The sequence below is a fragment of the Desulfovibrio psychrotolerans genome (assembly GCF_013340305.1).
Classification (GTDB): domain Bacteria; phylum Desulfobacterota; class Desulfovibrionia; order Desulfovibrionales; family Desulfovibrionaceae; genus Halodesulfovibrio; species Halodesulfovibrio psychrotolerans.
In genome coordinates, this window is the sequence record NZ_BLVP01000009.1 from 1 (window position 1) to 51,203 (window position 51,203).

Here is a 51,203-nt window from a genome sequence, read left to right on the forward strand (position 1 = left end):
CAGGCCACGGCAGCGGTTCGCAGTGGTCAGTGTAACCCCGGCCTCCACAGTCAAATTGCGGGCGTTGACCACCACCATGTCGCCATCCTGCACGGACGGCACAAAGATCAGCCCGGCAGTATTGGTCCAGCCTGGCATAGGCACCCACGACACGCCGTCAAACGACTGCTCGGCACCGGCGGCAGCAGTGAGGCGCAGATGCCCGTCACTCCCATCGCCGAACCAGTTACGCAGGCCGGAATTGTCCAAGGCTGCAGCGGGATGTCTGAAAACACTCATTACGCCACCACCTGCATGTTGAGTGCGGCAAAGCCGCGAATGACAGGCGAGCCCACGGTACCGCGCACCGAGAACATGACTAAATCCTCCGCGTTGGCGTCCTGCGTCACCTCCAGCGCTGTGCCGCCGGGCCAGAGGACCGATGCCGGAAGCGCGATGGACCGCCCCCCGGTCGCGTCCTGCCGCACGGTCAGCTCATAGGTCGCACCGGGTTGTGCGTTTGTCAGGGTAATCGTTGTCACCGCATCAACCAGCGTGATCACAGCGACAGGATTGGCACCCATGTCCCACGTTACAGCGGCGTCAACGGCAACCAGCGTGGATACGGGATAGCGCTGGCCACGCAGCCATTCGTGGGGATCAGGGAGAAGATCCACAATCTCTTCTGTGAGGTGGACGTGATCGTCGGGGGCCATGCTGGCGATGACCTGCGCCAGCTGGGTCAGGTCTTCCTCATTCGGCGTGAGACCGGCAGCCACGATGGCGGCCATTATTTCGCGCATGGGGTGCTCAATGGCCTCGGCTGCCACCGGAGAACCTTCAATTCCGGCGGCCAGATTCTCCGTGACGTATCCTTCGTTAGGATCGGCCGCGCCGATGGGCGGTACATATTTCATATGATGTCTCCTTAATCCTGATAGGCGATGACAAGTTCAAGATGCGCCGGATTCATGCGACGGAGCAGGCATTCCAGATCCGTGGCACGCACTATGCGGGTCAGTCTGTCACCGGCGCGGGATGATCCGCACCGGAAACGCTGGATACGCGGGCCGTTGATAGTGACGCGCCATACCAGCCGTTCGATGTGCCCGCCGCCCAACACGTGGCCGCAGCGGGATCGTCCGCAGATGAAGGGACGCCCGCGCCCGATGATGGTCACTGAATAGCCAAGCCGTTCCGCCAGCCTCTGAAAATAGTTGAGACTGAGGCCGTCCTTTTGCGTCAGCGCCGCCCACAGGGAGCGCCGACGTTCGCCCAGCGACGTGGCCACGGATGCCGTGCAGGCATCCGGTAACCCGGCGAATGCTTCCCACTCGCTCAGCAGTTCCAGTGTGGTACGGGGGTCGGTCTCCTCAATCAGGTCCGTGCAGCGGCCATCCACACGCGCCATGTCACCAGCGATGCCCGCCAGCAGCAACGTCAGCACGGCATCGGGATCACGCGGCCAGGCATCGCCAAGCGGCAGCAAGGCCTGCATCTGGATCAGGTATTGGTCTGCATTAGGCATTATTCGTCATTCCCCCAATCCACGCCGCCATAGACGGCCATGATGCCCGCGGAGTGCTCCACATTGGTCGTGGGACTGAGCAGGACGTGGTCATGTTCCCCTGCGGCCGTAGAGATAACTTCGCGCACATGGCTGATGAGGATGGTGCCGCCGGGTTCGGACTCGGCTATGACCATGGCCTGCAGCGCTGCTTCGATTGCCAGTCGGACACTGGGGCTGGAGGGTGTCAGATCCCGGATTTGGAAGACCAGCGGAGCGGCCATCGGGGCAAAGACAAGGGGTTCGCAACCGGGAGGACAACGGTCCGGGTGACTGAGATACTCCTGCACCTCGGTCACTTTAGCAGCGTCCGGGATAATGGAGTCAGCAGCATCGCAGACAAAAGCCAACCCCACCGTGCCACGCCCAACATAGCGGGGATACGTCCATGCTCTGGTCACACCGGGAACCTGCTTGGCCCACGTTGCATAGTCATTGGTAGCTCCACCTTTGGGCGGGGCCTGTACATAGGCCCGCAGACGGCTGCGCAGGGCTTCCACGGTTTCGATCTCGGTTCCCCCGGTCAGGCCGGATGCGCCCACGATGGCAGCTGACTGGACACCGGAAATGGTGACGGACAGCCGCAGGGTTGTGCCTGCGGCGCAGTTGCCCGCTGCGCCCGCGTTGACAGCTTCAATGGATACCATGGCGGTGCCGCCGGTAACGGCCATTTCGTCCGAGGTCTGATATTCCGTGCCGTCCGTGCGCTGCAGCAGTGTACCGGCAGGCACAACCGTACCGGACAGGCCCGTCAGGGTGATGATACCCGTTGCTGCCGTTGCGGCCTTGCGAGGCACACCCCACCAGTTGGCATGACGCACCAGGTGAGCCTCATCCGCCGTATCGGGAATGATCTGTTTAGACAGATAATCCAGATAGCCATATAACCCGTGCTGGGTTCCGCCCACGGCACGTGCCGTCACAGCCACATCGGCTGCGGGCAGGCGGGCCGAGGAGGATTCCATGCGGGTGTCAATATCGCTTTCGATGCGCTCGGCCAGTGCGGCAAGCGTGGGGCGTTTGAAACTCACAACGGCCTCCTGAATGTTTCCGTAACGGTTGTGCCATCCGCCAGTGTAATGGAGATGGTCAGAACCAGTATGCCTGTGGCATCAGCTGCCCATGCGGCTGTCACATCAACGCTGGTTGCCCAGCCTCCCGTGATCAGCCATTCCAGCGCCTCGGCGGCATACGCCTGCGCACGACGCGCTGTTTCCGCTGTCTGCTTTTCACGGGAGAGCAACCACAGCCTGCTGCCGGTGACCCACGGCGCGCCCTCCGGGGCTTGTGCGGGAGGCAGGATATCGCCCCACCAGCCCCGGCGGTTGCCGAAGCCGGTCGCCCCGTCCGGAAGCGCATCATCGTCATGGGCACGGGCGTCCGTGAACAGGCTAATCACGATGGCCCTGCGCAGTCCGCCATCGGCAGCCAGCAGGCCCCGCTCCAGAGGCGCTTCAAGGGTGTACTCGCTTGCTCCCATTTACGCCCCCTGCGGCGGGTCGGTCGGCCCGCCGTTGTCGTTTTCATCGTGTACGTGGCCACGCAGGCTAACCGTCCCGGCAACCGCATCCGCATCAGTAGTAATATTGCCCGTGGTGTGCTGCGTGCCCTGAAACAGAGCGGCGGAAGTCCCTTCCCCCACGCCGCACGATGTGAACGCAGGCGTGCTGACCGTGGCCCCTGCGGACGCAGTGAGCGTCAGCTGGGCCGTGGCCATGTCGATACTTTCGGTAGCGGACACAATCATCCGCTTCGTCTCCATGGTGATGTCTTCGACCGCGCTGATCCGCGCGTGCACTGTGGTCAGTTCCACGGTCCGGCCCCGTTTGAAGATCAGGCTGTCTCCTTCGTCGGTATACAGGGCCACCTCTCCCGATTCGAGACCGCGCAGCCGGAACTGCCGGTCCGCGATGGCCACCACTATGCCGGAAGAGCGGTCGCCTCCGACGAACATGACGGCGGCCTCCATGCCGGGCAGCGGGTTGGAGGTGAAGCCGTAATGCTCGAAGCATTCCAGCCCATCCCGCGTTTCCCCGGCCAGCAGACCGGCCTGCAGCGCCTGAACACGCCGGGAGGAATCCACAAGGCGGACGACGGCACGCGCGACCATGAGCCGCACGCGCTGCACCAGCGGCGCACACAGACGGTTAAAATCGTCACGGTTCATCACGCATCCTCCTCATCCCAGCCGCGAGCCCCGGTGGCTTTTTCGGGCTCGGCCAGTACAGCAAAGGCGGCGGCGCGGGCCACGGTGAGTTCCGTCACAGTTCCTTCGCGATCCGTCTGTCTGAACTGGACCTGCGTGATGATCCAGCGCCCCGAAAGAGACAGCAGATCATCCTGCAGGGTAACGGTCTGGCGGGGACGCCACAGTGCTCCAGACGGATTTTTCCAGCCCGGCACGCTGTATACGGCCTGCGCCGCGCGGGCTGCCCGAGTCTTGGCTTCATGGTCTGCACGGCTTGCCAGAGTGGGACCGCCAGCCTGCGTCTCCGCCACCAGCACCAGCGGCCGGTGACGGGGAACTCCCGGATCGGTAGCGCTGCCGCTGGGAGCGGTGATGGTATCCGCATCTTCCAGATCGTCTGCATCGGCACCGCCATCAGCGTGCGCCATGGCCGTATAGGCCGAGTAACGGTCCGCCATGGAACGGGTGCATTGACCGGAGAGTATGTTCACCCCCGGCTGCAAGGTGGCCACGGGTGCGTCTTCGGTCACGGTATCGATGATCAGGCCGCCCAGCCCATCGGACCACGCCATGAGGCCCCGCTGGCGCAACATGCGTTCCAGCGTGGCCGCCACGGTATCTCCGGGATTGGTCGCAAAGCGGGCAAAGGGAGTGACGGAGGCGGCTGCGCTGCGGGCCGAGACGCTAATGCCGAATGGCCGACACAGGTCCGATGCTATGGCCGCCAGCGTCCGGTCCCGCCAGTCCTGCACCGGGGCACTGCAGTCCACGAGGTCACCGGCCTTGTCTCTGCCGCGCAGGGAGGTTCGGCGGCTGGCATCATCATAATCGCGGGCCACCTCGTCTATGTAGCCGGTGACAACGGTTTCCCCGTCGATACGCACAGTACAGGCATCGCCTTCGGTAACTTTCAGACGCTCACGCTGGCCATGCGCAATCCACGAGTCTGTCAGGCTGACGTCAAACTGGCCGGACAGGCGGTCAATGGCCAGCGTGATGGATACATCCTTCCAGCCCTCGTGTATTTCCGTGCCGACATGCAGGTGCACCACGTTTTCATTTGCCATTACGTTTCACCTTCAACGTTCTGCCTCCGGGCACAAACCCAGGATGGCGGATAATGGTCGGGTTGCGGGCCAGCATATCCGCTTCCCGAGATGCATCGCCGTAGTATCCGTAGGCTATTACGAGGGACGGCAGTGTTGCCCCCGGCGTAAGGTCTGCCAGCCGGGCAAGGTCCGCTCCCCGCGCCGTTATGTCCCGCACTACGGCGGTACGCAGGGTGTGCAGTGCCTCGTACAGCGGGTCCGATGCCGTGGTCATGGCCATATCCAGAGCCTTGGCCACCTGCTGACGCACCTCCACGGCATCCTCGTACACATCGAAATCCATGTGCGCCGTGGCCCGCGCCGCCTGCACCACAGCCAATCCGGATGTCAGGTCCGCCAGTGCCGCTTGGTTGACGGCATCCTGCGCGGAAGTATCGGTTAGAGTAGGACGAACCGGAGCCATGGCAGCCAGTTCGGTTGCCGCTGCATAACGGCTGACGCCGCCGTTGGCCTTTGCGGAGGTCCCCGCCATGAGTGCGGAAACCACCCCGAGCAACCCATCAGCCAGCGAGTGGGGAGCATCCAGCAAGGATACCGCCTGTCGGCGGATATTGAGCAAGGATCGCTGGGCCGCCGGAGTCGTCCACGAGGTTGTCCGGGCACCATCCAGCCATGCCTCAACGGCTGCCAGCGCCGTGGTGCGCAGGATGTCCGGCCCGGCCACTGAGAACCGTTCCGGAAAGTCGTCCACATAGGCGACTTCGGCACTGTCCGCAGCCCTTGCTGTCAGGGCCGTGGTATCAGTACGGCTGGAATGTCCGCCTTCGGCATCCTCCACAAAATCGATGCGCCAAGCCACATAGCCGCCCATGTCCAGACGCTCCGAGGCGCTGAATGTGCGCACTACCACGGTATGCGAGAGGCCCCACGGGTCCACGTATTCACCGGGCCCCGGCTTTTCCAGCGCGCCCAGCAGGGTGTTGCGCGAACCGAGGTATTCCGCTCCGAACTGGAACGCCTCCACAGACAACTGGCGGGCCTTGCGCCCCATATCCTCGTTGCTCGGCTCATCCCGTTTGGGATACTCGTGCGTGGCCACGCGCCGACCGCCCGCATACTGGCGGCTGGACACCTCAAACGGGATGCCCCGGAACGATGCCGGACGCAGGTTGTCACGCCATGCCATGCCGCACTCCTAATTTGCTCCGGCCATGAGCGGGCCGGTGCGCGCGTTGATAGTCACGTTGGCACTGTCCGACCGCGTTACGACGCTGGAACCGGCAGGCAGGCCGCGAACCACCAGTTCGATGGTATGGCGCAGGGTTCTGGACGATCCGGCACTTTCGGCCTGCGTGGCTCTGGCCGTGGTCTGTGCGCCGTGTGCCTCGGCAGCCTCCGCACCGGCCCCCATGCGGGGCAGCGGCTGCTTGCTGCCGGAAGCGGCGTCCATGCTTGCACCCATGCGAGGCATTGCCTTGCCCGTATTGGCCGGTGCTGAGTCCCCCTCGGGAACGGACGGTGCATCGCCTCCGATGCCCAGCCATTTGCCTACGGTGTCGAACATGGGGCTCATCTTGTCCCACAGCGCACCGATCCAGCCGAAGAAACTATCCCAATAGGGGCGCACCGGCTCCCATATGCTGCTGAAGAAGGCGGCCACAGGTTCCCAATGATCTATAAGGTACGCCGCCCCGAGGCCGATGAGCGCGATGGCGGCACCTATGGGTGTTGCCATGAAGGACGCGGACATAATGCGCCAGGCCGTACCGACCAGCATGATGGCGGGTGGTAGTATGGTGAGTGCCGCGCCGAGGCCGATCAGCGTGAACGTAAATACCGGCGAGGCTTCGGCTGCATCGGCAATAAAACCGATGAACGGGGTAATCACATCCATAACGGCACCGAGCGGGGCAAGGAAGGATCGGCCTATGGAATCACCCAGCCGGGACAAAGCGTTGTCGAAGGCCTTGGTCTTCTCATTAAACTGATCCATCATAATGCCGTACTGGCTGTCCACAGTACCCGCACTTTCAGTCATGATCTGGTGCTTCAGCGTCTTCAAATCCTCAAGGTCAGCCAACACCGGCTTGAGAAAATTCTGCACCTGCGCATCTCGGAATATCTGACCAATTTTGAAAGGATCGCCGCCTGTTTTGGCCTTGACCGCGTCCAACACATCTTCCAGCGGGTTGCGGCCTTCGGCCCATGCCTTGCGGATGATGGCCTTGATGTTGATCCCGGCCTGCTTGGCGTTCTTCAGCGTTTCCGGTGAGGACAACGCCCGCATGAAGTTGGCCATGTTGTTGGCGGCTTCACCGGGATCTGCCGCGCCGCGTTTGGCGATCTGGAGTGATGCAGCCAGCGTGCTGACTGCTTCGCTCCCCTGCAGCTTCAGCGCTTTAGCTCCGGCACCAAGCATGGGGAAATACTTGGCCATGTCCTTCAGTTCAAAGGCTCCGGCATTTCCCGCATATGCCAGGCGGTCCAGTTCGTCGGTGAGTGCCGTGGGGGCGACCCCCAGTGTCTCAACCAGCACGTAGGCCGTGTCAGCCAAGTCACCTATATCCGCCTGCGTACCCGAAGCCGTACGCCCGATACCATACAAGGAATCCTGCGCCTTGCCCGCATCCATTCCCGCGCTGACCAGCTTGTTGAAACCGCGCTCCAGGTCGATCACAGATTGGTTCGTTGCAGACGGCACGGCCAGTTCCCGCAGACGGTCACGTAGCTCCGCTACCTGCCCTGCGGACATGTCTGCCGTTATGCCGGTTACCGCTAAGCTATGTTGCAGATCGCCAGCCATAGTCACGGTCTTGCGGATTAGCATGAGTGAGCCTATAGCCTGACCAACTTGAGCCATGTGCCCCTGTAGGTCGTCCGATGCGCCGCTCAGGCTCCGCATTTGGCGATCTGTAGCTCCCAGCGATGCCCCCAACTGCAGGGATCGGTCGGAGAGCCGGGTCATCTCCGACCCGGCTGTGCCGAGGGAAGACCGGAAGCCGCCTGCAAGAGCGGCCCCGATCATGATATTAAGCGCCATCTGGCCGGAACCGAGCACACCTGCCTCCTGTCCTTATCTGTCGAGCGACATGTCCCGTGCGAGGCGCAGGGCCTCCGCGTGGTACATGAGGAATTCCATCATCCGCATAGTCTCTATTTCCCGCCTGCCCCATCCGGCGACATGGCCGAGTTCGAGCGCGGCTCGGCGGACACTGCCGCGTGGGGCGAGAGAAAACGGTGCAGAGCCCGCTGCAGTTGCGCGTAGTCGCACGAAGGCAGCTTACGCAGGGCTTCAGCAGGTACACCGCACAGATGAGCGATAAGGCGCAACTCGTACTGTCCCTGCGTAGAGCCGGGCATGTCCACGACAATCTGATCCTCCACGAACGGTTCGCGCAGGGTCAGTTGTGTGTAGGTCGCATCCCCCACCTTGAAGGGGCGGGAAAGCGGTACGGGCACGGGAGGCAGGGCGCTCGACTCGCTGACCTGTGCCGGCGTGCCGGATGCCGCCTGCTCTATCCTTTCTGCATTCTGGTCCTTCATTGTTTTCTCCTAAACGGGTTCCGCGGGAGCCCCGGTAAACTTTACTTTCATTTTGCCGCCTTCGCCTTCGCTGAGCTCCAGCACGTCTTCCAGGAAGGCCTCGCGGATCATCCACGTGGTGCCTATATCCGCCCGGAAGGTGATGGTGGCATTGGTGATATTGCGGATGGCTTCCACCGGCGTGTCCTTGGACACATTCACCTCGCATTCGAGAGTGGCGGGCACCATTTCTTCGGCATAGCCGACGCTGTTGCTGCCCTGCACGGGTTTGCGGGCATAGCCGCCCAGAGTGATCTTGGCGGATCTCTGTGTGTCCAGCGTGTTGCCGTCGTAGGCGATTGTCGCACGACCGAGGTATTGCATGATGTGCTCCTGTTGTAGGTTGGTCCGTATGGTGCGTTACACGCGGAACTGAACCAGCGCCGCGAAGACGCGCAGCTGGTTGACCAGATCGGGCGGCAGCACGACGTCCACGCGGGTGGGGTCATCCGCGTTGCGTTCCACCACCAGCAGATGCTTGAATGCATCCACCTGCTCCACCCAGCCGCGCTCTTCCCACGCCCGCGCCAGAGCAATGAGTTCGGCCCTGATGATGCTGGGGGTTACAATGGCCTGCCCGGCACCGAACCGGGTGCCGTCGTCGGCCAGTTTATGCCGGGGAAATTTCTGGCTGATGCGGGCCCGCAGCGTACTGCGCAGCACCGAGAGAGTCGCCAGCGTTTCCGCATCCAGATAGCTGGGGTCGGGCAGGCCGTAGCTGTTCAGCTGGTACGTGGTGATGGCCCGCTCGATGGACACGGTACCGTCCACGGCTACAAGGAAGGTGCTGATACCGTCGTACAGCAGCAGGTTTCGTTCGGCACGGGTGAACCGATCCGGTTCCTGCGGGGCCAGAACGCCGGGCAGCTCCAGCGTCTGCAGCGGCCGGGCCGGGTCAATACCCAACTGGTACGCTGCAACGGCACCGTACACAGACGCCCAAACCCACGGCGGCGTGGGGCTCTTCTGCGCCCCCATAATCGACAGGACTTCGGAATTGCGCCCGCTGCCTATAGTAGACAGCGCGGCGTGCGTACCGGACAGAGCCGCCCATGCCTGCCCTTCGATCTGACGGGTTGCGGACCAGCGGTCCTCCAGCTCCGCTTCCAGCGCGGCGAGGTTGGCGGTGTCCGTCCACGGAGTGATCATGTGGTGGTACTGCACGTCGCCGAGTGCCGTGAGCGCGTCACCCACATCAGGGTTGCCGGAACCGCCGCTCATGCCCGCTATGGTCACGGTGAGACCTGCGGGAACGGCATCGCCCTGCCAGTAGGTGGTACGCATATCCAGCGCATTCATGGCCTCGCCCTTATGGCGGGCGGTGATGGTGACCACGGCGGCAGATGCGGTCGCCGTTACCGGCAGATCGGGCAACGCATTGACCGCATCGGCCAGATCAGCCGCCACGGTGGATGCGCTGGCACCCACGGCTACAGATGTCTGCACCTTGGTGCCGCCCACATAGAGCAGCAGTGTTCCGGCCTTCACGGCGGCACCGCTGATGGTGACCGTACCTGTTGCCGCCTGACCGGCGATGTTATCCACCACGGGAACGGCCCACAGGTCGGAATCCTCGTTGGCATTTTTGAATGCGGAGGCCATGGCGGCCAACATGCTGCCGCGCCCGAACAGCGCTACGGCATGATCGGCGGACAAAACACGGACAGGAACGAGCGGTGCTGCCGTGCCGGTGGACAGAGGCTGTCCGAGCAACAGCACGCGGACCATGTCACGCACCAGCCCCTTGTTGGCCAGCGAGTTATCAAATTCCACATACTGGCCGGGGGTGCGGATGGTGACCGGTATCTGAGCAAAACTGATGGGCATGACTTACTCCTTGCCAGCCTGCACGGGCTGTGCAGTCTTGGCGGTCTTGGTGGCCGGGGCCTCTCCGGCGGCGGGCACGGGGACAACGTCACCGGCAGCCAGACGGCGCTGCCAGTAGATGTTACAGGGTTTGCTTTCTCCCTCCGTCTTGAGCGGCTTGAAAGACTCGGGGTCGCGTACCACATCGCCGGGTCGGGCTGGCCTGATGGTAATTTCGGTGGGCATGGGGTCACTCCTTGTGCAATGCCACCTCGTCACGGATGGCGGGGACAGGAACGTCCCAACTGCCGTCGAGGAGGGTAAAGTCGGTTATGCCTGCACCGGCATCGCCGGGCATGGATGACGCATCCGAACCATCCGCAGCCGGTTCCACCAGCCAGGACGTTTTGAACTCCACGGCTACAATGGACACGGCCATCGAACGCAACATGCCGTTGAACAGAATGCGTGAGCCGTGCGGGATGAGGGGTTGTATGTCATCGCGCAGGCCAAGGGTCTGGCCGCACAGCAGGGTCATGATGTCATGTCGCATCTGGTAGGTTCCCACTTCACCGGCAAGGCCCCCGTGGCGGGTTGAGCGCTCGTTACGCAGGGACCGCGCCACGCACAGCACCGCGAAGGTTGCTTCCTCCAGATATCTGGAACCCCTATCCGTGGCTTTGCCAACCCCCGTGCAGGTGACGAGGGCACGGGGCAGGCTGTTTGCGATCTTGGCCAGCTCGTTTTCGCTGTCGAGCTGGCCGCCGTAGCTTTCGGCACGCAACGGATAGCCCAGCACGTTCTGGCTTGCAGCTGCATGCAGACGAGTGATGATGGCGCGTTCAACGGAGGCGATCATTTACAACGCTCCTGCAAGGTAATGGAAAATGATGTCCTGTACGTCTGCGGCGTCATCATCCGACAAACCGAGATACGGACGCGCCGGAATGTCGCCCCATGGAATGGGACCGTTGCGCCGGGTGCGGCCGGAACTGCCCTGCGCCGCTCCCAACTGATGGATGCGGGCGTACGGCCAGTTACTGCCGATCTCCACCGCGTCCGGTTGGGCCTTGTATTCCAGGCTGCCATACAGATGTCCGGTAATGCGCAGGATGGGGCCGGTGTCGCCGCGTTTGCGGACGGTGACCGGAGACAGTTCGGGCCAGTCTGTTCCGTCCGGTCCCTGCTGTTCTTCAAACCGGCGCTGGGTGCGCTGCAACACCTGCGAGCCGATTTCGTCCATGGCGGACCGCAGATCGTTTCCTGCCGCCAGCAGCCTGCCAAGCCGGGCTTCAATGGCATCCAGCCCTTGGGGCCGTATGGTAAAGGTGATGCCGCCAGCCATCAGAACCCCTTCATGCTGTCATTGGTAAAGGTTCTGCCACCGACGGAAAGGACCGTTTCGCCGCCCGTGGCTCCGGTTGTTTCCAGTCCGGCAGACTGCAACTGCACCACACCGCGAGCCACTTCACGCAGCCCCTGCAGGGCGGTGTCGTGCCCGGCCTTGACGGCATCGGGCACGGCAACCTTATGCAGATAGAAGCGGGCGATGTCGCAGCACCAACGGCGGGCCATGTCGGGCACCGGGTGCAGAGGCACCCGGTAGCGGGCCGCCACATAACCGTTGACCAGTTCCGTGGCATCGCCGAGCGCTGTCAGCACTGCGGTGACATCCGCGGAGCCGGTCATGGCCGTGTCGGTCAGTTCCAGCAGTTCCTGATGACCGAAACGGGCAGTCATATCATCTACTGTTGCGTACATCGCCCGCTCCGCTACTTTCCGCCCTCGGCGGAGGTTTCAGTCCCGGCTTGGGCCTTTCCCACAGGGGCAGGCTTCGCAGCATTCTTCCCCTTGCCGGTTTTGGCCTCGGCGTCGGTTTCTTCCGGTTCGCCCAAAGAACCAAGGTCGGGCACGTCCACCTCATCCACCACCAGCATGGGGTCGGCGTACAGGGCGTCCAGCTGTTCGTTGGAAAAGGTGCCTTCCGGGTAATCGCGGGTGCCGGAGTGGGCCATGCCTGCGCGACGGTGACCGTCACGCTTCGCGGTGATCCTGATCATAACGGGCATGATGGGCACTCCTTATGCGAGCCACGGCGAGACGAGCACTTCCGCCGAGTTCTGGTAGACGTTGGTGGCACCGGAGGCATCGCGTTCGGCCTTGATGACTTCCAGCGCCTTCTTTTCCAGAGAGGGCGGCACCACCAGCAGGCTGGGGCGCACACCAAGGGGTTTGCCCCGGTCACCCTTCATGCCCATCATGGCGGCACGCGCGGCGCCGTAGGTTTCGGCAGTCAGGTCCTGCTTGCTGGCGTGGGCCAGCTGCCACAGGCCGTATCCGGCGTTGGCGCGGCAATCCACGCCGTAGCGATACTGCTTTGCGCTGAACACGGCTTCGTCCGTAGGCGCATCCATGCTCACAAAGGTATATTTACGCCGTTCCTGGAATATGATGGGCTTCACGGCACGGGTGGTATCCAGCAGGAACCACGGTGTGCCGGTGCCGCCGCCGAAGTTGGAAACGCTGATCTCGCTGCCGTCCTCGTCCAGCACGGGGTGGTCGGTGTCGAAGAACGGCTGGCCGTCATAGCAACGACCGGTGAAGCCATTCAGGAGCAGTCCATAGGTCAGAAGGGAAGGATGCACCTTGGCATCCTGGCCTAACTGCGCGAAGAGCGGCGTGTACGCCCCCACGGCATCGTCTTCGATATCGTCGCGATCCACGCCCACGGTGTTTTCAAACGAAAGGTTCTTGATGGTGAAGCTATGCAGCTTCAGATTCTGGATGACACGGTCGCCCAGCCATTCGCGGAATCCGGTGGTGTTGCCCAGCCACGGATAGGTTTCCAGCTTGGCCGTGCTCTTGACCACCATGGCGATTTTTTCATGGTCCGCCGGGGCACCTTCGAACGCCTGCTGGAAAACGAGACGGAATCCGGTGAACAGCGCCTGAAGGCTCTGCTGATTGATAATCATGGGTACTCCTAGAACGCGACCCAAACGCCGGTGGCGTCCACGTCTCTGATGGTTCCGGCAGCGGGACGCGTCCCGGTGCCATCGGTTGCCGCAACGGTCTGATCGTCCACGGCGTAGGCCGCCTTGCCGATGTGCGTGCGGTCGATGCTGCCGTCATTGGCAAGATGGAACGCACCCCGCACCTTGACGGAAACCTGTAGGTCACCGTCAGCCCCGGCGCTGTTGTCCGCATGGCCATCCGCCACACCCAGCACGGTCAGTGCGGTCGAAGCGGATGCGGGCACGGCATAGCCGGTGGCGTTCAGCGCCACCATGCCGCCCGCGTACAGGCAGGCGGACGCCGCCACGGGGTGAGCGTAGTGCATGTCATCGCGGCGCTTGGTATCTCTGTCCTTGGTAAGAGCAGTCATTTACGCCTCCTTGCCGCCGGGGGCGGCGCTCTGCACGCTTTTGAGATATTCGGCCTCGTCCAGTCCCAGCTGGGAGCACACGGCGCGCTCTTCATCGGACAGCTTGCCGGTGCCAGCGGGAGGTTTGCCGTCAGGCCCCTTGGGACCGGTGGGAACAACCGGAGCGGATGCGCTCATCCATGCCTTGAATCCATCCGGGTCTTTTTCCGCATAGCTCTGCGCCCACGGCTCCATGGCGGGGCTGACCTTGTGGGCAGTCTTGGCCTCTTCCACCAGCGACTTGGCGGTGGATGCGGACACGTCCTTGCGCAGTGCGGCAAGCGCGGAGGATGTCTCCTGATACATTTCAATGGGCACAAACTTCGCCGGGTCGGGCGCGCCCACGCGACTGGCCAGTGCGCGGGCTTCAGTAGCGATGGCATCGGCCGTGGCACCGTCCGGTGCCCCGATGGCCTTGGCGATGGATGCCAGCCCTGCGCCTGCGCTGTGCGCGGCGGTGACGAGGCCCTGCACCTTGGCCGTCACAACATCCTCGGCACTGTCCGCAGGCAGGCCGAGAATGCCGGTAAGCATTTTCTTGAGGTCCATATCTTCCTCTCTGGTATGGGGTTGGGCCTCGCCGCCTGCACGGCGGGAGGCAATGGCGACAAGTTCGAGATTGGGCACATTGGTCAGGGCGGCAGATTCGATACGGATGATGCGACCATCCGCTGTGTGGCGGAACACCGGGGACAGGTAACGGTATTCACGCGCCCTGATATGGGCGGCGGCCTTTTCCGTCCACCGGACACGGCCCCACACCTCGCCACCAAACTTGACCGCCAATTCGACAATCCAGCCGGATGCCGGAGCAGGTTGCCCGTTGATGGCGGCGTATTCCAGCTGGTGGTCGTAATCCATGGGCAATTCCGCACCGGCCTGATAGGCGATGGTGGTCGCAATGATGCCCGCCGGATCGGCGTTGCGGTACGGGCCACGGCCGTCTCTGCCGCGAAATTCCCCGGAGGGCAGCAACTGTATCCATTCCGGAGGCGTTGCGGTCACATCCATAGGGTCGGTCAGCTCCACCGCGTGGCGGGCCTGCAAAAGGGGCGATGTGGTGTGTTTGGTGTCCATGCGCCCCTTTTAGGGCGCATGGTGGGCCGAGTCTTTTAATGCCCGTTAGAACATGGCCGGGCTGGAGGAAGAAAGGACTGGCGTTGCCGGATTGGCGTGGGCGCGAGACTGGCGTTCATAAACGTTCATGAACGGGGTTTGCCGCGCGAAAGACGGCAGGGGCGGGCAACGTGTCGTGGGCACCCGCTTGGGGCCGCAAACGGTTATATTGTGCATGCGCCCCTTGCATCAATGCGCGGGGCATCGTATTGTCTCTGTACAGGTACCGCACCCGGCGCTGGCCGCGAAATCGCTTCGGCCCGCCATACTCCGTCCCCGAACAGGGTGTAGCGGAGACGCGAAAGGGGATTGGCGTTCCCCCGCCGGATGCGGCCCTCCCATCAGATATCTCCCTCCACCACATCATACCGCCCTCTGTTGCGCAGCTCATCCGCATTGGTGGTTCGTCCGCTGCGTACACTGTTGGTGGTCACTTTTTCCCGTGCCACCCGTGTGCGGTAGTCCACCTTGACGATGACCTTTTCCGCCGCGTTGCCTTCCATGTGCCAGACGTAAACCAGGCCGGGGTCCTGCTTGTCCCACAGGATGGCCTGCGGCCGTGCGAGAATTTGCGGCAGCCGGGAGAGAGTGGCGGGCGGCAACTGATTGCCCTTGGCGCTGCGCAGCATGTGCAGCACGTCACCATCTGCCATGGTGATGGCACCGGATGCCGGGATCACATTGCGGCCGCGCAGGAAGTCCAGCGCTCCGGGCGGAAGGGCCCCGACTACACGACGCTCGCCCATGGCGCGATAGTTGCCGCTGCGGGCGCGATGTACCACATCATTGACCCACCCCGCGAAATCCTTTTCCAGTGCGGGCATCACGAACCGGGCCGAAGCTGCCATGGCCTTGGCCGCCACATCGGGCGGCAGCGGCACCAGCTTGTTCATCAGGGTGCGGGCCGCGTGTTCCTGCAGGGCAGCCTTGCCGGGATTGTAGCCCCAGCCGGGGTCAATACCCTTGGGCACCATCACAACTTCGCCGGTCTTGGGGTTTTTCCACGGCACCATGGGAGGCCGGGGCGGCGACTCGCTGACAGTGTATCCGTAACGGTCCAGATCTCGCTGCCCCAGCTGCTGAACGGAGCACCGGCAACGCCAGCCGTTGGGCGGGTAATGAGTGTTCCAGAAGGGGTCGTCCATGGGCAGCACCGTGCCGTGCCATGCCCGATGATCTGGGCGTGTACGACGGTCCAGAATGGCCACATACCGCAGGAAAGGACGCCGGTCCTTGGTGCGCTGCGCCCGCGCCCATGCGCCGGAGGCATGGGCCGTGCGCAGGTTCACATCGTAGATGGTGCGCAGACGACGCGGGCTGCCCAGCTGGACCGAGCGTACTTCGCCGGTGCGCGGATCGGGCAGTTCCTTGCGGCCCCACCAGCCTTTGGCCTGCAGGACGGGGGTCAGTTCCTTTTTGAAGTCATGGAAGGTCTGCCCCTGTTCCAGCACCTTTTGCAATTGCCCGTGGATGTCGCCAAGGATGTCGAACCCGGCGGACTTGGCCACAGTGGTTGCCGTGGCATGAGCCTCCTGCCACATGTCGTGCCAGTCCCATGTGGGCGGCAGTTCATAGCCCTTGGCCTTGAAGTAGTTCACGGCCTCTTCCGGCGGCAGCGGGCGCATCTCAAGCATGTTCTTCACCCTCGGCATCCTGCACGGGGGCACCCGTTGCCCCGGCCAGCTTGGCCATGAAGATGCAGCGGGCCAGCGCCTCGGTCAGAGCTGCCGTATCCTGCTCGCTGACCACGTTCGGCAGACGGCGCAGAAACTCTTCGTGTGTGTCGCATTCTTCCAGCAGGCGGTGCAGTGGATCAAGCATCGGCTGCATCATGGGCTGCCAATCGGACAACGCCTCGATGGCCAGCTGGTCGAGTTGATCTGGGCCGTCCGGCACATCAGACCTACCCGCCGCATTAAGGGAGCGCTGCAGCGCCTGTTGCGGTTCCGGCGGCACACCGGCCACGGTTCCGGGGGCGGTGAGCACCACGGCCCCGGCAGCAGGTTCCGGCAGACCAAGCCTGTCGCGGACAACGCTGGTTTCAACATCCAGGCCGAGCGGCACCAATCTTTCCACGGCGGAGACGAGCGCGGCAATATCCTCCGCGTCCGGACGGGAGATGATGATGCGCGGGTAGCGGAGACGCGGACCGAGGTTCAGGTCCACCATGGGGCGAACAATGTCACGGTTGAGCGTCGCCGCCAGCTGACCGGCATCGGACCGTTCTATGTCTTCCCGCACTTGTTCGTGCGCATTTGCCGTGCCCACGTGTTGCCCGGTGTCCGTGGTGCCGGTCTGGCCCAGCACGGCCTTGGAGGTTTGTCGGTCCAGATAGGCGGCCAGCTTTTCGTACAGATCGATGTTGCCTGATATCTTGGCTTCCACGAATTCCAGCATCATGGATTCCGGGATGATGGCTGCCGCATCCCGCGCAATATTGCGTACGGCCCGCAGCAAGGTGGCCTTGTCCTCTGCCGAGGCACCGGCTCCGTATTTACCGACGCGCAAGGGGTGCCCGAAGATTTCCGCGAACTGGACCCACGACTTGATATCGAAGGCTTTGAACAGCCAGACCCAGGCGATGGCGTAGGCCAAACCGCCCCGGATGGGCAGGCCACTCTTGGATTTGTGGACATGCACTATGTACTTAAACGGCGTCAGGGGCTGCAACTGCCCGCCCGCATCCAGCAGACGCAGCGTGCGCCCGTCCGCCGGGTCGAAGCGGAACCAGCGCGGGTCACGCCACAGCAGCGCTTTGGGTATCCAGCGTTTGCCGCTGGTATCCCACATGATCTCCGTGACGGAGAATCCCTTGCCCACTCCATCCAGCACGTCGAACAGGGCGGGCTGCAGCTCGTCCCACTCCAGCCACTCGCGTACCAGATCGGCGGCGGCCACATCGGCGGCTTCGTCACTGGCGGAAACCACCGTCACGTCAAGTCCGCTTACCTGCAACTTACGGGTGCCGAGCACGGACCGATAGTGCAAGTCCTTCTCTTCCATCTCCTCGGCCAGTTCCAGGTACCGTGTGGGTTCACCCTCTTCCGCATCGCGCAGGATACGGGCCAGGCGTTCCGGTGTCATGCCCTGCGCCGGATGCCCGGAAATGACCTGACGCACGCCGGTCAGCGTCGGCCCGGCTTCCTCTTCCCTCAGGCGGGATGTTTCCACGGGTCTGCCCAAATGGTCATATAGCATCAGTAGGCACCTCTTCCGAACCGGGCGCGGGAGTCACCCCATGCCTCGTCCGGATCATCGTCGTGCCCGGGCGCATGTGCCGAGGGCAGAACAGGTTCATATCCATATTCCACAATATCCGTGCAGCTGGCGGCATAGCCCAGCACATGGGCAATGGCACTGTCGCCGTGGCGCTGGCGTTTGCCTCTGCCGCCCGACGTATCGCCTTCAGGCACGCGGGCCACGCCCTTTACCAGTTTGATGGCCCGGTGGTCGGAGATGATGTCCGCATCACGGGGCAGCAATGTGGTTCCGTCCTCAAAGGCTGCCTTGAAACGCGGCATGTTCTCGCGGTACCAGCCTTCCGAAAACTTCACCTGCGTGATTCGGCCCATGCCGTAACGCTGTGCCGTGATTTCCGCCAAATGGGCACCGTTGCCGGTGGCATCCATCATCCCGCCCATGAAGCGGGGCAGGCGGTCCAGCACGTACCACAGTATCTGCCGCTGCTGGTCGAACGGAATGTTGCGCAGCTCCAGCACAAATGGCGGCCGCCGGGTCATGTCCTGCTGCACGGCAATGGGCCAGATGTCCGTCAGGTCGCCGTTACGGGCAAAGTCCTGGCCGAAGTAATGCTGGAGCTTGGGGTCGCACTGGCGCAACAGCGGGGCGAGATTCTCCTCGCACCAGTCCTTTGTTTCCGCCACGCGCAGATGTTCCGGCCATTCCACAAATGTGTCCGGCTGCTCCCAGCGCACCACGGGGATCTCGGGATCGGACCGCTTTTCCAGCAGGGCCAATTGCAGGTAGGCACCATTGCCGCGATTGGGGATGCAGAACAATTCCTCATCCGCACCGTCGCCATAGAAGGCAATGATCTCTTCCCGCCATTTCGCCTCGGCCTCGGCGGTCCATTCCTTACCCTGCTTCTGGCAGATGCGCTTGTACAGCCCTTCGGCCAGTGCCCTGTCAAAGTCACAGCGCAGGAGCGAATACGGCTTGCGCCCGGCGCGAATATCCGTGATCAGCGTGTTGAACGGGTTCTCATCACCGTCATGGGTACTGATGACAAGCACCTTGCCGCCCCAGATGAGCAAGGCGAACGCGGCCTTGAGCAGTTCCTCCAGATCATCATGGAACGCTGCCTCATCAATGATCACCAGCCCCTGCATGCCTCGCAACGCACGGGGAACGGAAGGCAGCGCCACAATCTTTCCGGCGGAGGTGTCCATGCGGAAGGCCTTGATGTCCTGATCCGGACGTTCCGGGTCCTTGAACACGGTCTCGCCCACGGACACGGCTCCGACCTGCATCACTTTGGCCCAATCCCCGCAATATTCGATGTACTCCCGCGCCATTTCGAGGTTGTAGCCCATGTAGTAGACGTCCATGCCACCATCCTCGCGGCAGCGGGCAGCATGTTCCACACCGATTGCACCGGCAGCCCACGAGTAGCCCGTGCGGCGGCTCTTTTCGACGACGGTGACCGGCGAGACGCGTACAGTTTCGCGCAATTCCCACTGGTAGGGCAGAAAGCCTGCTGTGGTCATACGGCACCTCCGAGCACGGCCTGCATCATCTGGTCGATGACGGTTCCGGGTACACCGGCCTTGCGCCCGACTTCGGACACGGTGGACGCAGCCTGCTTATTGGCCGCCTTGGTTGCCTCTTCCCGGATGCGGGAAATAAGGTCCGCATCCGCTTTGGAGGCTTTGCCGAGATGGTCCAGCGCCTTGGCCAGTTCCATGGCCGAACGGGGATCAAGAGGCACGGGGTTGCCTTCCTCGTCGGTGGCCTCCGCACTGCTGATCACATCGGTAATGGCCGCGTGCAGGAACTGGATATTCATACGCGCCACCTTGCTTTCCGGCTCATCGCCGAACCGCTGCACCAATGCTTCCGCCATATCACGGCTGCGCCGGATACGTTCGCCGACCTTGTCGATGTGCTGCTTGTAGCGGTGCAGGGCGCTGCGGCTGATCTGCACGTCCAGCCCGGCCAGAGCGTCCAGTATCTCGTCCAGCGTACGGCCCTGCTCCAGCAGGACGCCTATGCGTTCCCGCACTTCCGGGGGCAGGCGCTTGATGGTGGATTTCTTGGGCATGGCTGCACCTACTCTCCGGGCATGGGCCGTTTAACGCCGGGTACAGATGCCACGCCATCGGCAACATCCTGCCCATAGGCACGCAACGTGGCCACGGTCACATCGCTTTTGTCGGAGGTGGCAACCAATCCCTGCGCGTCCAGCCATGCAAGGTCACCCTTGACCACGTCGTGGCTTACGGCGTGCCCCAGCGACTGCAGCGCGGTTTTAAGCACATAGTGGTTGGCCTCCCGCCCCGGCGATCCGGAGAGCAGACGCAGGATGCACAGGCGGCGGTCTTCTGCGAGTACGGTCTGAAAGGACATGCTACTTCCCCTTGGTAACGTGGTAATCGTTGAGCATGGCCACCTGCCGCGACAAGGCCCGGAGCAGTTCCGCCTGTCCCTCGGCACGGGCGTTGGCTGCCTTCAGCTCGCCGCTGATGTCCGACAGCTTCACCACCACGGCCTGCATATCCTTGGATGAGGGGGCGTTCTCCAATACCCCCTCCAAGCCGGATAACCGATTGTTCATGGTGGTGCGGCAGGATTCGCATTGTTCATGAGTCACATACGTCTTACGCATGGACCACAACACCCAGCCCAGCAGGGCCGAGACTGTGGTCACCACCACCGGAACGACAACTCCTGCCCACTGCACGACCAGATCATTCACCGGATCATTCATCTGGCCCTCCTGCGGCCTGCGCGTCATAGCAGCTCAGTGCTGCCTCCAGCAGGCGCACATACGTGCGGATCATCTGGTGGCGGGCGGTCAGTGCATCCACGTTGGCCGGGCCGTCGAACGGAGCATCACCGTCCACAGTGCCTGCCGTGGAGGCGAGTTCATTTGCCGTCAGGGGGGTAGGATGCGGGCACGGAGTGAATAGATGGCGCACTGTGAGCACGGTGGGCTCCTGCCTAGGCGGCGTGTGAGCGCAGCCCGCGACACTACCAAGCATTAAGCAGATCAGCAGCGGCATGACGCGTCGCATTATCCACCACCTTTGCGGCTTCTTCAGCGGTTCGGGGTCTGGTGATCGCGCGGGACAACATGGCCCGACGCGCGGCTTCTTCCGTCAGGTGCTTGCTGTACAAGGCCTGCGTGGCGTCCACCTGCCGCGACAGGGCGGCGATGGTAGCATTGCAGCTGCGCTGGTCTTCCAGCAACAGATTGCCCGCCGTGCGGGCCTGCGCCAGCTCGTGCCGGGTGGCATCGTGCGCTGCGGCAGCTTTCGCCAGAGCGGAGCGGGCATCTGCCACGTCTCCGCGCAGCCACAAGGCCCAGCACAACAGGCCAAGCACCACGGCCATTCCTGCGATCAGCAGGGCTAGCTTGGTCTTGGGGATGAGGGACATGGGGATCGGTAACATCAGTTTCCTCCGATATTGAGATCGCGCTCGACATCGAGATCACGTAATGACGGCGCGGGTGCGGTGGTCTCATTGTATACAGGGCCGGTCGGCGGGTACGCACCCCACACGCCACCGGAACCTAATTCAAAGCGGGATTGTGCGGCCTTGGCACCGCAGGCCCCGCCGATGAGCCCGGCCTCTGCCCAGCCCAGCGGAATGTAATGCCCGGCCACGACCATGCCCGTGATCCACGCCCCCAGCACCACCACGCACACCAGCACAGCCATAATGCGCATGGCCGATGTGCCGCCGGTATGGTCGCAGAAGGCATCGCCGAGCAAATTCCCAAGCCGCATTACGCCATTCCCTCCTTAGCCAGCTGCGTGCACCAGCCGTCCAAGGCTCCGGTGCGGTTGAGCCAGCCCGCGAGGAATGCGCGGTAGTCCACAACCTGCCCGCTGCTCAAAACTTTGGGCGGTCGGGCGACCAATGATTGGTAGAACGCCTCACGTTCAGTGATGGTGGATAATGCAAGGGCCAACGAGCCGTCGCGGCACAGCAGGGTGACACGTCGCAGAGTGTTGGGGCCAAGGCGACCATCTTCCACCAGCGGAATGCCGTCGGTACGGTTGCATGCGGCCTGCAACTGGCGCACGGCGGGCGGCACCCCCTGATTGACGGCACCGTCATAGACGGCGACCGCCACCAGCGGCGGCAATTCATGCAGACCGGGAGCCGCCCAGAAGTGGGCATAGAATAGCCGGGTCGCTATTTCGGAGGTGACTGCGCGGACGTCATCGGCGTCTATGTCGCCATCGCCATCGATGTCGCAACCGATTAAGCGCAACCAGCGCAGGGACACGCCCCGGTTGGTGATGCCGCCGGGATCGTTCGGGTGGTCCACCAGACCACCTTCCCACTTGGCCACAAAGGCCTGTGCGGCCTCGAATGTACTGCGCATATGCCCTCCCTCTTGCGTTGCCATGCAGTAAGCGCGACAAGGCCCACCGTATGGTGGGCCTATGGGAGGTGTCTTTTAATGGGGGTGAAATAGAGAAGCCCCGCCGGAGCGGGGCTGGGGGGGCAAAGAGAAGGATTAACGCAGTGGTAGCGTTAAATCATTACCAGCGTGCGGAACAACTCTGTCGAGACAAAGGGACTGGCATCCGCTTTTGGGCACTAGTAGTCCTGCCCCATCGCTGGAAACACCGAAATAGCAAGTCTGACCGAACGCCATAAATTCAGTTGGGATCGAAGATTTTCCATCTGAGACGGAAAAAACGAAGTTAGCGTGGTATGCCCCCGTTGGGTCTGGAAAGGCCATGTCTATACGTTCAAATCGCAACTCCCGGTAATACTTAGCAAGGCCGGGGCAGGCTGTCAGCACCTTGGGCCATGCCTGTGTGAGGCGTTCATGCACATCTGGGGAAATGTCCGCTGCCAGCTGGGGCATTGCAGGTGGTTTTGACGTACTCGTTTTGGCAACCTGTCCAATAACAACGACCACCACGAAAAGGGCAGCCACTATCCACACCATTCTCCGCATTTTGGGATTCTGCCAGCTATTTTCCATTTGTTACCCCATTAAAACAGCCGACGTGTCGGCTAGTTTATTTTTCGGTGTCAATGTTTTCAGCGTGTTGCCGTGGCGAGTCCTAAAAAAAACAGCCGACGTCGGCTATTTTGCCTCCCGGCACCACCAGATAACGCGGCCGATAACTCGTACGGTGTCGGCAAGGTCCCCGCGCAGGGGGACCTCAATGGCGCTATAGCTTGGGTTGATGCTATTCAGTACCAGCACCCCCGGCAACAGGTCGACACGTTTCACGTACACGCCACCCTCAACGCCAACGGCATAGATGGCACCAGGCACAACCCCCGTCTGCGATTGATCTATCAGCACCATATCCCCGTCTTCAATGGCCGGGGCCATGCTGTCACCCACCACATCCATCAATACCATGCTGGATGCCTGCCCTTTACGTATCAGCCAATCCGATCTGAAGGCATAGCTGCCCACGGGGTCCCCGTTGGCTTCCAGGCTGCCTCCGCCTGCGGAAAGGCGGGCTTGGACCTTAGGGACCAAGACAATCCCGCAATGGGGGCCGCTCTCATTTTGCGAACTGGTAGGTTGAGGGTTTTGAGAAGCCGCGCTGTCTTCCTTCCCAAGCAACAGCCACGCAGCAGAAGCACCTGTTTTAGAACAAACGAGCGCAGCAAAGTCTACGTCCGGGGTACGTTCGTTCCTCTCATAGTTTCCAAGCGCGCGCTGACTGATACCTATGCGGGATGCGAATTCCGCTTGGGTTTCCCCGCCGCGAAGAATTTTAATCCTGTCACCAAAGGACATAATGCCTCAAAGAGCACGATTGAGCAAATATACCCAATCGTGCTTGACTGATATTCTCGTTTGTGCCAAATTCTGAGGCACGGGACGGTAGCAAAAAGCACTAGCAAGCACGACACTACCAGCCCGCAAGGCAAGGGTCAACGTCAGCAACTGACGCATGTTCGGACAGAGAAAGGACCAAGCGTCCCAATTCGGACAACCTGCGAGGTTCGGAGTGCAAACCACCCATCTCTCCCTTTTCGATGACGACAACAAGCGGGCAGAGGCGCGTAGCCGCAAGGCCATGCGTGCTGCTGGTTTTGTTTCCGCGTTGAAGGGGGCCATGTTCCGGGCAGCCAAATCGAGCCCACTCTCCCGTGATCAGATCGTGGACGAGATGAATGCACTGGCCGCTGCGGCAGGCCGCCGTCTTACACAGGGACGGGCTAAGTGTATTGCGCGGGACACGCTCGACAAATGGCTATCCTCCGAAGAGGCAGAGCATGTGCCCGGTATGTACGCCGTGCACATATTCTGCCTCGCCATCGATGACCCCTCGCCTTTGTGTTTCTGGCTGGAATCCGGCTTTGGCATTCAGACGGCCGAGCCGGAAACCCTCAAGTTGGCCGAATTTGCGCGCGGTGTGTTGGAGCATAAGCTCCGCACCAAGCGTCAGCGGCGGCTTGAAGAGGAACTCATGTCCAACCTGGAGGGAACGCGATGAATACGGCCCTTATGGTGCAGTCCGGTCTCGGAAAGGGCCGCGACTGCATGCTTATCCAGCGGGAAATCCGCGACAAGGGCTTGTCCATGTCGGGCATTGCCCGTGCTCTGGATGTACACCACTCCCTTGTCCAATCCACAGTCTGCGGTACTCGCAACAACCGCAAGGTACTGGCTTATCTCCTTAAAATCGGTGTCCACCCCAAGCAGTTATTCCCGATGGCCTACAAGGCTCCGGAAGCGTTTCGCCCCGCCATTGACAGAATGCGGCGTGATCTCGCGGAGCAGAACGTGCGCGTGGACGACTTGTTCACGGAACGGAGGGCTGCATGAACTCGCCAACCAACCCCTGCCCCCTCGTGAAGGGATCGCGCGTCTTGTTGCCCGCAGCATCTGCCCGCTGCCGCTGCCACGTGGCCCAGCAGGATGGGCACATACACATCCGGGCCCATGGCGCGGCAGGTGACGTTGAATTGCGGGCTCCGGCCAGTCTGCGATTAGAAGCGCTGCGGGCGGCTCTGCGTTTGGCCGGAGGTGCAGCATGAGCGGCTGGTGTGTAGTGGATGCGGCCATGAGCCGCCAGACCGGGCTGTGCATGATGCTGTCCACCGGCGTGGAACTGACCATGGACGTAGATGCCGCCGACCGCATGTCTCTGGATCGGGCAAACGCCATCTGCGCCGCGCTGAATGATGGCGCAAGCCCCTGTGGCGACTTCCGGGTTGTGCCAGCCACGGCGCTGGATGGTGCAGCCATGCGGACCGTGGCAGTGGGCACCCACGCCGTCACATGCGCTCTGCGCAAGCCGGATGCCGTGGTCATCGATGTGAGCTGCAGGGAGGTGACGGCATGATCAACATCGTTCTGATCGGCGGGCTGGACCGCCTGCATGCCGACTACAAACAGGCCGCTGCAGATCGCGGCGTGGACCTGCGCTGTTACACGGGGCGCGAGTCCAACCTCGCGTCCCGCATTGGCGATGCCACCGCCGTACTGGTCATCACCAGTGTCATCAGTCATCGGGCCGTCAACATTGCCCGGTCAGCAACCAGCATTCCCATCATCCGCTTGCGTGGTGCAGGCGTAGGCCATGTCAGGCGCGGCATCGCTGCCGCGCTGGCAGAGCAGGAGGGCACCGGAAATGTTTAACGATTGGGATTTCGCGAAGGTGTTTCTTGCCATTTCATTGATCGGAATGGTTACCGGCTTTGCACTGTTCTTCTTTTTCAAATGGTTGTGGGACCATGTGACAATAGGATGGATGTAGCCATGAGAAGCAAAAAATTCACGGTGAAGGGTGTCGAGGTAACGGTCAGTACCGGCAAGAATGAAGACGGAAACACAGCCATCATTTTGTCCACGAACGCCAAGCGCGATGCTGTGATCAAGACGGTACTGGTGGTGGAACCTGCGGGCTACCTTGATCAGGTGTTTGACCGTGTCGGGTTGTCCCTCGTTACGGAATGGGTCTCCGATCTCATGAAAAGCCCCATCAGCCTTCTGCTGGAAACCTGTGAGGAAGATATCCATGCAAACGCCCACCCCTAAGGAGTTCGTCGCTGCCGTGGAACAGATGCGCGATGCCCAGCGCCGTTACTTCCGCACTCGTGATCTTGCGGATCTGAAGAACAGCAAGACGCAAGAGCGACGGGTAGATGAAATGATTGAACTACTCTCGGCCCGCCGCCCCCTGTCGCTGTTCCCTGAGGAGGACCAACATGCCTAAGTATACCTGCGATTTCAAAGTAACTGTACTCGGCAGAGCTACAGTCGAGGCAGCCACGTTGGAAGCTGCGTACGAGGCCGTACTTGAAGCCTCCAGCGATGAATATCTGTGCTCAATATCCCTGCATCTGGGGGATACGGCTGAATTCGAGTTCTCCGAAGAAGGAGAAGAAGTGAAGCTGACTCTGGATGATTCGTGCGAGATCGATGTCTATCGGCCTGTAGAGGTGCCCCATGAGTAACTTCGAGCACGATGCCTATATGGAAAAACTACGGGCCGAGCGCGAAGCACGTGAACAGGCCGAGCGTGACCGCCTGACTCTTGCGCTGGGCGTGGACTGGAACCCGGTCCGGCCTGCGGATGTGCGTTCATGGGCTGCGGTACCGGCCCCCAAGTACAAAAAGGACTTCGTGGGCAAGTTCATCCGCTGTCTGGATGTTCCTCGTAACTCCTATGCAGGCATGGTCGACCGCGATCCGGTACCGGACTTTGCCGTGATGCAGATACGCAGACGCGACACGGGCATGGGCAGCCCCGGAGAGGCGACGCTGACCTGTGATTGGTACTGCCCATGCTGTGGCCGGAATCATGAAAAATCTCTGCCGGAAAGCATGATCGACGAGGGCGGCATCAAGTTTCTGGAGCCCGAGGAGCACTATAGTTGCGGGGAGAAATATTTCTTCTACCTAGCCGCTCCCTATACGCACCCCGACCCGGCAGTCCGGCAGCAGCGCTGGCTGGACGCCACCCGTGCCGCTGCATGGCTGATGCAACAAGGACACAGGGTACTCTCGCCCATATCCATGGGCCACCCCATGTCCGTAATGGGCGCTGGCGGCGATTGGGCCGCGTGGAACGCGCAGTGCCTTGCCATGCTGGAAGCTGCCCGCGCCATGTGCATCCTCAAGCAGGATGACGATGCATGGCGGCAGTCCGTAGACATTCAGGCCGAGGCGGAACATGCCCACAAGCTGGGCCGCCCCATATGGTCGCTCACCCCCATGGAGGGCGGCGGATACAACCTCGGCGTACAGACCGAACAGCGCTGGTGGTAACCATGAAGGAATCTAATGCCAACGCCGCCACCCTGCGCTGCCTGCGCATAGTGGAAATGATGGCCGGGCGTGTGCTGGATGGCCTTTCCAACAAGGACTTGGCCGATGCATTGCGCTGCCCGCCGCCCACCGTCTCCCGCGATCTGGACACACTGATGCGGGCAGGTTGGGTCCAGCGGCTGGAAACCGGACGCTGGAGTCTTACCCCCCGGCCTCTGCAAGTGGCGCAAGCGTACAGCAACCACGTAACCCGGACGACAACCCGCATCGCGGAACTGAATCAACGAATCGTCTCCGGTGCTCTCGCCATGGGCGGCACGGGGGCGGCATGAGAGTCACTAACAATCCTTTGATTATACTGAATCACGCACTCAAGGAGCAACGGACAATGCCCGACACAGACACCTCCACCATGATTGATGCCCTTAACACTGCCGCCCCGGCAGGCAAGCCTTTGGCCGATGTGTATCAGGAGGCGGAAACCGCCTCCACCGGACGGGGTCGCCCTTCCACCGCTTCCAGTACTCCGGAGCCGTTGCCGGAACTGCCCGGCGCTGTGGCCACCTTGGAAACCACCCGGCAGATGGCCTCGGCCCTGACTGGTGCGGTCACCAAACAACAGGTGCAGCTTGCAGAAATGGTCGGGCAACTGCGTGCTTTCGACTTTATGCAGCAGTTTACCGGCCTTGCCAGACTCAAGTTCCTTGCCGAACTCAGGGAAACCAAGGCCTACAAGGGCCAGCAGGCCATGAACGCCAAGGGCGAACTGGTGGGGATGAACAGTTTTGAAGACGTCTGCGATGTCCTCGGCATCAGCCTCTCGAAAGCGAAGGAAGACCTGCAGAACCTTGCCCTGTTCGGCGAGGAATTTCTGGAAGCATCGCAACGCCTCGGCCTTGGCTACCGCCAACTGCGTCAGTTGCGAGCGCTGCCGGAAGACACCCGCCAGCTGGTCATCGAAGGCGAGGCCGTTCGCTCCAATGACCCGGAAGCCCTGAAAGACCTGCTGGAAGACCTCGCCGCCAGAAACGCCACCATCCGCAAGGAAAAGGAAGAAATTGCAGCGGACCTCGCAGCCCGTGACAAAGTGCTGGAAGACAAGGGCCGCAAGCTGGACGAGGCGCAGACCGAACTGGCCAAGATCAAGACCCTGCCCCCTGACAAGCGAATTCTGCTGGAAGCTGAACGCGAAGCCGATGCCCGCAAAAAGCTGGATGCGGCAATGCTCGACCTGATCGGGGCCGCAGTACAAGCGTTCGCTGTTTCCAACGGTGTGCTCATGAGCCCTGACGGCACCAGCGTGCCCACAGCCCGCTACGTGCACGAAGTGTGGAGCCACACCTGTGTGCGGCTGAACGAAATGCTGCATGAGAACGGGGTCGATGTCGACTTCCGGCAGATCGTCTACCCCGAATGGATGCGCGGCGTAGATGAAAAGCGGGGCTATGGAGCCGGGCACACTCCGCAGACAGAAGACAATTAGGGGGCATCATGGACGCGCCGCGCATGGAATACCTGATGGGCCTGAAGGCCCGGCTGGATGCCACCCCCGCTGCGGGACGTGGTCCGCTGGTGGACGCGGCCAGCCAGACGCTGCGCTGCAGTGTGCAGACCGTGTATCGCCATCTGCGTGAGGTGGGATGGACGAGCGGTCGCAAGACACGGGCGGATAAAGGGCAGATGGCAGTAGACGAAGATCTGGCCCGCAAGGTTGCGGGATTGGTCAAAGTAGCCACCCGCGCTCACGGTAAACGGACCATGCCCATCACTGTGGCCTGCGATGTACTGGCGAACAACGGATATGGTGTCGTCAACCATCAAACTGGAGAGATAACCATGCCCAGCCCGACGACTGTGGCCCGTGCCATGCGCATCCATGGCTGTCATCCCGATCAGCTGGAGCGAGGCAATCCGGCGCAGGAACTGCGCAGTCTGCACCCTAACCATGTCTGGCAGCTGGATGCCTCGCTGTGTGTGCTGTTCTACCTGCCGCGCGGACAGGTTCGGGTGATGGATGAGGCCAAGTTCTATAAGAACAAGCCTGCAAATCTGGCACGGGCTGAACGTGACCGGGTATGGCGGCTCGTTGTCACCGACCATTACAGCGGAGGCATCTTCTTTCACTATGTCCTCGGCGCGGAAGACGCGATGTCCGTACTGGATACGCTGATCCGGGCCATGATCAAGCGCGGTGCCGATGACCCCATGCACGGCGTGCCCAACTGCCTGCTGACAGACAAGGGCGCGGGCAACTGCTCCGCGCTGGTGGAACGATGGCTCAAGGCGCTGGGCATCGTCCACCTGACACACATGGCAGGCAACCCCAGAGCCAAGGGCCAGTGCGAACAGGCACAGAATCTGATTGAAACGCAGTTCGAGGGGCGTCTGGCCTGCATGCAGATCGCCAATGTGGAACAGCTGAACGCGGCCGCAGATACATGGCGCATACACTGGAATGCCAATGCTATCCACGGCCGCCATGGCCGCACCCGCAACTCGGCATGGCTCACCATTACGCAGGAGCAGCTGCGCGTTGCCCCCTCCGAGGAAATGCTGCGCGACCTCGTGGCCACTGAACCGCGAGATGTCAAGGTTAGCCCTCGTATGGTGATTTCACATTCCATCAAGGGACATGGATCGCATGACTACGATCTGCGCTATCTCACCGGGATTTCCAGTGGCCAGACTGTTCGGGTGGTGGTCAATCCCTACCGCGCTCCGGCTGTGGATGTGATTATCGCCAAAGCGAATGGCAGCGAGATTGTGACAACGGTGGAACCCATCATCCGTGATGCTGGAGGGTTCCGCACGGATGCGCAGGTGATCGGCGCAGGCTACGCCGCACTGCCAGATACACACACCGACAAACTACTCAAGGATATTCAGCGCGAGGCATACGCCACCGACTCTCTGGCCGATGCTGCAAAGGCCGCCAAGGATCGCAAGCCCGCATACCAGCATCTGGATATGCTGGCGGATACGAAAGCCGCACCCACCTATATTCCGCGTCGTGGCACGGCGCTGGAGGTGGAGGCAGCAAGGCGTGAGGTCGCCCCGTTGGCACATGTTGAGGCCGCAAAACTGCTGCGGTCACGCGTAGGTGACAAGTGGAATGCCGATGCCATGGCATGGCTGCGCCAGCGCTACCCTGATGGTGTTCCGCAGGACGCCATTGACGATATCGCAGCCCGTTTCACCGAACCGACGGTGACCACGGCCGCTCCGCTGCGGCTCGTAGCTGCAGGAGGGATGTAATGCAACGATTGAAGAAATTGCTTGAAGCGATGGAGCAGCCGCAACGGGCTGTTGCAGACGCTATAGGCATCAGTCCTGCGGCACTGTCCGCCATCGTGACACGGGGCGAGTGGCCCCGGCGTGATCCGGATGCAACCAAAGCGCGGCTGCAGGACTACCTGATCGCCACCGGCGTGCGCAAGGCTACCGTCATTGCTGCCCTGAAAGAAGAAACCAAGCCGGAAAACCCCGGCAAGAACGATTCCCCGGAGGATACCACCATGTTGATGCGCAAGCAGGTTCTTACTCCCCAGGCAAAGCGCCAGTTCGGTCTGGTCCGTTCCCCGTTTTCCGATGAATTGTCCGGCCCGGAAGATGTATGGCTGTCCGCCGACTACCGCTATGTGCGCGAAGCCATGCTCAGCACAGCCCGTCATGGCGGTCTGCTCGCCGTGATAGGCGAGTCCGGCAGCGGAAAGAGCACGCTGCGCAAAGACTTGGCACACCGTATCGGAGCGGAAGGGCTGCCTATTATAATGATTGAACCCTACGTGCTGGCAATGGAAGACAATGACCAGAAGGGGAAGACTCTGAAGGCTATCCATCTTGCAGAATCCATCCTCTACACAGTGGCCCCGCACGCCAAATGTCTGAGTAGCCCGGAGGCACGTTTCCGGCAGGTGCATAACGTCCTGCGGGACAGTGCCCGCGCAGGTTATCGCCATTGCATGATTATCGAAGAGGCACACAGTCTCTCTCATCCCACGCTCAAACACCTCAAGAGATTCATGGAACTGGAAGACGGTTTTACCAAGCTGCTGTCGGTCATTCTGATCGGCCAGACGGAGCTGCAAACCAAGCTCGGCGAAGCGGACAGCACCGTGCGTGAAGTGGTCCAGCGGTGCGAGGTGGTACACATTGACCCGCTCGGCAACGATCTGCCCGGATATGTGGCCCACAAGTTTCAGCGGGCAGGTGTTGACGTGGACAAGGTGCTCGCTCCTGATGCTCTGGACGCTCTGGCGGCACGACTCACCGGGCCGCGCAGTACATCCGGTCAATCCGTGTCGCTGGTCTATCCGCTGGCCGTCAACAACTCGCTGGTTGCGGCAATCAACATGGCCGCCCACATCGGCGAGGCCAAGGTGACGGCGGACGTTATCAACGCAATTTAAAGGAGAAATACGATGTCAGAAGGGTACATGGAAAATGCACAGGGGCACCTCGTGCCGGTGGATCAGGTCAAGGAAATTGATATGGCCCGCCACGATCTGGTGATGGAGTTGGTCGGCAAGGCCAAGTCTGTCAGGGATGATCTGGCCAAGTTCAAGTGCGGGGCAATGGCTGACGTTGGTGCATTCGTGGAACTGGCAGCAGAAAAGTATGGTGCCAAGCTGGGCGGAAACAAGGGCAACGTGACGTTGATGAGCTATGACGGCCGTTTCAAGATTCAGCGTTCCATTGCCGAGCATATCACCTTTGACGAGAGACTGCAGGCCGCAAAGGCGCTGATTGATGAGTGCCTGCGCGACTGGACGGCGGACAGCCGAACCGAATTGCAGGCGCTGATCAATCAGGCTTTTCGCGTCGACAAGGAAGGCCGGATCAACACGGGGGCCATTCTCAGCCTGCGCAGGCTGGATATCACCGATACGCGGTGGATGCAGGCCATGCAGGCCATAGGTGACAGCATTCAGGTGACCGGCACCAAGGCATACGTCCGTGTGTACGAACGCAATGCATCCGGCGGATACGATCCCATCCCGCTGGATGTTGCAGCAATCTAGGTCGGGTGCAGCATGGCCAAGCAAAGCTCTTCGGCACAAATGATCAAGCTGATCCACGTGGCAAAACGCCAGTTGGGATTGGACGATGACACCTACAGGGAAATGCTCCAATCCGTAACCGGTAAGACTTCCACGGCCAGCATGACCAACCGAGAGTTGCTGGCCGTTTGTGATGCTCTGAAAAAGAAGGGATTCAAGGTTTCCCGCCCTCGCGCAATGGACAATTCGGAGCAGGCGAAAAAAATTAGATCCCTGTGGTTGGAGTTGGCGGATGCCGGGATTGTGCGAAATAGGAGCGAGGCGGCATTGCTGGCGTACGTCCGCCGGATCACTAAAACAGAACGGATGGAGTGGTGCACGGTGAAGCAGCTGCAGGCTGTTATCGAAACACTCAAGGCGTGGGGGAGTCGCATCGAAGATGGAACCGCCCAAGCCCGAATCAAAGCCATTCTGGAGGAACGATGAGCAGCTCGGAGCGCGGATGCGAATTGCTGAAGGACGTGCAGATCACCGTGCAAGCCACTGTGGAGCAGGAACTGCGCATCAGAGGGATGGTGGATATGAGTGGGCTGCCCGAGAATCTTGGCCGCGTGGTGTCTTCCCGTTTGGCAGAGGAGTGGGGCGGGCAGCTGGTGTATATCCCAATGAACATCGGCAGACGCAATGCCCGAATCTATGATCAGTTCACTGGTGACAATGTGCACGATCTGGCCAAGAAGTTTCGCCTGTCTGTTCAGCGGGTCTACAAGATCATCGCCGATGAACGTGCACGGAGGCGAATGCCACAACTCAATCTTCCGCTGGACTGATCCTCGTGATCTGGTGCAAAAAAAGGGGGCCGCAAGGTCCCCTTTTAAATTCCACATTGCGGAACATATTTTCATTCTGCCCGTCCCGGTATATCCCGGATGGTCCCGTATCGTCCCGGTTATCTCACACACTCAGTTCTAGTTATCTCATTAGTCATCACACTTGAAGTTTATTCCAAGGCAATCTTATACTCACACAAGCAACAAAACAGCTCTCGAGGATCAACTATGCCCAGACACCACACCCCACCACCTACTACCGACACCGCATTCTCCTGCCCCCACTGCGGAGCCTACACTACCCAGACATGGTACAACATCTTTGCGCGACAACGTGACGAAAAACACCCAACTCCAGCATTTCATACGCCAGATTCACTTGAAAACATCAGAACAATTGAAAAAATTGATACAGACACAAGAAATTAACTTCATAAACTTATCCAACGATCCATTGCAGGAGAAGTTTTTTTTGATTTGCTAGAAGACACTACTTCGACATACAGCAACACTGTATACAATCTACACCTATCATGCTGCTACAACTGCAAAAAACTTGCTATATGGGCTCACGAAAAAATGATTCATCCTTCTGTTGAATTTGAAATTGAACCTAATCAAGACCTTACTGACGAAATTCAATCCGATTTTAACGAAGCGCGCAGTATTGTACAAAACTCTCCACGAGGAGCAGCACTTTTACGGTTATGCATCCAAAAGCTATGCATTCAACTTGGAGAAAATGGGAAAAATATAAATTCAGACATATAATCACTCGTCAAAAAAGGACTCAACCCTCTAATACAAAAATCTCTTGACGCAGTTCGTGTCATAGGAAATTCAGCAGTTCACCCAGGAGAGATGAACATAAAAGACGACATCAACACAGCTAAACAGCTATTTCATTTGATTAATTTAATAACTGAGCAAATGATCACAACACCCAGAAAAATAAGTGAACTTTACGAAGCCCTTCCTGAATCATCACTTGAACAAATAAAAAATAGAGACGAAATAGTTTAACACTCACAAGCTATATGCAACAACGGAAAAATCATGGTTGAATACAAAAACAGATCAAAAGCATATAAAATTGTCGACAACTTGATCGGTAATTTTATTGGATGGAAAGAAGCAACGAGCTCGCCTATAGCCAGAGCTTTTTGGAAGTATTTATTTTTCACAATAGTTGTATTAACCTTCATCCTTTTAGAGATTATTTATCCACTCCTAATGGATAATTTACGAGATACAGCAATAGAGTGGCTCCGGGAACTATCCTAACCTATCCCGGCTCCGCGTGCCCGTGAACCTCCACGCTCTGATCGGGCACGCCAACAGTGCTAAATAAAAGTGACGCCCCCCTCTTGACATCTAACGCCAGATGAACTATCTGTTTTCCAGCTAACCAAAAACGGTTAATCACACGCGGATAACCGTAAGCAGTTAGACGTTGCTTGACGAGGAACATGCTGAACTTGATAACTTTTTAACGAGGGGAGAATGATATTATCATTTAAATGCAAAAAAACTAAAAACCTCTATGAATCGGCAAAATCGAGACATTTTAGTGACATAACCAAGACTGCTTTACGTAAGCTCGATATGATAGAAGCAGCCAAAACGCTTGATGACCTAAAAGTGCCTCCCGGTAACCAGTTTGAAGCGCTACAGGGGGACAGATTGGGCCAGCACAGCATTAGGATTAACAAACAGTGGCGAATTTGCTTTGTCTGGGACGAAGCTCATAATTCCGCCATTGAGGTAGAAATAGTCGATTACCACTAGTGTTTGATATGTTGCACCTTATGCTAACGCATCTTCTTGACATTAAAGGCCTAAACAATCCTTAGACTACAATGAAATAAATAATAAATAATAAAATAGAGTCGTTAAGGTTATATAGGACCGTGCTAGCCATCATAATACTGATATAAGCCTAGCTGATGATAATAGGAGTGAGATATGCGTATCAAGACACATCCCGGCGAAGTGTTACGTGAAGAGTTTATGGTTCCTTTCAAGCTGTCTGCCAGCAAGCTGTCAGGCTATCTTGGAGTACCGCTCTCGCGCATAACAGAAATCGTCAATGAGAAGAGGGGTGTGACAGCGGACACGGCAGTACGACTTGCTAAGTTCTTTGGTAATAGCTCTGAGTTTTGGATTAACCTCCAAGTTCAGCATGACCTCTCAAAGGTAAATTCAGAAAAGCAGCCAGAGATCAAACGTATCCCGAACTGCCATGAAGTGGCGGCCTGTTTCTAGGCAAAACAAGGGGGGAAGGCAACTTCCCCCCTTTCTTTTTATCCCGTAATCCCCTCTAACTTCCCCCTATCCTCTCCAACCGCCTCCGCGTGCCCGTGCACTTCCCCACTCTGATCGGGCTTTGGAACAGCCCCGCCTTGGTGCGTATGGTCCGCCAGCACGTGCAGGGCATCGCGCACATGCTCCCATACGTCCAGCATCAGGTGCAGCAGGCTCACTGTGCCGGAACCGAACCGCATGGAGCCGCCAAACTCCCACACCAGATTCTGTGCGGTCATGATCTTGTGCCCGGTGATGATCTCCGATGAATCGCCGCCCACGGTGGTAACCAGATCCCCCGTTACGGTCTCCACCTGGTTGCCGCCTACGCTCTCGGCCACGTCACCCGCCACCTGTTCGGTCACGTCCCCGCGCACATCCAGCGTCACATTGCGGCCCACAACGGCCTTGGCATCCTGCCCCACCGTGCTGCCCATATCTCTGGCCGTGGTCAATGACAGGGAATCTCCAGACGACAACCGCGCAGATCCGGCAGAAAGAAGCCGCAGCGCCCCCAGCGCCTCGATGCGCTTCACGCCGTCCACCCGCTCCGTGCTGTTCTCGGTCACGCGGCGGATCTCGCGCGCCACGGTTTCCATTTTCTGCACGGCGGTGATGAGCCGGTCGCGGCTGGCATCCGTTATGGCCATGTCCGTTTCGCGCGTCCAGTTGCCGTCCGCATCCGCGCTCTGGTGTACCGCCTCGCCCTGCATCCAGCGCAGTTCTCCGGCCCGCAGTTGCGGCAGCGATAGCCCCAGCGGATACACCTGCCGGATAAGCGGATGATCGGGCCGCCCGTAGGCGAACTCCACCACCACAAGGCTGCCCGTCTGCGGAAAGCCGAACAGGCCCGCCTCCTGACCGCATCCCACAGGAACCGGCAACGGCACAGCCTCATACGTGGGATACGCCGGATCCGGCTCGCCTTCAGGGGTCAGCACCTCAATATCCACAGCATACCGGGGCCGGAACCGCTCGCACGTGCCGCCGTCCTTTGGCGCATCCGCCACGGCCAGCACGCGGGCATAGCGCGGCACATGCAGCCCCGCCGCTATCTCCGGAAACAGCTTGAGCACTATCTTTCGAATTGCTTCTCGCACGTGGCCACCATGTTCTCCCCGCGCAGCTGCAGCGCGGTTACATATTCCCCGTTCAGAAGCACACCGGGGCGCAGGGCGGGCAGCACGGGCAGGGTTTTGCCGCCGTTTGCATCGCAGGCGCTGAACCAGCGCTCCTCCACCGTTACGGGCCGCGTTGCCCAGCGGCTGTTATCCCAGCTGCCCACATACACCTTGTCGTCGCCCTGTTGCTGCCACACGTACCGCTCAATGCCAAACACCGCGCCCAGGCTGTCCATGCCCTGATGCCCGCTGCCGAACGCGGCAAAACTGGCCACCGGTTTGGCGGCATACACCCCATCCCCCATGATGAACGAAAGCCCGGTGCGCTCGGCATACGCTGCAAGCACGTCCTGCAGCGTAGGATGCCGCAGGAAAATAGGCATGTGCACGTCCAGCAGCGCGGTCAGCTCGCGGCACATAAGCCGCTGCGTCTGCGCATCCACAGTAACGGATTTCTCCACGTACCCCGTGAAATACAGCTGGTCCGCATCCTGATTGGAAAAGCCCAGATACAACCGCACAAAGCCCGTAAGCGTCACCCCGCTCTGCACCCGGAACATGGCGCGGCCTGGCGCGAGCAGCTCCAGCCGCACATCCTCATCCACCAGCGCAACAGCCGCGCCATCCACGGTCAACCGCTTCCGCAGCTTCATGATGCGCGCTCCTCCGTTCCGGATCCCAGCGCACTGTCCACGGCCTTAAGCAGCTTTTCCAGCAATGTCAGCGGCTCCGCCACAGCCTGTGCGGTCTGCTGTTCCTCGGCCGTCGCCAAATCCACCGCCGCGCCGGAGCTGCTCTGCGTCACCGTCTTGGGAGCCGATTCCCGCTGCTCCACCATCTCCGGACGGCTCTGGAATTCACGCAGCGTGAACGACACATCCCACGCACGCACCCCCTCCGCCTCGTTCACGGCGAAACGGTCCGTAAACTGCACCTGCCGCACCCCCATGGCGTTCACGGTATCGTTCACGCAGTCATAGATGCGCATACGGTCGCCCGTATCCTTGGCCTCTGCCGTCGCGGTCAGCTTCTTCATGCCTGCGACTTCGGTGTACGGAACCTGCAACGATACCGTAAACTGTTTGGGCTTCACGCCCTTGTTCACGGTACTGGTGCTGCTGGTTTCGCCAGAAAGCTCTTCGTTCTTGATTTCCAGAGCCCCCTGCACCATCAGCCCATGCCCCGGCAACACGTAATCGTCCAACATCAAAAATTTGCTCATAGCCCGAGCACCTCACGGAATATGGCCACACGGTCAGAATGCCCTACCCAACATACGGCCGCGCACAGCTTGTAGGCCGCAGCAGGCGCACCGCCCGCCAGCAGCTGTCGCGCCATGTTCTCCGCATCGCCCGCCAGGAACATGCCCAGCCCCGCGTCACCGAAACAGGCGGATGCAAACGCACTCCATGCCGCCTCCAACTGCGCCACATGAGCGGCCCGTTCGTTCAGCAACGCGGCCAACTCCGCCTCCGGCGTGGTATTCTCCGCGTCATATGCTTCGCACTGGGCCAGCAATGCGCCCATCTGCGTTTCCATGCTGCGCACCGTAGCGTGCCTGTACGGTGCCGCCGTGGTCCACCATGGTTCGCGCGGGGCCGTGGCTATGATAAGCTTGTCCGCCTCCAGCGATGCCAGTGCCCGGGCGCGACGTTCCGCCAACTGCAACTCTGTGACGGGAAAAACGGCATTGAACGCGGCAAGGGCAGCGGCAAACGGCGCATGGTCAAAGGCATGGATGAGCACCACCACGGCGGCAAGGCTGCCTGCCTCCGGAAGATCCTCTGCGTCCGTTAACTTCGCGGCCAGCGTAGCCACGCAATCCGCCGGGGTCAGGTAGCTGTAGTCGCCGCGCCGGTCTCCTGCAGGATGGATATACGGATGCACGGCCACCATGCGCCCGCCGGATGCCACCAGCGCACCCAGTGCAGCACGCAGGGCAGCGGCACCGGTTGCGGATGCTGCCAGCGGACTGGCCTGCGTCACCGCACCGCCCGTAACCGCCGCAAGCCGGGCCTGTGCCCCTGCAACCTCGCCAGAAATGTCGGAGACAACGGGGCCAAGACCATTCATGATGGTCACAGCCGCAGGCGGCACGGTGAAAAAACACGATTGCCAGCTCATAGCCGCCTACGCCCCCGGCAGCACGTACACAGGGTCAATGGCTGCAATAGCCCCGGCATCATCACCGGCGGCGGCCAGCTGGTCCTCGTAGCGCTGCTGCTGTCCCAGCACTGCTGCGCTCACCGCCTCATACGTGGCCACGTTGGCCAGCACCCTGTCCCGCAGATCCAGCAGGCCAATACCGCGCGTTGCGGCAATGCCGGTGAGCAGCGGTGCGGCAGCGTCCGGATCAACGGACAGCGCGCGGGCCTCCGCCTCCTGTTTGCTCCACGACAGTTTCTCATGCTCGGAATAGTTTGCGGTCAGCGTTGCCATGAACGCATCAGCGCGGGACACTATCTCCCGCCGTTTTGCGGAGCGGGCGGCATCCACATCAACCAGCCACGCCTCGCCGCCCCAGACTGCATACGGGCTATCCGGCGGCTCCTGCGGTGTATAGCCGGGCGGCACGTCCGCGCCTGCGGAAACGTACATCCGCTCGCGCGTTGCCGTGGACCACAACGGAGTTTTAGCGATGGGATTGGGGTAGCTGATCACCAGTACGCCATCCGCGTCCGTTTCCAGCGGAGCACCGTAGTCGTAGCTGTTGATATCAACGTCGGGACGCTCTACCCGCATCGGCTGCACGCCGATTGCCGCGAGCCTGATAACCCACGCTGCGGTTGTTTCGCCTGCCTGCTGCGCGAGGCTGGCGGCAGGATACGCAATACCGGCGTACACCACTGTACGTGCTACGCCGATGGAGCCGTCTTTGTATTTATATTGCATGGTTGCTCCTACAATATGGTGTGTTGAATAACAGAGCCATTCCCGCCATCGCCGCCCTTTGTGCCGCCGATACCACTGCCGCCGACACCGCCGGACACATCAGCGGAACCACTCCATGCGGCAAAACTGACAGACAGCAACAGAACAATACCTCCACCGCTGGCACCGCCGCCCTTGTCAGGGGCGGAGCCTCCGTTCATGCCGCAAGATGAAAATATACCCGTCCCGGCAATTGTGCGGGCGATGATAATAAGCAGCCCTCCGGTGCCGTCCTGCCCGGCACGCGCAGAATTGTTCAAATACGACTTCCCGCCGGGGTTGCCAGCACCGCCTCCAGAATCTTCTGTGCCGTCGTACCCATCTCCACCTTTACCCCCGTATGGGGATGCGTTTACAGCGGATATTGTACCAGAACCACGCCCGTTGCCGCCCCCGCCGGGACCGCCGCTGAAGCATGTCCCTTCAGATCCGTTACCGGACGCGCCGCCAGCAGACGCACCGCTGCCCCCACCGCCGGAACCTCCGGGCGCGGTCTGTCCGGCCACGCCGCTGGTGTTACCCGTCCGAGCTGGCCCCCCTATGCCGCCAACACGGGGGATATCCACAACCAAACCGACCTGAACAATCGGCTGGTTTGTCTCCGCGTTACGGGCTGCGTTGCCGCAACCGGACAGGTCAGACGCACCAGACGAAGTGCCCGGTGCAAATTTGGCAATGCGCAGGCCGCTGATCGGTACTGGCAGGCCATCGCTGGGAGCGACGGGCGTATTGGCGGTGACGGTGCTGTCCGCCGGATTGGCCCTGCAGCCGCGCGCCGTCATGCTCACAGTGCCATTGATGATTACGCTGCCCGTGGCATAGAGCAGCAGGCCACGGCAACGGTGTGCGGTGGTCAGCGTAACCCCGGCCTCCACGGTCAGATTGCGGGCATTGACCACCACCATGTCGCCGTCCTGCACGGACGGCACCGTTATCAGCCCGGCAGTGTTGGTCCAGCCGGGCATGGGCGACCACAACACGCCGTCAAACGACTGCTCGGCACCGGCGGCAACGGTGAGGCGCAGATCCCCGTCACTCCCATCGCCGAACCAGTTTCGCAGGCCGCCACCCAGCGCCGCAGCAGGATGTCTGAAAACGCTCATTACGCCACCGCCTGCATGGTCAGTGCGGCAAAGCCACGAACAACCGGCGACCCCACAGAGCCACGCACCGAGAACATAATCAGGTCTTCCGCGTTGGCATCCTGTGTCACCTCCAGCGCTGTGCCGCCGGGCCAACGCACGGCTGCCGGAAACGCGATTGACCGCCCCCCGGTCGCGTCCTGCAGTGCGGTCAGCTCGTAGGTCGCGCCGGGCTGCGCGTTGGTCAGCGTCACGGTTGTCACAGCATCGGTCAGCGTGATCATGGCCACGGGATTAGCAGCCATGTCCCACGTTACAGCGGCGTCAACGGCAACCAGCGTGGTCACCGGGTAGCGCTGGCCTGCCAGCCACTGGTGGGGATCAGGGAGAAGATCCACAATCTCTTCGGTGAGGTGGACGTGCTCGGCTTCCGCCGCCCCCATATCCGCCGCTGTGCGTCCTGCTATCCACGCCACCACGTTGTCGGCAATGGCCTGCACTCCCAGCGCGGGCCGCAGATCCGTCACCGCACCACCGGCATCAATGGATGCCAGCTGCACAAGATAATGCCGCACACTTGCCCCGTCCGTGTAGTCCGCCTGCGCCGTGCCGGTATCCACCACCACGGGCACCACAACGGCCACAACATCAGATCCCTGCGCCTGCAGGCTCACATCCAGCCACACATCCTTGCTGACCACCGCCCCGGCCTGCACGGGCTGCTCCACGGTATACCGCACGGGTATGCCCTCAATGTACGATGTGCCCGGCTGCAGGGTCAGCGCGCCATCGTTGCCCACCTTGCAGGCATCGCCCCAGAACAGGGCGCGCCCGTATATGTCGCGGTTGCTCGTGCGCTCGCGCTCGTCTATGCCACGCAGCCGGGCGGTGAAATCAATCTGCCACGTTGCCGCCTGAATGATGATGCCGGTTGCAGCCTGAGCGCCGGAGAACTCCAGCAGCATATTGCGGGTCAGGTTATTGCCTGCCGTGTTGGTGCCAAGGTCCGTTTTCCACTTGGCAATCTCCGGCAGGTGCGAGATGGCCACCACCACATCATCCGCGCTGGAGTACAGCCCCAGCCAGTTGAACGTGAAATCGCCAAGGTCGGATCCCAGCAGCATGGAATACACCACCTGATTGGGATTCACGAACCCCCGGTACTCTTCCGGAATGGCATAGGTGTGCACAATGGTGCCTGCATTCGGCATGCCTTCGCTGCGGTCCACAGCAACATTCGGATCCTGCCCAGGCACAAGCGCCAGCACAAAGGTATCCAGCACAAGCGGCAGCCCGGCAGCCTGCTTGCTGGCTATCAGACTTTCGCCTGCAAAGGTTATTGCGGTAGCCATCTATTCCTCACTTGTTACAGTGTCGCGTAGTCATTGCCAAAGTCCACGGATCCAACCCGGATCATGCACGGAGGCACTTTTGCCAGTTCCGCCACGTACTCGTTGCCGAACTCCACCACCCGCATGGAGACGGGCAGGGGCGTGATGATCTTCCAGCGGTAGCGCCTGCAGGTCCGCCCGTAGTGCTGTATAAGTACGGTGAGCAGCGCCTGATTCTCCGCCAGTTGGGAGTCCGTGAGCTGGATATCCACAATATCCCAGTCAATGCCGGGCATGCGCTCCTCAATCTCCACGTAGCCGATGCCCAGCCGCTGGAATATGCGCTTGAATCCGGCCACGCTGCCCGCGTCGCGTGCGTTGGCGTAGGCATATTTGATACGCTTGCGGTACAGGCTGAGCGGTTCACCATCGAACCGGGCGATGTCGCGCTGCCATGCCACCATATCCAGCACCAGCTCGTCGCAGGTGTCGGTGTCCAGCTGGCGTACAGGCCACGCTGCCCACTCCAGCACCTGCGCCCACCATGCCTCTGCGGACAGGCGCAGCTTATCCAGTTCGCCCTTGGCCATCCAAAACGGCAGCGAGATGTTCACGGCCATTTACGCGCCTCCGCCAACAACATTCAGGCTGCCCAGCATGGGTAGCTCCAGCGTGGCCACAATGTCGCCCCGGCCAAACTCCACGGAGGCCAGATCCGGCAGCTGCGCGTGCAGCTCGTCCGCGAGCACAGACAGGGAAAAACGGCTGTGGGGCCACGTGCGCGTCATGTCGTAGTCCGTGCTCTCGCGAAAGGCGGAACGGATGCGCTCTTCCACGCCCTGCATCAGCGCCGCAACCTTCTCCGCCGCAAGGTTGGGTACAGGGTGCACCGTTACGGTCAGGTCCACGCCCAGCACGGGCATGGGGAAGCACAGCATGTCGTCGCCGTGCCCGTGGTTGCCCGCATCGCGGATGTGGGCGTTGATGGTGTCCACAAACTCCTGCGGAGCGGGTCCGGAATCAATCATGATGTACGCGTTTGCACTTCCCGGCCCGCGTGGGGCGTCATGCTCAAATACAATGTAGTCCGTGCGTATGCCCGCAAAGGTGGCTATATCCGCCGTGTACGCAGCATCGTGGTGGTACTGCCCCACGGCGGAAAACTGGTTGCGGCAGCGCAGGCGCAGCTCCTCGTCCGTTTCCTCGTCCGCTCCGGGCACGGCCAGCCATTCTTCCCTGTTGGTTACGGAGGCAATGCCGGATATGGGCTGCGGCAGTATGGAGTAATAGTTCGGCCCCAGATTGTAGGCTGTGCCGGTCGCTGCCGCCTGCACCGGCACGGCAGCCGTGAGCTGCTTGTCCGGTATGGTGGTGGTTGCGGCCACCTGCAGACGGTACACGTGCCCGTTGAGAGATGGGCTCTCCACCACCGTTCCGGCGGGGATAACCAGCGCCCCGGCGCTGTTGGTGCGCGTGAAGGTTATATGCCCCTGCGCAGCCACAGCGCTTTTGCGCGCCAGATCCACGCCCCATGCGTAAATATCCAGCCATGCACCCGATGCCGTTTTGAGGAACGTCTGCGGCAGAATGGTGGTCACCAGTGCAGACACCAGCGCCTTCATAGGCTCGGTAACAATGGCAGATACGAGACGCCAGAACGGGCTCCACTTGCTGCTGTTGGTAATCTGCGTGCCCTGAGCGGTGTTTATCCCATCCCAACGCGCCTGCATGGCGCTTGCCGTTGTGGGCATACCCGCTTCGGTCAACATACGGGTAAACAGCTTTTCGGTTTCGCTACTCATCACTGCCCTCCCTGTTGACGGCGTTACATTTTGTAGTTACATTTCCCCCATGAGATTCGACTGGGACGATACCAAACGCCGCGCCAATGTCGCCAAGCACGACATAGACTTCACACTGGCTGCCGAAATGCTGCAATGCGCTCCGCACCTCGTGCGGGACAGCCGCAAGGAATATGGCGAAGATCGTTGCCAAGCCGTGGGGGAACAGGATGGAATGGTGCTCGTTGTTGTCTTCACCATGCGCGACGATAATGTGTTCCGCATCATCTCCGCCCGCAGAGCCAATGCCAGAGAGAGGAGGAAGTATGGCTACGAAGAAAAATAAGCCCGGTTTTACCATTGAAGAAATCCGCGCCATGCGGCCCCTGACCGACAGCAAACGGGCCAAGGCTTTTACCGATGCCGAATTGACCGCCAACGCGGAGAGCGACCCGGACAACCCCGTTTTGGATGATGCCTTCTGGGAAGAGGCCAGACGTATGGAGCCGCAATGCAAAAAGCAGGTGACGCTGCGCATTGATGGGGACGTGCTGGACTGGTTTAAAAGACAGGGCAAAGGGTACCAGACTGCCATCAACGCCGTACTCAAGGCGTACAAGGAATCGCGCCCTTCGCGGTAGTCATTCGTTTTACACACTATCCGCCTCCAGTGACAGCGCAATGCTGCCGAATTCGCGCGTCTGCGCCGTCAGGTTGAACTGCCCCAGCCCCACCTCTTCAATCTCCGTGGTGCCGGGGATAATGCGTTCGTCCCTGTCCACTTCCAGCGTAAGCAGCATCAGGTTGCGGGCCTTGGTGCGCGCATCGCGGTTGCCCACCAGTTGCACCAGCAAGCCGGTTTCGCGAATCATGTGAACAATGTCCTGCGCAATGGAATCACGGTCTGCCACGGCAACGGGCATTCCGCCCGCATCCAGTGCAATGTCGTCGCCGGATATGCGTATGTCGATGTACTTGCCGTTGCTCATGCGTTACCCCGCTGCCATCCACGCCATCTCGTTGATGGACTGGGCATCCAGTTCCTTGCTGGTGGTAATGTTCACCTGCTGAATAGTACGGCTGTTGCTGCTGTTCCTGGTCATGGCGTTGGATATGGACTGCGTTACGCCGCCTGAAGGCACAGACGCGCTGCGCGGCGCATCCAGCATGGCCGGAGTATCCACAACACCCTGACCGCCGCTTGCAGAAACTCCCTGAACAGCAGAGGAAAGCGCACCGGAGAACTCCGGCAGCAGACCAAGCTTGTCGAGCACCCAGCTCACCGCGCCGCCGATCTGCCGCAGCACCATCACCACAGGGTTCAGCACCGCCATGACAACCTTGCCCCAAAGGGTGTCACCAAAGGCCTGCTTAAAGGAATCCCACAGGCCGAGTAGTGTTGGCAGTGCGGCGATCAACAAACCTATGCCGCCGATAATCATTCCTAGGGGGTTAGCCTTCCACGCCAAATTTACAAGGGTTATGGCGGTACGCATGCCGTTCAACCCCCACGTCAACGCGGTGATAGCAGGCTGCAGCCCAATCATAGCGACACGGGACATGCCCGTAATGATGGATAGTGTTCCGAGTGCCGCCGCAAGCCCCAGAATGACAACCAGGCCGGTCCCCACCCATTTGGTGATGTTGGGGAACATCTGCGTCCACTTGGACAACACGCCGAGGGTATCCGCGAGCTTGTTGGCAAAGGGCGCAACTCCTTTCAAAATCGACTGACCAAGGGCTATGCGAACCGCATTGGCTCCCTGCGCCACCCTGTCGAGAGGGTCAACCATTTTGCCCGCCATCTGCGACGCCTTGTCCATGCCGTTGATGTTGCCAATCTGATCAATGGCAGCACCAAGCCCCTTGGTATCCGCCATAAGCATATTGATAAGCGACACAGCCTCTTCTGACCCGAAGGCCTTTTTCAATTCTCCAGCGTCCGCCAGACTCAGCGTATCCCCGAACTTGCCCTTGAGCTTGCCCAGAATATCCATCATGCCCAGCATCCGCCCCTGAGAGTCAGTAAACGAAAGGCCGAGGGTCTTCTGCGCATTGCCCACACCTGCGAGAAACGCCTTATACTTGGTACCCGCTTCGGAACCGCTCATAGAGGCCTGCAACGTACCCAGAATGGCCATCTGCTCAGCAGCCTGTATGCCCGCAGCGGTCGCGTTGGCCCCCAGCGAGGTAAAGGCACTGCTCATCTCCCGTCCGTTAGTGCTGAACATTTTTACTGCGGTAGCTGTCTGGCCTGTGAGCTGCTCCACCCACTCCGCCTTGCCCATGACATCAGCCTGCTGCTTGAAGATGCCGTACATGGTGCCCATATACCCGGTCATCGTTGCCGCATCTGCCTTGGTGGCCTTGGCCAGTACGTTGGATGCACGAGTGAATTTTGCCAGTTCAGAGCCGTCCAGCCCTGCAATGGAAGACTGAATGTCGTAGGCGGAAGAAACAAAGGCCGTTGCGGATTCGCCGAACTGGATGGAATACTTAAGAGCCTCATTGGAAAGCAGCTTGAGCGCCTGATCAGAAACATCCAGCGTGGAGACCTCTGCCAAGGCCTTGTTCATTTCCCGTGCAGGCTGCACGATATTGAGCAGAGACATACCTGCACCCGCCACCCCTGCAGCCCCCATGCCTATTTGCATGAACGCTGCGGACGATTTCGAGGCGAGCGAATCCAGCGACCGCTGCACCTCGCCTACCTTGCCGGTGACGCCCTTGGTCAGCAGGTCAATGGAGAACGTCAGTTTTTCCAGCTTGGTACTCATGTGCCCTTGCCCCTTAGCCGTTAAAGGCCTTGGTCACGCCGCAGGTCACAGCCACGGCCATTTTCTCCCAGTAGTCCTTCTCCAGCACCATGGCTTCCGCCATGGACTGCTCCGTTACCGCCTGTCCGGGAAACCACTTGCGCACCAGCATGGCCATGCGGGCCATGGGGTTACGCTCCATCCCCTCGGCTAGGCGCTGAACTCCCCCACCATAATGTTCAGATCGGGCGCGTACTGTTCCACTATGGCTCCGGCTATCTGTACGGAGGCACCGGGCAGGGCAAGCAGCTCACGCACGCGGTCTTTGTCGTCAGCAACTGCGCAGCGCATCACAAAGTTGTGGCTGGGGGCCACTTTGTTGTTAGCCTGCATGGCGTTGATGTAGTCGTTGTAGATCTCCGGCGTGGGAGCAAAGGTCACGTTCTGCCCTTTGATGTTCAAAACGATTCTGGCGTCCATGGTCTGCCTCACTTTGTTGCGCACAGGGTTTTCACCAGCTGGTCGATGCGCTTGTCGATCCGCTGTTCAAAGTCAGAGAACATCTTTTCCAAATCCTTCTTGCCTGCGTAATTTTCCGCCACATGCAGCCGCAGAGCGCCAATCGCGTCTTTGCCCTTCTGAATATCGGCGTTACTCTTCTGTATCTCGCGGTGCAGATAGATGTTCCACGCCAGCAGCGGCGGCCAGATAAACCGGGCAAAAAAGACAAACGCGTCAGAAATATCCATGCTAGCCCTTTGCCGGTCCGGCCGTTTCTCTGGCTGTCGCCCGCGTCCCCATGAACTGGGTCACCAGCGGCAGCAGATTGCGCACGGTGCGTTCCCCGAAAAGGAAGCCCAGAACCAACAGGTTAACGGTCCAGAACGCGAGACCGTGCGGGGTCCAGCCATGCTCTGCAGACAGTTCAATCTGCCACCCTCCGCTAAACACCTGCCAGTCCATGTACATGGTGAACAGCCCCCATAACGGGCGCTGGCATCCGCGTACAAAGATGATCAAACGCCCCACCACCGGCAGCGTTTTCAGGTCGGCCGCTGTGCCTTCCAACTCGGCCGCGCGCCGGGTCACTTCCTTGTCTGCTTCCACCGCCAGCTGCATAAGCTGCACCTCGCGCCTGTGCTCCGCCTCGCGGATCCGCGTCGCCAGTGCCGCTTTCTCTCCCTCGCTCATGGACGGGGGAAAGTAGTCCTTCACCGTGTCCGCAATGGTGGAAACAATGCCGCCGCTGAAAAAGTCGGCAATCTTGGAAACAAAGCTCATGCTGTTACCCTCGCCTGCAGGTCCGCAACTGCGTGCAGCCCTTCGGTGGTTCTAGTTCCCCTTCCGTCATTCCATATGGTCAAGTTCTGGCGGCGCGGCGCAACGCCGGGACCGGGCGACGAAATGTGCACCCAGCGCCCGAACTCGTTGATGAGCTGCTTGTAGCCAAGGTTCATGGCATTGATGGCCTGTGCCACTTCCATGGGCGTCCGGCCGGGCACAATGATGTCAGCCGCCAGCCCGGTAAGGTGGTCCGATCTGGGAGAGCCGCCCACCATACGGTTAAGCCAATCAGGGCGGAACCCGCTGGATATGACAACCGCACCCAGCGCCGTCCGGATAGGCTGCAGCAGCGTCATGCACAGGTACTGCAGGTTAATGAACACGGGGGAATCCAGCTCAACCACAATAGGCTTGCCCGTGCGCTCTGCGGTCTGGGACCGGGTAAACTCGTCCAGCGTGAAGTTGGGAGACAGAAGAATCATATGCCGTCCTCCAGTTCGGTTTGGCAGGCTATGCAACGCTCCACCCCCGGCACGGCGCAGCGCCGCGCTTCGGGGATGGGGCTGCCGCAGTCAATGCACGTTTCGCGGCCCGGTCCCTTCAATTGCCTGCGCGTGGCGTGGTCAATGGCATCCTGCCGGAACAGCGCCTCGCACTCCTGCGCCCTGTCAAAGAGATCCACGCCTGCGCCTACAGGCCTTCGGTTTCGTCCGCGCTGAGGTACGGCACGCCGTTAATGCGGACAAAGTCGGGGCTGGTCACTTCGTAAGGCAGGGTGGTCAGATCCTTGGTGGCGCTGTTGGAATCCACATCCAGCAGCTTGGAGACCTTGAGCGCGCAGCCGAATATTTCCACCCGCTTCTCCTCGTCACCGGCCTTGGCGTAAGCCACGATGTCAAAGGTGGGCATCTCGCGGAAGCTGCCCGCACTGCGTGCCGCCTCAATCACCAGCTTGAGGTTGGTGGAATCCACTTCAATCTCGCCGGAGGCACCAACAGGGCCGGAAAGCCTGCCCACGGGCACGCCCTTGGTCTTGGCCACCTCGCTGCCGTCCTCTATGTCGCAGGTGAACTTCTCCGCGTGGATGACAAGGTCGCCCAGCTGGAAGTCAAAGCACTTTCCGCTGATTCTGCTCATGGCTTACGCCTCCGCGTAATTGGTAAGATCCAGCATCACATTGCACGTGATGGACTTGGGACAATTGTAGGGGCGCACCACCATGTAGATCTCCACCTTGGTGCGCATGGGCCAGCTGATGACAATGTCGCCATCCTGCGGAGGCTTCACCTCACCGGGGAAGGTACTGCCCATAATCTGCACGCTGCGGCTCATCTCGCGCAGGGGGCGCATAAAGTAGTTCTGGTTCATGGCAATGGACGCAGGCGTGCTGTTCAGCTTGCGGTCGCCCACGCGGTACACGGCCAGCGGGTAGACGCGGCGCATGGCCTTCTGAACCACGCGCAGGTTCTCCACCACCCGAAAGTCGCCGCCTTCCACATCCAGCAACGCACCGTCGCCCCAGTACATGCCGGGATAATCCGGGTACCACTGCGGCACGCTGAAACGGGCATCGGCCAGTTCCTTCAGAATGGCCATGTCGATCACGCGCCCGGCATTGTCCTTGGGTTTGGTGGTCCACGCCCCCAGCAATGCCCCGGTGGCCACACGCATGGGCGTATCCGCAATGGTCACGCTCTTGTTCGCCAGTCGCCCCGCCAACGTGCCCTGGTCAAACCCCCACAGACTGGGAACAATCATCACGGAGTCTGCGGCAACAGCGGCAATCAGCGGCTTGATGGCGGCGGTAAAATCAGACCAGGCCTCACCGGAGTCCGGATCAGGATCAAGTGCCCTGGTGGTGCCCATAAACCAGATGGGGCGCATATACTGCCCCATGATGTTCACCACCTTGGCCTGCATTGCTTCCACGTCTGCAGCCACAGTAACAGGGTCGGTCACAATCACCGCTTCCACTGTCACCTGTGTCATGGCGTAGTCCACGGCCTCATCCCACGGCATCACGCCGTCCAGCGGAATGACACAGGCGTTCCAGTTCTGCCCTGCGTTGGTGCGGGCGTGGTCAATCTGGGTCTTAAGCACGCTGGGAGTTTCACCCAGCAGCGTATCCAGATCGGAATCATTGTTCAGCGAAAGCAGCTTGCCCTCGTTCACGCCGGAGCCCCGTCCGACAAAGAGGAAATAGTTTTCCACCTCGTCAAACTCGCCCTGCATGAGGTTGAGCTTGTTCACCTGTACAATACCCAGTGCCATAGTCCTTCTCCTTTGATCCTAGATCTTGCCTTTCCTGCGCAGCCTGTTCAGCGCTATCTGCGCCAGCTCTTCCAACATCTCGCCGGACTGCCGCGCATTCACCCCCAGGAACGGTCGCTCCGGCACGCCCACTGCCCATGAATCCGGAGCCTCATACCCGCTCAGCTGCTGCCAAATGGCCATGGCCTCGCCGCGCGTCATGTTCTGCACAATCCAGCTTTGCGAAACACGCTGCAGCCGCACCCTGCCGCTTTTCAGCTTCACTTCCTTGCGATAGCCCAGCCGCAGCAGCTCCTTGGCCAGCCAGCGCTCCACCCGCGCCTTGGGGTTATAAAAATCCGATTCGTTGCGGCTCACCCGGTTACGGCGCGTGCTGTACTGCTCTTCCTTGCCGTGCTGGTGCTTGTCCGCAATCTTGGCAGTGTAGGTGCTCTTCCACGATACCTGCCCGCGCCCCACGCGTGAGGCCTCAATGCTCATCAGCCGCCCAAGCCCCACCAGCATCTTCATGTCGGCACGGCCATCCTTTCGCCGTTCCAGCCTCCCGTGCCGGTTGCGCTTATACATCTTGCGCGGAGCCATCGGGGTGCCATCCACGCAGCGCTGCTGCTTGATATTCCGGCGCGATTGACGGCGCACCTCCATGGCCATTTCCCGCACCAGCCGCTTCTTTGCCTCCGGAGAAAGGGCCAGCACATCCAACTGCCGCCGCAGGCGCGCCAGACGTTCCCGGTCTACCCCCAGCAACAGCGCATCAGCCATTATGCCCACCGTCCACTGCCTGCCCGTCCATGCCATGCACCGCATCGGCCACATCCACAGGCACGTCAGTCACGCTCCACATCTTCCCGGCATAGGGAATGCGTCCTGCCGGGTCCGCCACCAGCTCTATAGGCTCCTCAAACGAAACGGCTATCTCCACGTCCGCACTGTCAGCGTCCAGCATGGCCACAACCAGCTTCGGATCCGGCAGCCCCTGCTGTTCCCTGTCCGTATCCCTCTCCACAAGCCACGCCATCACCAGTGCCAGCAGGTGGTGCCCATCGCCGGGGTACTGGTACACATCAATGGATGCCTCATACCTGAACCGCGCCACCTCAAAGCCGTTCCCCATCTCCTTCCCGGTGGGAATAAGGTCGCCGCTGTCCACATAGGCGTTGAACACGGAACGGGGCAGCCCGGTGGCCTGAATGAGGAACATGGTCAACGCCTGCAGTTTGCGCATCAGACCAACCCCACATGCACACGCCCGATGCCCAACATGTCAGACTGATCCTGCTACAAAGTTGTGGATACCCAGTTAAGCTACTATCCTGACTCAAACAGGAGCAGTGGATGAGTAACACACGACGA

The 51,203-nt window shown here is 60.6% G+C and carries 72 protein-coding genes and 1 pseudogene; 20 read left to right on the plus strand and 53 right to left on the minus strand.

The window, feature by feature from the left end; all coding sequences use genetic code 11:
- The 32 genes from HUV26_RS11575 to HUV26_RS11730 all read right to left on the minus strand — a co-directional run.
- A partial coding sequence (locus HUV26_RS11575; protein ID WP_174410308.1) for a hypothetical protein occupies positions 1–279 on the minus strand: 279 nt, incomplete at its 3' end.
- The gene (locus tag HUV26_RS11580) at positions 279–896 is read right to left on the minus strand and encodes a hypothetical protein (protein ID WP_174410309.1); all 618 of its coding nucleotides are present in this window, start codon (positions 894–896) and stop codon (positions 279–281) included. The genes HUV26_RS11575 and HUV26_RS11580, both read right to left, overlap by 1 nt.
- Positions 897–907: 11 nt before the next feature.
- On the minus strand, positions 908–1,507 hold the full coding sequence (locus HUV26_RS11585; protein WP_243451371.1) for a YmfQ family protein: 600 nt from the start codon (positions 1,505–1,507) through the stop codon (positions 908–910).
- On the minus strand, positions 1,507–2,577 hold the full coding sequence (locus HUV26_RS11590) for a baseplate J/gp47 family protein (protein WP_174410310.1): 1,071 nt from the start codon (positions 2,575–2,577) through the stop codon (positions 1,507–1,509). Before HUV26_RS11590 ends, HUV26_RS11585 begins: the two co-directional genes overlap by 1 nt.
- The gene (locus tag HUV26_RS11595; RefSeq protein ID WP_174410311.1) at positions 2,574–3,026 is read right to left on the minus strand and encodes a phage GP46 family protein; all 453 of its coding nucleotides are present in this window, start codon (positions 3,024–3,026) and stop codon (positions 2,574–2,576) included. Before HUV26_RS11595 ends, HUV26_RS11590 begins: the two co-directional genes overlap by 4 nt.
- Entirely contained in the window at positions 3,027–3,713 is a 687-nt protein-coding gene (locus tag HUV26_RS11600; RefSeq protein WP_174410312.1) for a phage baseplate assembly protein V, read from the minus strand.
- Entirely contained in the window at positions 3,713–4,801 is a 1,089-nt protein-coding gene (locus HUV26_RS11605) for a phage baseplate assembly protein (RefSeq protein ID WP_174410313.1), read from the minus strand. Before HUV26_RS11605 ends, HUV26_RS11600 begins: the two co-directional genes overlap by 1 nt.
- Positions 4,791–5,969 (minus strand): DNA circularization protein, encoded by a 1,179-nt coding sequence (locus HUV26_RS11610; RefSeq protein WP_174410314.1) that lies wholly within the window; start codon positions 5,967–5,969, stop codon positions 4,791–4,793. Before HUV26_RS11610 ends, HUV26_RS11605 begins: the two co-directional genes overlap by 11 nt.
- A gap of 9 nt (positions 5,970–5,978) precedes the next feature.
- The gene (locus tag HUV26_RS11615) at positions 5,979–7,841 is read right to left on the minus strand and encodes a phage tail tape measure protein (RefSeq protein ID WP_174410315.1); all 1,863 of its coding nucleotides are present in this window, start codon (positions 7,839–7,841) and stop codon (positions 5,979–5,981) included.
- A 95-nt stretch (positions 7,842–7,936) separates the two neighbouring features.
- Positions 7,937–8,326: a phage tail assembly protein gene (locus HUV26_RS11620; RefSeq protein ID WP_174410316.1), complete on the minus strand. Its 390-nt coding sequence runs from the start codon at positions 8,324–8,326 to the stop codon at positions 7,937–7,939.
- Between the two features lie 9 nt (positions 8,327–8,335).
- Complete coding sequence (locus HUV26_RS11625; protein ID WP_174410317.1) at positions 8,336–8,689, minus strand: phage tail tube protein; 354 nt, start codon at positions 8,687–8,689, stop codon at positions 8,336–8,338.
- A 36-nt stretch (positions 8,690–8,725) separates the two neighbouring features.
- Positions 8,726–10,192: a phage tail sheath subtilisin-like domain-containing protein gene (locus HUV26_RS11630; protein WP_174410318.1), complete on the minus strand. Its 1,467-nt coding sequence runs from the start codon at positions 10,190–10,192 to the stop codon at positions 8,726–8,728.
- A 3-nt stretch (positions 10,193–10,195) separates the two neighbouring features.
- Positions 10,196–10,417 carry a DUF2635 domain-containing protein gene (locus HUV26_RS11635; RefSeq protein WP_174410319.1) on the minus strand — a complete coding sequence of 74 codons (222 nt, stop codon included), beginning with the start codon at positions 10,415–10,417 and terminating at the stop codon, positions 10,196–10,198.
- A 4-nt stretch (positions 10,418–10,421) separates the two neighbouring features.
- The gene (locus HUV26_RS11640) at positions 10,422–11,030 is read right to left on the minus strand and encodes a phage protein Gp37 (RefSeq protein WP_174410320.1); all 609 of its coding nucleotides are present in this window, start codon (positions 11,028–11,030) and stop codon (positions 10,422–10,424) included.
- Positions 11,031–11,516 (minus strand): phage virion morphogenesis protein, encoded by a 486-nt coding sequence (locus HUV26_RS11645; protein WP_174410321.1) that lies wholly within the window; start codon positions 11,514–11,516, stop codon positions 11,031–11,033. It abuts the gene before it with no gap.
- Positions 11,516–11,932 (minus strand): gp436 family protein, encoded by a 417-nt coding sequence (locus tag HUV26_RS11650; protein WP_174410322.1) that lies wholly within the window; start codon positions 11,930–11,932, stop codon positions 11,516–11,518. The genes HUV26_RS11645 and HUV26_RS11650 overlap by 1 nt, the downstream gene beginning before the upstream one ends.
- An 11-nt stretch (positions 11,933–11,943) precedes the next feature.
- The gene (locus tag HUV26_RS11655; RefSeq protein WP_174410323.1) at positions 11,944–12,240 is read right to left on the minus strand and encodes an HI1506-related protein; all 297 of its coding nucleotides are present in this window, start codon (positions 12,238–12,240) and stop codon (positions 11,944–11,946) included.
- Positions 12,241–12,252: 12 nt separating this feature from the next.
- A complete protein-coding gene (locus tag HUV26_RS11660) occupies positions 12,253–13,146 on the minus strand; it encodes a Mu-like prophage major head subunit gpT family protein (RefSeq protein ID WP_174410324.1) in 894 nt (297 codons plus the stop codon).
- An 8-nt stretch (positions 13,147–13,154) separates the two neighbouring features.
- Positions 13,155–13,556 carry a hypothetical protein gene (locus tag HUV26_RS11665; protein ID WP_174410325.1) on the minus strand — a complete coding sequence of 134 codons (402 nt, stop codon included), beginning with the start codon at positions 13,554–13,556 and terminating at the stop codon, positions 13,155–13,157.
- Positions 13,557–14,672 (minus strand): phage protease, encoded by a 1,116-nt coding sequence (locus HUV26_RS11670; protein WP_174410326.1) that lies wholly within the window; start codon positions 14,670–14,672, stop codon positions 13,557–13,559.
- Positions 14,673–15,052: 380 nt separating this feature from the next.
- Positions 15,053–16,345: a phage head morphogenesis protein gene (locus tag HUV26_RS11675; protein ID WP_243451372.1), complete on the minus strand. Its 1,293-nt coding sequence runs from the start codon at positions 16,343–16,345 to the stop codon at positions 15,053–15,055.
- Entirely contained in the window at positions 16,338–17,909 is a 1,572-nt protein-coding gene (locus tag HUV26_RS11680; protein WP_174410328.1) for a DUF935 domain-containing protein, read from the minus strand. The genes HUV26_RS11675 and HUV26_RS11680 overlap by 8 nt, the downstream gene beginning before the upstream one ends.
- Positions 17,909–19,438, minus strand: a complete 1,530-nt coding sequence (locus tag HUV26_RS11685) for a hypothetical protein (protein WP_174410329.1) — start codon at positions 19,436–19,438, stop codon at positions 17,909–17,911. Before HUV26_RS11685 ends, HUV26_RS11680 begins: the two co-directional genes overlap by 1 nt.
- Positions 19,435–19,992, minus strand: coding sequence for a DUF3486 family protein (locus HUV26_RS11690; protein ID WP_174410330.1), 558 nt, complete (start codon positions 19,990–19,992; stop codon positions 19,435–19,437). Before HUV26_RS11690 ends, HUV26_RS11685 begins: the two co-directional genes overlap by 4 nt.
- 8 nt (positions 19,993–20,000) lie before the next feature.
- A complete protein-coding gene (locus HUV26_RS11695; protein WP_174410331.1) occupies positions 20,001–20,297 on the minus strand; it encodes a VpaChn25_0724 family phage protein in 297 nt (98 codons plus the stop codon).
- A gap of 1 nt (position 20,298) precedes the next feature.
- Entirely contained in the window at positions 20,299–20,658 is a 360-nt protein-coding gene (locus HUV26_RS11700) for a DUF2730 family protein (RefSeq protein ID WP_174410332.1), read from the minus strand.
- Positions 20,651–20,878 (minus strand): hypothetical protein, encoded by a 228-nt coding sequence (locus HUV26_RS11705; protein WP_174410333.1) that lies wholly within the window; start codon positions 20,876–20,878, stop codon positions 20,651–20,653. Before HUV26_RS11705 ends, HUV26_RS11700 begins: the two co-directional genes overlap by 8 nt.
- 43 nt (positions 20,879–20,921) lie before the next feature.
- A complete protein-coding gene (locus HUV26_RS11710; RefSeq protein ID WP_174410334.1) occupies positions 20,922–21,344 on the minus strand; it encodes a hypothetical protein in 423 nt (140 codons plus the stop codon).
- A complete protein-coding gene (locus HUV26_RS11715) occupies positions 21,344–21,682 on the minus strand; it encodes a hypothetical protein (RefSeq protein ID WP_174410335.1) in 339 nt (112 codons plus the stop codon). Before HUV26_RS11715 ends, HUV26_RS11710 begins: the two co-directional genes overlap by 1 nt.
- Positions 21,682–22,287, minus strand: coding sequence for a glycoside hydrolase family 108 protein (locus HUV26_RS11720; protein ID WP_174410336.1), 606 nt, complete (start codon positions 22,285–22,287; stop codon positions 21,682–21,684). The genes HUV26_RS11715 and HUV26_RS11720 overlap by 1 nt, the downstream gene beginning before the upstream one ends.
- A 135-nt stretch (positions 22,288–22,422) precedes the next feature.
- A complete protein-coding gene (locus HUV26_RS11725) occupies positions 22,423–22,899 on the minus strand; it encodes a hypothetical protein (protein WP_174410337.1) in 477 nt (158 codons plus the stop codon).
- Positions 22,900–23,004: 105 nt separating this feature from the next.
- Positions 23,005–23,676: an XRE family transcriptional regulator gene (locus tag HUV26_RS11730; RefSeq protein WP_174410338.1), complete on the minus strand. Its 672-nt coding sequence runs from the start codon at positions 23,674–23,676 to the stop codon at positions 23,005–23,007.
- Positions 23,677–23,890: 214 nt separating this feature from the next.
- On the opposite strand from HUV26_RS11730, the gene HUV26_RS11735 reads away from it, so the two are divergent.
- From HUV26_RS11735 to HUV26_RS11820, 18 genes and pseudogenes are all read left to right on the plus strand, one after another.
- Entirely contained in the window at positions 23,891–24,379 is a 489-nt protein-coding gene (locus tag HUV26_RS11735; protein WP_174410339.1) for a hypothetical protein, read from the plus strand.
- Positions 24,376–24,711, plus strand: coding sequence for a helix-turn-helix domain-containing protein (locus HUV26_RS11740; protein WP_174410340.1), 336 nt, complete (start codon positions 24,376–24,378; stop codon positions 24,709–24,711). Before HUV26_RS11735 ends, HUV26_RS11740 begins: the two co-directional genes overlap by 4 nt.
- A 208-nt stretch (positions 24,712–24,919) precedes the next feature.
- Positions 24,920–25,231 (plus strand): hypothetical protein, encoded by a 312-nt coding sequence (locus tag HUV26_RS11745; RefSeq protein WP_174410341.1) that lies wholly within the window; start codon positions 24,920–24,922, stop codon positions 25,229–25,231.
- Positions 25,228–25,527, plus strand: coding sequence for a DUF2325 domain-containing protein (locus tag HUV26_RS11750; RefSeq protein ID WP_174410342.1), 300 nt, complete (start codon positions 25,228–25,230; stop codon positions 25,525–25,527). Before HUV26_RS11745 ends, HUV26_RS11750 begins: the two co-directional genes overlap by 4 nt.
- 120 nt (positions 25,528–25,647) lie before the next feature.
- Positions 25,648–25,926, plus strand: a complete 279-nt coding sequence (locus HUV26_RS11755; protein ID WP_174410343.1) for a hypothetical protein — start codon at positions 25,648–25,650, stop codon at positions 25,924–25,926.
- On the plus strand, positions 25,907–26,104 hold the full coding sequence (locus HUV26_RS11760; protein ID WP_174410344.1) for a hypothetical protein: 198 nt from the start codon (positions 25,907–25,909) through the stop codon (positions 26,102–26,104). The genes HUV26_RS11755 and HUV26_RS11760 overlap by 20 nt, the downstream gene beginning before the upstream one ends.
- Positions 26,097–26,345, plus strand: coding sequence for a hypothetical protein (locus HUV26_RS11765; protein WP_174410345.1), 249 nt, complete (start codon positions 26,097–26,099; stop codon positions 26,343–26,345). The genes HUV26_RS11760 and HUV26_RS11765 overlap by 8 nt, the downstream gene beginning before the upstream one ends.
- Positions 26,338–27,159, plus strand: coding sequence for a DUF1937 family protein (locus tag HUV26_RS11770; RefSeq protein ID WP_174410346.1), 822 nt, complete (start codon positions 26,338–26,340; stop codon positions 27,157–27,159). The genes HUV26_RS11765 and HUV26_RS11770 overlap by 8 nt, the downstream gene beginning before the upstream one ends.
- Before the next feature lie 2 nt (positions 27,160–27,161).
- A complete protein-coding gene (locus HUV26_RS11775; protein ID WP_174410347.1) occupies positions 27,162–27,491 on the plus strand; it encodes a helix-turn-helix domain-containing protein in 330 nt (109 codons plus the stop codon).
- A 56-nt stretch (positions 27,492–27,547) separates the two neighbouring features.
- On the plus strand, positions 27,548–28,642 hold the full coding sequence (locus tag HUV26_RS11780; protein ID WP_174410348.1) for a hypothetical protein: 1,095 nt from the start codon (positions 27,548–27,550) through the stop codon (positions 28,640–28,642).
- Between the two features lie 8 nt (positions 28,643–28,650).
- Positions 28,651–30,414 carry a DDE-type integrase/transposase/recombinase gene (locus HUV26_RS11785; protein WP_174410349.1) on the plus strand — a complete coding sequence of 588 codons (1,764 nt, stop codon included), beginning with the start codon at positions 28,651–28,653 and terminating at the stop codon, positions 30,412–30,414.
- On the plus strand, positions 30,414–31,568 hold the full coding sequence (locus HUV26_RS11790) for an AAA family ATPase (protein WP_174410350.1): 1,155 nt from the start codon (positions 30,414–30,416) through the stop codon (positions 31,566–31,568). Before HUV26_RS11785 ends, HUV26_RS11790 begins: the two co-directional genes overlap by 1 nt.
- Before the next feature lie 12 nt (positions 31,569–31,580).
- Positions 31,581–32,180 (plus strand): DUF3164 family protein, encoded by a 600-nt coding sequence (locus HUV26_RS11795; RefSeq protein ID WP_174410351.1) that lies wholly within the window; start codon positions 31,581–31,583, stop codon positions 32,178–32,180.
- A 12-nt stretch (positions 32,181–32,192) separates the two neighbouring features.
- Positions 32,193–32,645, plus strand: a complete 453-nt coding sequence (locus HUV26_RS11800; RefSeq protein ID WP_174410352.1) for a gp16 family protein — start codon at positions 32,193–32,195, stop codon at positions 32,643–32,645.
- A complete protein-coding gene (locus HUV26_RS11805; RefSeq protein WP_174410353.1) occupies positions 32,642–32,989 on the plus strand; it encodes a Mor transcription activator family protein in 348 nt (115 codons plus the stop codon). Before HUV26_RS11800 ends, HUV26_RS11805 begins: the two co-directional genes overlap by 4 nt.
- Positions 32,990–33,781: 792 nt before the next feature.
- Positions 33,782–34,012 (plus strand): annotated as a pseudogene (locus HUV26_RS17005) (DUF4145 domain-containing protein); the annotation flags it as partial.
- A 480-nt stretch (positions 34,013–34,492) separates the two neighbouring features.
- Positions 34,493–34,777, plus strand: a complete 285-nt coding sequence (locus tag HUV26_RS11815) for a type II toxin-antitoxin system RelE/ParE family toxin (RefSeq protein WP_174410354.1) — start codon at positions 34,493–34,495, stop codon at positions 34,775–34,777.
- Positions 34,778–34,954: 177 nt separating this feature from the next.
- Positions 34,955–35,254 carry a HigA family addiction module antitoxin gene (locus tag HUV26_RS11820; RefSeq protein WP_174410355.1) on the plus strand — a complete coding sequence of 100 codons (300 nt, stop codon included), beginning with the start codon at positions 34,955–34,957 and terminating at the stop codon, positions 35,252–35,254.
- Between the two features lie 38 nt (positions 35,255–35,292).
- Here HUV26_RS11820 and HUV26_RS11825 read toward each other — a convergent pair whose 3' ends face one another.
- The 9 genes from HUV26_RS11825 to HUV26_RS11865 are packed head-to-tail and all read right to left on the minus strand — an operon-like array spanning position 35,293 to position 43,560.
- Positions 35,293–36,393, minus strand: a complete 1,101-nt coding sequence (locus tag HUV26_RS11825; protein WP_174410356.1) for a bacteriophage T4 gp5 trimerization domain-containing protein — start codon at positions 36,391–36,393, stop codon at positions 35,293–35,295.
- A complete protein-coding gene (locus HUV26_RS11830; RefSeq protein WP_174410357.1) occupies positions 36,369–37,067 on the minus strand; it encodes a hypothetical protein in 699 nt (232 codons plus the stop codon). The genes HUV26_RS11825 and HUV26_RS11830 overlap by 25 nt, the downstream gene beginning before the upstream one ends.
- On the minus strand, positions 37,064–37,636 hold the full coding sequence (locus tag HUV26_RS11835; RefSeq protein WP_174410358.1) for a baseplate complex protein: 573 nt from the start codon (positions 37,634–37,636) through the stop codon (positions 37,064–37,066). Before HUV26_RS11835 ends, HUV26_RS11830 begins: the two co-directional genes overlap by 4 nt.
- On the minus strand, positions 37,633–38,538 hold the full coding sequence (locus HUV26_RS11840; RefSeq protein WP_174410359.1) for a hypothetical protein: 906 nt from the start codon (positions 38,536–38,538) through the stop codon (positions 37,633–37,635). The genes HUV26_RS11835 and HUV26_RS11840 overlap by 4 nt, the downstream gene beginning before the upstream one ends.
- Before the next feature lie 6 nt (positions 38,539–38,544).
- A complete protein-coding gene (locus tag HUV26_RS11845; protein WP_174410360.1) occupies positions 38,545–39,306 on the minus strand; it encodes an HI_1402-related protein in 762 nt (253 codons plus the stop codon).
- 8 nt (positions 39,307–39,314) lie between these two features.
- Complete coding sequence (locus HUV26_RS11850; RefSeq protein ID WP_174410361.1) at positions 39,315–40,448, minus strand: hypothetical protein; 1,134 nt, start codon at positions 40,446–40,448, stop codon at positions 39,315–39,317.
- Complete coding sequence (locus tag HUV26_RS11855) at positions 40,448–41,779, minus strand: phage tail protein (protein ID WP_174410362.1); 1,332 nt, start codon at positions 41,777–41,779, stop codon at positions 40,448–40,450. The genes HUV26_RS11850 and HUV26_RS11855 overlap by 1 nt, the downstream gene beginning before the upstream one ends.
- 14 nt (positions 41,780–41,793) lie before the next feature.
- Positions 41,794–42,378, minus strand: coding sequence for a phage tail protein (locus tag HUV26_RS11860; RefSeq protein ID WP_174410363.1), 585 nt, complete (start codon positions 42,376–42,378; stop codon positions 41,794–41,796).
- On the minus strand, positions 42,379–43,560 hold the full coding sequence (locus HUV26_RS11865) for a baseplate J/gp47 family protein (protein WP_174410364.1): 1,182 nt from the start codon (positions 43,558–43,560) through the stop codon (positions 42,379–42,381).
- A gap of 49 nt (positions 43,561–43,609) precedes the next feature.
- Between HUV26_RS11865 and HUV26_RS11870 the strand changes: the two genes are divergently transcribed.
- Together HUV26_RS11870 and HUV26_RS11875 are read left to right on the plus strand one after the other, a co-directional pair.
- Positions 43,610–43,885: a BrnT family toxin gene (locus HUV26_RS11870; protein ID WP_174410365.1), complete on the plus strand. Its 276-nt coding sequence runs from the start codon at positions 43,610–43,612 to the stop codon at positions 43,883–43,885.
- Entirely contained in the window at positions 43,866–44,180 is a 315-nt protein-coding gene (locus HUV26_RS11875) for a BrnA antitoxin family protein (RefSeq protein ID WP_174410366.1), read from the plus strand. Before HUV26_RS11870 ends, HUV26_RS11875 begins: the two co-directional genes overlap by 20 nt.
- Positions 44,181–44,189: 9 nt before the next feature.
- Here the strand turns inward: HUV26_RS11875 and HUV26_RS11880 are convergent, their stop codons facing one another.
- The 12 genes from HUV26_RS11880 to HUV26_RS11935 are packed head-to-tail and all read right to left on the minus strand — an operon-like array spanning position 44,190 to position 51,075.
- On the minus strand, positions 44,190–44,528 hold the full coding sequence (locus tag HUV26_RS11880; RefSeq protein ID WP_174410367.1) for a DUF2590 family protein: 339 nt from the start codon (positions 44,526–44,528) through the stop codon (positions 44,190–44,192).
- Between the two features lie 3 nt (positions 44,529–44,531).
- Entirely contained in the window at positions 44,532–46,316 is a 1,785-nt protein-coding gene (locus HUV26_RS11885) for a phage tail tape measure protein (protein ID WP_174410368.1), read from the minus strand.
- 13 nt (positions 46,317–46,329) lie between these two features.
- The gene (locus tag HUV26_RS11890; protein ID WP_174410369.1) at positions 46,330–46,482 is read right to left on the minus strand and encodes a DUF6890 family protein; all 153 of its coding nucleotides are present in this window, start codon (positions 46,480–46,482) and stop codon (positions 46,330–46,332) included.
- Between the two features lie 23 nt (positions 46,483–46,505).
- On the minus strand, positions 46,506–46,775 hold the full coding sequence (locus HUV26_RS11895) for a putative phage tail assembly chaperone (RefSeq protein ID WP_174410370.1): 270 nt from the start codon (positions 46,773–46,775) through the stop codon (positions 46,506–46,508).
- 8 nt (positions 46,776–46,783) lie between these two features.
- A complete protein-coding gene (locus HUV26_RS11900) occupies positions 46,784–47,044 on the minus strand; it encodes a hypothetical protein (protein WP_174410371.1) in 261 nt (86 codons plus the stop codon).
- Position 47,045: 1 nt separating this feature from the next.
- The gene (locus tag HUV26_RS11905; RefSeq protein WP_174410372.1) at positions 47,046–47,576 is read right to left on the minus strand and encodes a hypothetical protein; all 531 of its coding nucleotides are present in this window, start codon (positions 47,574–47,576) and stop codon (positions 47,046–47,048) included.
- A complete protein-coding gene (locus tag HUV26_RS11910; RefSeq protein WP_174410373.1) occupies positions 47,573–48,061 on the minus strand; it encodes a D-Ala-D-Ala carboxypeptidase family metallohydrolase in 489 nt (162 codons plus the stop codon). The genes HUV26_RS11905 and HUV26_RS11910 overlap by 4 nt, the downstream gene beginning before the upstream one ends.
- Entirely contained in the window at positions 48,058–48,261 is a 204-nt protein-coding gene (locus HUV26_RS11915; protein WP_174410374.1) for a TraR/DksA family transcriptional regulator, read from the minus strand. Before HUV26_RS11915 ends, HUV26_RS11910 begins: the two co-directional genes overlap by 4 nt.
- A gap of 8 nt (positions 48,262–48,269) precedes the next feature.
- Positions 48,270–48,716 carry a phage protein gene (locus HUV26_RS11920; protein ID WP_174410375.1) on the minus strand — a complete coding sequence of 149 codons (447 nt, stop codon included), beginning with the start codon at positions 48,714–48,716 and terminating at the stop codon, positions 48,270–48,272.
- Between the two features lie 3 nt (positions 48,717–48,719).
- Positions 48,720–49,850 carry a DUF2586 domain-containing protein gene (locus tag HUV26_RS11925; protein WP_174410376.1) on the minus strand — a complete coding sequence of 377 codons (1,131 nt, stop codon included), beginning with the start codon at positions 49,848–49,850 and terminating at the stop codon, positions 48,720–48,722.
- A gap of 18 nt (positions 49,851–49,868) precedes the next feature.
- Positions 49,869–50,612, minus strand: coding sequence for a phage virion morphogenesis family protein (locus HUV26_RS11930; RefSeq protein WP_174410377.1), 744 nt, complete (start codon positions 50,610–50,612; stop codon positions 49,869–49,871).
- The gene (locus HUV26_RS11935) at positions 50,605–51,075 is read right to left on the minus strand and encodes a phage tail protein (protein WP_174410378.1); all 471 of its coding nucleotides are present in this window, start codon (positions 51,073–51,075) and stop codon (positions 50,605–50,607) included. The genes HUV26_RS11930 and HUV26_RS11935 overlap by 8 nt, the downstream gene beginning before the upstream one ends.
- Between the last annotated feature and the right edge of the window lie 128 nt (positions 51,076–51,203).

Coding starts and splice junctions, on each gene's coding strand:
- HUV26_RS11580 (WP_174410309.1), bottom strand. CDS start 896: ATGAAATATGTACCGCCCATCGGCGCGGCCGATCCTAACGAAGGATAC.
- HUV26_RS11585 (WP_243451371.1), bottom strand. CDS start 1,507: ATGCCTAATGCAGACCAATACCTGATCCAGATGCAGGCCTTGCTGCCG.
- HUV26_RS11595 (WP_174410311.1), bottom strand. CDS start 3,026: ATGGGAGCAAGCGAGTACACCCTTGAAGCGCCTCTGGAGCGGGGCCTG.
- HUV26_RS11600 (WP_174410312.1), bottom strand. CDS start 3,713: ATGAACCGTGACGATTTTAACCGTCTGTGTGCGCCGCTGGTGCAGCGC.
- HUV26_RS11605 (WP_174410313.1), bottom strand. CDS start 4,801: ATGGCAAATGAAAACGTGGTGCACCTGCATGTCGGCACGGAAATACAC.
- HUV26_RS11610 (WP_174410314.1), bottom strand. CDS start 5,969: ATGGCATGGCGTGACAACCTGCGTCCGGCATCGTTCCGGGGCATCCCG.
- HUV26_RS11620 (WP_174410316.1), bottom strand. CDS start 8,326: ATGAAGGACCAGAATGCAGAAAGGATAGAGCAGGCGGCATCCGGCACG.
- HUV26_RS11625 (WP_174410317.1), bottom strand. CDS start 8,689: ATGCAATACCTCGGTCGTGCGACAATCGCCTACGACGGCAACACGCTG.
- HUV26_RS11630 (WP_174410318.1), bottom strand. CDS start 10,192: ATGCCCATCAGTTTTGCTCAGATACCGGTCACCATCCGCACCCCCGGC.
- HUV26_RS11635 (WP_174410319.1), bottom strand. CDS start 10,417: ATGCCCACCGAAATTACCATCAGGCCAGCCCGACCCGGCGATGTGGTA.
- HUV26_RS11640 (WP_174410320.1), bottom strand. CDS start 11,030: ATGATCGCCTCCGTTGAACGCGCCATCATCACTCGTCTGCATGCAGCT.
- HUV26_RS11645 (WP_174410321.1), bottom strand. CDS start 11,516: ATGGCTGGCGGCATCACCTTTACCATACGGCCCCAAGGGCTGGATGCC.
- HUV26_RS11650 (WP_174410322.1), bottom strand. CDS start 11,932: ATGTACGCAACAGTAGATGATATGACTGCCCGTTTCGGTCATCAGGAA.
- HUV26_RS11655 (WP_174410323.1), bottom strand. CDS start 12,240: ATGCCCGTTATGATCAGGATCACCGCGAAGCGTGACGGTCACCGTCGC.
- HUV26_RS11660 (WP_174410324.1), bottom strand. CDS start 13,146: ATGATTATCAATCAGCAGAGCCTTCAGGCGCTGTTCACCGGATTCCGT.
- HUV26_RS11665 (WP_174410325.1), bottom strand. CDS start 13,556: ATGACTGCTCTTACCAAGGACAGAGATACCAAGCGCCGCGATGACATG.
- HUV26_RS11670 (WP_174410326.1), bottom strand. CDS start 14,672: ATGGACACCAAACACACCACATCGCCCCTTTTGCAGGCCCGCCACGCG.
- HUV26_RS11675 (WP_243451372.1), bottom strand. CDS start 16,345: ATGCTTGAGATGCGCCCGCTGCCGCCGGAAGAGGCCGTGAACTACTTC.
- HUV26_RS11680 (WP_174410328.1), bottom strand. CDS start 17,909: ATGCTATATGACCATTTGGGCAGACCCGTGGAAACATCCCGCCTGAGG.
- HUV26_RS11685 (WP_174410329.1), bottom strand. CDS start 19,438: ATGACCACAGCAGGCTTTCTGCCCTACCAGTGGGAATTGCGCGAAACT.
- HUV26_RS11690 (WP_174410330.1), bottom strand. CDS start 19,992: ATGCCCAAGAAATCCACCATCAAGCGCCTGCCCCCGGAAGTGCGGGAA.
- HUV26_RS11695 (WP_174410331.1), bottom strand. CDS start 20,297: ATGTCCTTTCAGACCGTACTCGCAGAAGACCGCCGCCTGTGCATCCTG.
- HUV26_RS11700 (WP_174410332.1), bottom strand. CDS start 20,658: ATGAATGATCCGGTGAATGATCTGGTCGTGCAGTGGGCAGGAGTTGTC.
- HUV26_RS11710 (WP_174410334.1), bottom strand. CDS start 21,344: ATGTTACCGATCCCCATGTCCCTCATCCCCAAGACCAAGCTAGCCCTG.
- HUV26_RS11715 (WP_174410335.1), bottom strand. CDS start 21,682: ATGCGGCTTGGGAATTTGCTCGGCGATGCCTTCTGCGACCATACCGGC.
- HUV26_RS11720 (WP_174410336.1), bottom strand. CDS start 22,287: ATGCGCAGTACATTCGAGGCCGCACAGGCCTTTGTGGCCAAGTGGGAA.
- HUV26_RS11725 (WP_174410337.1), bottom strand. CDS start 22,899: ATGGAAAATAGCTGGCAGAATCCCAAAATGCGGAGAATGGTGTGGATA.
- HUV26_RS11730 (WP_174410338.1), bottom strand. CDS start 23,676: ATGTCCTTTGGTGACAGGATTAAAATTCTTCGCGGCGGGGAAACCCAA.
- HUV26_RS11740 (WP_174410340.1), top strand. CDS start 24,376: ATGAATACGGCCCTTATGGTGCAGTCCGGTCTCGGAAAGGGCCGCGAC.
- HUV26_RS11745 (WP_174410341.1), top strand. CDS start 24,920: ATGAGCGGCTGGTGTGTAGTGGATGCGGCCATGAGCCGCCAGACCGGG.
- HUV26_RS11750 (WP_174410342.1), top strand. CDS start 25,228: ATGATCAACATCGTTCTGATCGGCGGGCTGGACCGCCTGCATGCCGAC.
- HUV26_RS11755 (WP_174410343.1), top strand. CDS start 25,648: ATGAGAAGCAAAAAATTCACGGTGAAGGGTGTCGAGGTAACGGTCAGT.
- HUV26_RS11760 (WP_174410344.1), top strand. CDS start 25,907: ATGCAAACGCCCACCCCTAAGGAGTTCGTCGCTGCCGTGGAACAGATG.
- HUV26_RS11765 (WP_174410345.1), top strand. CDS start 26,097: ATGCCTAAGTATACCTGCGATTTCAAAGTAACTGTACTCGGCAGAGCT.
- HUV26_RS11770 (WP_174410346.1), top strand. CDS start 26,338: ATGAGTAACTTCGAGCACGATGCCTATATGGAAAAACTACGGGCCGAG.
- HUV26_RS11775 (WP_174410347.1), top strand. CDS start 27,162: ATGAAGGAATCTAATGCCAACGCCGCCACCCTGCGCTGCCTGCGCATA.
- HUV26_RS11780 (WP_174410348.1), top strand. CDS start 27,548: ATGCCCGACACAGACACCTCCACCATGATTGATGCCCTTAACACTGCC.
- HUV26_RS11785 (WP_174410349.1), top strand. CDS start 28,651: ATGGACGCGCCGCGCATGGAATACCTGATGGGCCTGAAGGCCCGGCTG.
- HUV26_RS11790 (WP_174410350.1), top strand. CDS start 30,414: ATGCAACGATTGAAGAAATTGCTTGAAGCGATGGAGCAGCCGCAACGG.
- HUV26_RS11795 (WP_174410351.1), top strand. CDS start 31,581: ATGTCAGAAGGGTACATGGAAAATGCACAGGGGCACCTCGTGCCGGTG.
- HUV26_RS11800 (WP_174410352.1), top strand. CDS start 32,193: ATGGCCAAGCAAAGCTCTTCGGCACAAATGATCAAGCTGATCCACGTG.
- HUV26_RS11805 (WP_174410353.1), top strand. CDS start 32,642: ATGAGCAGCTCGGAGCGCGGATGCGAATTGCTGAAGGACGTGCAGATC.
- HUV26_RS11815 (WP_174410354.1), top strand. CDS start 34,493: ATGATATTATCATTTAAATGCAAAAAAACTAAAAACCTCTATGAATCG.
- HUV26_RS11820 (WP_174410355.1), top strand. CDS start 34,955: ATGCGTATCAAGACACATCCCGGCGAAGTGTTACGTGAAGAGTTTATG.
- HUV26_RS11830 (WP_174410357.1), bottom strand. CDS start 37,067: ATGAAGCTGCGGAAGCGGTTGACCGTGGATGGCGCGGCTGTTGCGCTG.
- HUV26_RS11835 (WP_174410358.1), bottom strand. CDS start 37,636: ATGAGCAAATTTTTGATGTTGGACGATTACGTGTTGCCGGGGCATGGG.
- HUV26_RS11840 (WP_174410359.1), bottom strand. CDS start 38,538: ATGAGCTGGCAATCGTGTTTTTTCACCGTGCCGCCTGCGGCTGTGACC.
- HUV26_RS11845 (WP_174410360.1), bottom strand. CDS start 39,306: ATGCAATATAAATACAAAGACGGCTCCATCGGCGTAGCACGTACAGTG.
- HUV26_RS11850 (WP_174410361.1), bottom strand. CDS start 40,448: ATGAGCGTTTTCAGACATCCTGCTGCGGCGCTGGGTGGCGGCCTGCGA.
- HUV26_RS11855 (WP_174410362.1), bottom strand. CDS start 41,779: ATGGCTACCGCAATAACCTTTGCAGGCGAAAGTCTGATAGCCAGCAAG.
- HUV26_RS11860 (WP_174410363.1), bottom strand. CDS start 42,378: ATGGCCGTGAACATCTCGCTGCCGTTTTGGATGGCCAAGGGCGAACTG.
- HUV26_RS11865 (WP_174410364.1), bottom strand. CDS start 43,560: ATGAGTAGCGAAACCGAAAAGCTGTTTACCCGTATGTTGACCGAAGCG.
- HUV26_RS11870 (WP_174410365.1), top strand. CDS start 43,610: ATGAGATTCGACTGGGACGATACCAAACGCCGCGCCAATGTCGCCAAG.
- HUV26_RS11875 (WP_174410366.1), top strand. CDS start 43,866: ATGGCTACGAAGAAAAATAAGCCCGGTTTTACCATTGAAGAAATCCGC.
- HUV26_RS11880 (WP_174410367.1), bottom strand. CDS start 44,528: ATGAGCAACGGCAAGTACATCGACATACGCATATCCGGCGACGACATT.
- HUV26_RS11885 (WP_174410368.1), bottom strand. CDS start 46,316: ATGAGTACCAAGCTGGAAAAACTGACGTTCTCCATTGACCTGCTGACC.
- HUV26_RS11890 (WP_174410369.1), bottom strand. CDS start 46,482: ATGGCCCGCATGGCCATGCTGGTGCGCAAGTGGTTTCCCGGACAGGCG.
- HUV26_RS11895 (WP_174410370.1), bottom strand. CDS start 46,775: ATGGACGCCAGAATCGTTTTGAACATCAAAGGGCAGAACGTGACCTTT.
- HUV26_RS11900 (WP_174410371.1), bottom strand. CDS start 47,044: ATGGATATTTCTGACGCGTTTGTCTTTTTTGCCCGGTTTATCTGGCCG.
- HUV26_RS11905 (WP_174410372.1), bottom strand. CDS start 47,576: ATGAGCTTTGTTTCCAAGATTGCCGACTTTTTCAGCGGCGGCATTGTT.
- HUV26_RS11910 (WP_174410373.1), bottom strand. CDS start 48,061: ATGATTCTTCTGTCTCCCAACTTCACGCTGGACGAGTTTACCCGGTCC.
- HUV26_RS11920 (WP_174410375.1), bottom strand. CDS start 48,716: ATGAGCAGAATCAGCGGAAAGTGCTTTGACTTCCAGCTGGGCGACCTT.
- HUV26_RS11925 (WP_174410376.1), bottom strand. CDS start 49,850: ATGGCACTGGGTATTGTACAGGTGAACAAGCTCAACCTCATGCAGGGC.
- HUV26_RS11930 (WP_174410377.1), bottom strand. CDS start 50,612: ATGGCTGATGCGCTGTTGCTGGGGGTAGACCGGGAACGTCTGGCGCGC.
- HUV26_RS11935 (WP_174410378.1), bottom strand. CDS start 51,075: ATGCGCAAACTGCAGGCGTTGACCATGTTCCTCATTCAGGCCACCGGG.